We start from the raw sequence: 56,437 nt of genomic DNA, 5'->3' as shown, positions 1-56,437 counted from the left end.
CCGGTGGGCAGATTCTCGACGCGTTCGTCTACCACAACTACGCCATCGCCGATCAACCGGGCTCCGTGCGCCTGGGCAAGCAGGTGGTCAGCTGGGGCGAGAGCACGTTCATCCAGAACGGCATCAATGCGCTCAATCCGATCGACGTCTCGGCCTTTCGCCGACCCGGTGCCGAGGTCAAGGAGGGGTTGATCCCGGTCAATCTGTTCTACGTCTCCCAGAGCCTAACCGACAACCTTTCCGCCGAAGCCTTCTACCAGCTTGAGTGGGACCAGACGGTGACCGACAATTGCGGGACGTTCTTCGCCCAAGCAGACGTCGCCGCCGATGGCTGCAGCGATAATCTGCGTCTGCTGGCCAAGCGTTCGAGCCTGCCGGCTGCGGCCCTGCCAGCGCTGACCGCCGCCGGTGTGGATGTCAACGAGGAGGGCGTGCGGGTGCGCCGCAGCGGCGACCGCGATGCGCGCGACAGCGGCCAGTTCGGCGTGGCGCTGCGTTACAACTACGATCCGCTGGACACCGAATTCGGTGCCTACTTCATGAACTACCACAGCCGCCTGCCGCTGTTCAACGCCACCGGGGCATCGGCCGCGACCTACGCGGCAGCGTCACGGGCCGGTGCATTGGGCCCGTTGCTGGTGGCGGGCGACTCCAGCTACTTTTACGACTTTCCCGAGGACATCCGCCTCTACGGGCTGAGCTTCGCCACCACGCTACCCACCGGCACGGCCTGGAGTGGCGAGGTCAGCTACCGGCCCAATGCGCCGGTGCAACTCAACACCACCGACATTCTCTTTGCCGGTGTGCGTCCGCTGGGCGGCGCCTACAGCAACGCGTCAGTGCTCGACGGCACGCCCGGAGAAGACCTGAAAGGCTACCGCCGCAAAGAGATCACCCAGCTGCAAACCACCCTGACTCATTTTTTCGATCAGGTCATGGGCGCCGAGCGGCTGACGGTGGTGGGCGAGGTGGGGGTCACCCATGTCGGCGGTCTGGAGAGCTCTTCGCAGATGCGCTATGGGCGTGACGCGATCTTTGGCCCCGGCGCCTTGCCTGCCACCGGTGGCCTGGACACCTGCGCCGCCATCCTCAACACCGGCACCATCGCCGGGGCTGGGCCGGGCACCTCGGCCAGTAACCGCTCGCGCAATTGCACCAATGGCGGCTTCACCACCAGCACCTCGTGGGGGTATCGCGCCCGCGCCATCTGGGACTACAACAGCGTATTCGCCGGGGTCAACCTGCGGCCCAGTATCGCCTGGTCGCACGATGTGTCCGGCTACTCGCCCAGCCCCGGCGGCAACTTCGAGGAAGGCCGCAAGGCGGTCAGCCTCGGGCTCGATGCCGAGTACCAGAACACCTACACGGTGAGTCTGTCGTACACCAATTTTTTTGACGGCAAGTACACCACGGTGGATGACCGCGACTTCGTTGCGCTCAGCTTCGGCGTGAATTTCTGAGCCACCCTGTTCGAGACGATCGGCCATGAATACAAGAACGATGCTGATGCAGGCCGGGATCTTCGGTCTGTCCCTGTGGGCCGGCGCTGCCATGGCAGCGGTCAGCGCACAGGAGGCCGACCAACTGGGCACCCGCCTGACCCCTCTGGGCGCCGAGAAGTCCGGCAATGCCGACGCCTCCATTCCGGCCTGGTCGCCGATGCCGCGCACCGCCGGTACGGTCGACAGCAAGGGGTTTCTCTCCGACCCCTACGCCAGCGAGAAGCCCCTGTTCACCATCACCGCGCAGAACGTCGAGCAGTACAAGGCCAAGTTAGCGCCTGGCCAGTATGCGATGTTCAAGCGCTATCCGGACACCTTCACGATGCCGGTCTACCCCTCCCATCGCGGAGCGAGTGTGCCGGACGAGGTCGCGAGTGCGATCAAGGTCAACGCGACCCATGCTCGGCTGATCGGTGACGGCAACGGTGTGGAAGGCTTTCAGATGGCCACCCCGTTCCCCATTCCCAAGACCGGCATCGAGGTCATCTGGAATCACATTATCCGTTACCGTGGCGGCAGCGTCTCACGGCGCGTGACCCAGGCCACGCCGCAACCCAATGGTTCCTACAGCCTGGTGTATTTCCAGGACCAGTTCGTGTTCCGCGACAGGATGAAGGATTTCGATCCGCAGCATCCCGGCAACGTGCTGTTCTATTTCAAGCAGGACGTCATCGCGCCGGCGCGTCTGGCGGGCACCGTGCTGTTGGTCCACGAGACTCTGGATCAGGTGGCCGAACCGCGTCAGGCGTGGATCTACAACGCCGGGCAACGCCGTGTGCGACGCGCGCCGCAGGTGGCCTACGACGGCCCGGGCACCGCAGCCGATGGCCTGCGTACCTCGGATAACCTGGACATGTTCAACGGCGCTCCGGATCGCTACGACTGGCAACTGGTAGGCAAGCAGGAGATGTTCATCGCCCAGAACAGCCACCGGCTCGATTCGCCCAATCTCAAATACGCTGACATCCTCAAGGCCGGCCACATCAACCAGGACTTGGCCCGCTACGAACTGCGCCGTGTATGGCACGTGGTCGCCACGCTCAAGCCCGGTCAGCGGCACATCTACGCCAAGCGCGACTTCTACTTCGACGAAGACACCTGGCAAGCGGCCGTGATCGATCATTACGATGGCCGTGGACAGCTGTGGCGCGTGGCCGAAGCGCACGCGCAGAACTACTACGACAAGCAGGTGCCCTGGACCACTCTGGAGGTGCTCTATGACCTGCAGTCGGGACGTTACCTGGCGCTGGGCATGAAGAACGAGGAAAAGCAGTCCTACGACTTCGGCTTCACCGCCACCACTTCCGATTTCACCCCGGCGGCGCTGCGTCAGGATGGGGTACGCTAGCAGGCTGCAGGCCATGGCTGACGAGGGCTGAGAGCGCGACACGGGAATCTTTCCCGGTTTTTGCCCTCCAAGTCAGTCACAAGTTCACGACCCGTCGCCGCATTTTTTCAGCAGATTTCCGCCTTCATGTAGTAGGAGTTGACCATGTTTACCTCGCGTCGCTTGATCACTGCCGCCGCTGCCATCGCCCTGTTGTCCGGGTGCGCGTCGCAGAATCCGTATGAAAACCAGGGTCAGGCCCAGGGTTCGTCGGGCATCAGCAAAACCGCCAAGTATGGCGGGCTGGGTGCACTGGCCGGCGCCGTGGCCGGTGCCGCCATCGACCACAACAACCGTGGCAAGGGCGCGCTGATCGGCGCTGCCGTGGCCGGCGCCGCTTCGGCAGGCTACGGCTACTATGCCGACCGTCAGGAAGCCGCACTGCGTGAAAGCATGGCCAACACCGGCGTGGAAGTGCAGCGCCAGGGCGATCAGATCAAGCTGATCATGCCGGGCAACATCACCTTCGCCACCGACTCGTCGAACATCTCCAGCAGCTTTTACACGCCGCTGAACAACCTGGGCAATTCGTTCAAGCAGTTCAACGAGAACAACATCGAGATCGTCGGCTACACCGACAGCACCGGCAGCCGTCAGCACAACATGGACCTGTCGCTGCAGCGTGCCCAGGCGGTCAGCAACTATCTGACTGCGCAGGGCGTGGATGGCTCGCGCCTGTCGGTACGCGGCGCAGGTCCCGATCAGCCGATCGCCAGTAACGCCGACGCCAACGGCCGTGCCCAGAACCGCCGTGTCGAAGTCAACCTCAAGCCGATTCCCGGCCAGCAGTACTCGCAGCCGGCCCAGCAGCAGTAATCACTGCAAGGCTTGCAAAAATCCCGCTCTGGCAGCGGGATTTTTCATGGGCGATCAGTCTTTCTCAGGCCGCTCCAGCTTGAGTCGTTCCAGCGTTGCGTCCTTCTGTGTCCACAGCGTATTCACCCAGGTCTGAAACAGCGCGCGGTACGTCTCGTCCTGGTCATAGCTGTGGCCGATGAATTGCTCGGGGATCGGCAGTTCCTCGAACAGCACGTGGATTTCGCCCACTCGGCCGCACAGCAGATCCCAGAATCCGGGTGCGCCCTGTGGGTAGTAGATCGTCACGTTGACCATCGACTGCAACTGCTCGCCCATGGCATCGAGCACGAAGGCGATGCCTCCAGCCTTGGGTTTGAGCAGGTGGCGAAACGGTGAGGCTTGCTGGGCGTGTTTGGCCGGGGTGAAGCGGGTGCCTTCGGCGAAGTTGAAGATGGCGGTCGGCTTGCCGCGAAAGCGGGCGCAGGCGCGGCGGGTGGTGAGCAGGTCTTCGCCTTTCTTCTCCGGATGCTTGGCCAGATAGGCCTTGGAATAGCGCTTCATGAACGGGAAACCGAGCGCCCACCAGGCCAGGCCGATGACAGGTACCCAGATCAGCTCGCGCTTGAGAAAGAACTTCAGCGGTCGGATGCGTCGGTTGAGCACGTATTGCAGGACCAGGATATCCACCCAGCTCTGGTGGTTGCTGGTCACCAGGTAGGAATGCTGGTAGTCCAGCCCCTGCAAGCCCTCGACCTTCCAGCCAATGCCGCCGAGCAGGTTCATCCAGGCCTTGTTGTTGCTGATCCAGGCTTCGTGGATGTGGCGCATCAGTTCATCGGTCAGGCGCTGCGCCGCCGCGAAGGGCAGGCACAGCTTGATCAGGCTGACGATGAACAGCGGCGTGCAGCAAACGATGGTGTTAAGGGCCAGCAGCAGGGCGGCGCACAGCCCGATAAGAATCTGCAAGATGATGTTCCTAGAGGTCGAGGGTGCGGTTGGCCTGGATGGCGGTCAGGGCAATGGTGTAGACGATGTCGTCGACCTGGGCGCCACGCGGCAGGTCGTTGACCGGTTTGCGTAGCCCTTGCAGCATCGGCCCCAGGCTGACGCAATCGGCACTGCGCTGGACCGCCTTGTGGGTGGTGTTGCCGGTGTTCAGGTCAGGAAACACGAACACCGTCGCGCGACCGGCGACCTGGCTGTCCGGAGCCAGCTGGCGTGCGACGTTTTCGTTGGCGGCGGCGTCGTATTGCAGCGGGCCGTCGATCAACAGATCACGCTGGGCCTCCTGCGCCAGCTGGGTCGCCTCGCGGACTTTCTCCACTTCTTCGCCGCTGGCCGAGTTGCCGCTGGAATAACTGATCATCGCTACCCGCGCGGCGATCCCGAACGCTTCGGCCGAGTCGGCGCTTTGCAGGGCGATTTCCGCCAGTTCGGCAGCGCTGGGGTGGGGGTTCATCACACAGTCGCCATACACCAGCACCTGATCGGGAAACAGCATGAAGAACACCGACGACACCAGGCTGCAGCCCGGTGCGGTCTTGATCAACTGCAGGGCCGGGCGGATGGTGTTGGCGGTGGAATGGAGAATGCCCGAGACCAGACCGTCGACTTCATCCAGAGCCAGCATCATGGTGCCGATCACCACGTTGTCTTCCAGCTGCTGCTCGGCCATGGGCGCATTGAGGCTCTTGCTCTTGCGCAGCGCCACCATCGGCTCCACGTAGCGACCGCGAATCAGGTCGGGGTCGAGGATCTCCAGCCCTTCGGGCAGCTCGATGCCCTGGGCACTGGCCACCGCGTGCACGTCGGCGGGCTTGGCCAGCAGCACGCAGCGGGCAATGCCGCGGGTCTGGCAGATGGCCGCTGCCTGAATGGTCAACGGATCGTGGCCTTCGGGCAGGACGATGCGCTTGTAGGCCTGCTGCGCGCGCTGGATCAGCTGATAGCGGAACACGGCCGGTGACAGCCGCAGCTCCCGTGGCGTGCCGCAGCGCTGATGCAGCCACTGGGCATCCAGGTGGCCGGCGACGAAATCGGTGATGATCTCCGCACGCTCGCGGTCATCGATGGGGATTTCCTTGTTCAGTTGGTTCAGGCGTGTGGCGGTGTCGTAGGAGCCGGTGCTCACCGACAGCACCGGCAAACCGGCCTGCAGGGCGCCCCGGCACAGTTCGAGGATGCGTGGGTCGGGCAGGGTGTCGCTGGTCAGCAGCAGCCCGGCCAGAGGCATGCCGTTCATGGCCGCCAGGCTCACGGCCAGGATGATGTCGTCACGATCGCCCGGGGTCACCACGAGAACGCCCGGCTTGAGCAGCTGCACGGTATTGAGCACGGTCCTGGCGCAGATGATGATCTTGTTCATCCGCCGCTGCTCGTAATCGCCGGCGTTGATCACCTGGGCGCCGAGCAGTTCGGCCACGTCACGGGTGCGTGGCGCGTTCAGGTCGGCCTGATAGGGAATGCAGCCGAGCAGGCGAAAGTCGCCTCCGCGCAGCAGGGGCGAATGCTCCTTGAGGCGCGCGGCGAACACCTCCATGCTTTCATCGGTACGCACCTTGTTGAGGATGACGCCCAGTACCTTCGGGTCGCGCGGGCCGCCGAACAACTGCGCCTGCAACTCGACCCGGCCGGAGAGCTCGGCGAGCACCTCGTTTTCGGCACTCGACACCAGCACCACATCGGCATCCAGGCTTTTCGCCAGGTGCTGGTTGACCCTGGCGGCATAACTGGCGTTGCGGGTCGGCACCATGCCTTCGACGATGACCACGTCGTTGCCCACGCAGGCCTGCTGGTACAGGGTGAGGATTTCTTCGAGCAGTTCGTCGAGCTGACCATCGCCCAGCATGCGCTCGACGTGGGCCAGGCCCAAGGGCTTGGGCGGTTGCAGGCCATGGGTGCGGGCAACCAGCTCGGTCGAGCGTTCCGGGCCCAGGTCGCCGGGGTGTGGCTGGGCGATGGGCTTGAGAAAACCGACCTTCAGGCCGGCGCGTTCCAGGGTCCTTACCAGCCCCAGGCTGATGGAGGTCAGGCCTACGCCAAAGTCAGTCGGCGCGATGAAGAAAGTTTGCATGCGAGCTTCTCGGGTGAGCTTTGGGCTGCACGCTACAAGCTTCAAGCCACGGCCCGCAAGTAGAAACGAATCGCGCCGTGCACAGTCATAATTTCATGGCAGGTGCCAAGGCCTTCACGGGCTGGGCACATCGCCTCGGGTCATCCGTCGGCCGAGTGGGTTCGCTTTCGAGCCAACCCTTGGTTACACTTGGTCGTTCTACATTCTTATGCAAAAGGTCTTACCTCATGCTGATCGCCGCCAACAAGGCTGTCTCCATCGAATACACCCTGACCAACGACGCTGGTGAGGTTATCGACAGCTCCGCCGGCGGCGCGCCGCTGGTTTATCTGCAGGGCGCTGGCAACATCATTCCTGGCCTGGAAAAGGCTCTGGAAGGCAAGCAGGTCGGTGACGACCTGGACGTGGCGATCGAGCCCGAAGATGCCTACGGCGAGTACGCGGCCGAACTGGTCAGCACCTTGTCACGCAGCATGTTCGAAGGCGTCGACGAGCTGGAAGTGGGCATGCAGTTCCACGCTTCCGCACCTGATGGCCAGATGCAGATCGTGACCATTCGTGACCTGGACGGCGACGACGTCACCGTCGACGGCAACCACCCGCTGGCCGGTCAGCGCCTGCACTTCAAGGTCAAGGTCGTCGACATCCGCGACGCCAGCCAAGAAGAAGTCGCCCACGGCCACGTGCACGGCGAAGGTGGTCACCACCATTGATCTGAGCACGGTGCTCCTCTTCGGAGCTACCTGGCGCAGATGCAAACAGGGGGCACGTCAGCGACGTGCCCCCTGTTTTTTTTGGCCCCCTGCAGGAGCGGTCATCGGCCGCGAAGGGTCAACGCGGTCTGGCTGACACGCAGCATGCGGTTCAGCCTTGGGGGCTCGTTGCAGTCCTCGCAAAGCTTGCCGAAGGTATCGGCGAGCAAGCGTTCGTCAGTTGCTGCTCGAACTGCTCGACGATCGCGCCCCAACCCTGAAGCCGGGCATGTCGCCGCGCGTTGAGGCGGACCCTGCGCAGGTTCTCTTCGTCCTCCAGCAACCAGCCAGCGGCTTCCAGAAAGGCCGCCTCGTCGCCAGGCATGGCCAGCGCGCCGCTGTGGCCGTGGCGAATGTGCTGCGCTGCCGCCGCCTCATCATAGGCCACCACAGCCAGGCCCGATGCCTGCGCTTCCAGCACCACATTGCCGAAAGTCTCGGTGAGGCTGGGAAACACGAAGATGTCACCACTGGCGTAATGCTCCGCCAGCGCTTCGCCACGCAATGCCCCACAGAAAATCGCGTCGGGCACCTGCCGCTGCAGATCGCTGCGCCGACTGCCATCGCCGATCACGATCAGCCTGATAAGTCGCTGCGGATGCTGCGCCTGCAGGTAGGCAAACGTGCGCGCGAGCAGGTCCAGGTTCTTCTCCTGCGCAAGACGTCCGACATAGAGCACAGCAAGGTCGCCCTCGCTCAGGCCCCAGCGATGGCGCACGACCATGCTGCGCCGTCGGGGATGAAACAGCTGGCTGTCGACGCCGCGCGCCAGCAGATGCAAACGCTCGAAGCCTCGCCGTTGCAACTCCAGACGTTGGCTGATGCAGGGCACCAGGGTCATGCAGGTGCGACGGTGAAACCAGCGCAGATAATGGGTCACCAGACGTGCCAGCAGTCCCAGCCCGCAGTGCGCGGCGTATTGCTGAAAGTTGGTGTGGAAGCCGCTGACCACCGGGACACCCAAGCGCCGGGCGGCACGCAGCGCGCTCAAGCCCAAGGGGCCGGGCGTTGCGACATACACCACATCGGGCCGCCTCGACCGCCAGCGCCGCACCAGCCGCCCCATGGACGACTCGCCCCACTGCAGCCCAGGGTAGCCAGGAATCGGCCAGCCGCGACACAGCATCACATCATCGCTCGGCGCGCTGTCCTGCACTTGCCGGGGCCGCACCACATCCACATGGTGTCCACGGCCGCGCAATCCTTGGCACAGATGGTCGAGTGTGCTGGCAAGCCCGTTGATCTCGGGGATGAAGGTTTCGGAGACGAGGGTGATATAGAGTGGGAGCGCTGTCATTCAGACAGTTTCGGGGACTTGTATTGCGTTGGTGTGGCGCATTCGTGAGGAATTCGTGACGCCATCGCCGGCGGTGCGAGCCAAGATCGGTCGCACCGCGAAGATTCACCCCCGCTCACGCACCCAGAACAACGTCGCCCCTGCCACCGCGGCCGGCATCATCAGGACGTTGACCCCCGGAATCAACAGCGCCAGGTAAACGATCCCGCCGAAACTAAGGCTGCGCCAGCGCTTCTGGCGTAGCCAGGCGAGCATGTCCTGCCAGCTCATCTTGTGGTTGTCGGCGGGGTAGTCGATGTATTGGATCGCCATCATCCACACACCGAACAGTAGCCACAGGGGAGCGGCGATGATGTTCAGCATGGGGATGAACGACAGGACGAACAGCGCCAGCGCACGGGGCAGGAAATACCCCAGTTTGCGGGCTTCGCGGGCCAGTGTGCGCGGAATCATTTCGAGCAGTTCGGCCCAGCGAAAGGGCGGAAACTCGTCCTTGCCCCGCGCCACCACCTCGACCTTTTCCGACAGGAACCCGTTGAACGGGGCGGCGATGATATTGGCCAGCATGGTGAAGCTGAAGAACACCATGAACGCCACCAGTACGGCGAACAGCGGCCAGAGGATGAAGCTGAGGAAGCTCAGCCAGTGCGGCAGGCTCTGGATCAAGTGATCGACCCACCCGCTGAACAGGTGCCCAGCGAAGTAGATCAGGCCCACGAACAACACCAGGTTGATGCCCAGTGGCAGCAGCACGAACAAACGCAGCCCGGGAGACAAGACCATTTTCAGGCCTTCGCGCAGGTATTGCGGGCCGGACAGTGCAGGGACAGGCATGGACAACTCCAAGACAGTGAAAACGTGCTGACAGTACCGGCTTTGCACGGGCGCGGGAACCACGGCAATGGCTGGTAACAACCTGGTGCGATCCTGATCGGTTGAAGATGTCCGCATAGAAGAGTGCTATGGATCGGATTGCCAAAGGGTATTTCCCTAATCGGGCTTACGTCGTTAAGCTTGGCGCATTCGATTTTCAACCCTTCCTTTTGAAGTTTACGGGCTGGCGGCATTGAACCTTCCCCAAGGTGTCTTGCCAGTCCTTTTTATTCCAGCCGTACCGGATCGGCGTCAACGTCCGGCAGTCAGGAGCTCGTCATGTCTCAAGTTCGTCATTCCCGCGTGATCATCCTGGGCTCCGGCCCTGCCGGTTACAGCGCCGCCGTCTACGCTGCCCGCGCCAACCTCAAGCCGTTGCTGATCACCGGCATGCAGGCAGGCGGCCAGCTGACCACCACGACTGAAGTCGACAACTGGCCGGGCGACCCCCATGGTCTGACCGGGCCAGCACTGATGGAGCGCATGCGCGAGCATGCCGAGCGTTTTGAAACCGAGATCGTCTTCGATCACATCAACGCTGTGGACTTCGCTGCCAAGCCGTTCACTCTGACCGGCGACAGCGCGACCTACACTTGCGATGCGCTGATCATCGCCACTGGCGCCAGCGCACGCTACCTGGGTCTGCCGTCGGAAGAAGCGTTCATGGGCAAGGGCGTTTCGGCCTGCGCCACCTGTGATGGTTTCTTCTACCGCAACCGTGAAGTCGCGGTGGTCGGCGGCGGCAACACCGCGGTCGAGGAAGCCCTCTACCTGGCCAACATCGCTAGCAAGGTCACCTTGGTGCACCGTCGCGATACCTTCCGCGCCGAGAAGATCCTGATCGACAAGCTGCATGCCCGCGTGGCGGAAGGCAAGATCGAGCTCAAGCTCAACGCCACGCTGGAAGAAGTGCTGGGCGACAACATGGGTGTGACCGGTGCGCGTCTGCGCAACAACGACGGCATTGCCGAAGAGCTGAAAGTCGATGGCGTGTTCATCGCCATCGGCCATACGCCGAACACCTCGCTGTTCGAAGGCCAGTTGGCCCTCAAGGACGGCTACATGGTGGTGCAGGGTGGCCGTGAAGGCAACGCGACTGCCACCAGCGTCGAGGGTGTATTCGCGGCCGGTGACGTGGCAGACCATGTATACCGTCAGGCAATTACTTCAGCCGGTGCTGGCTGCATGGCGGCGCTGGATGTGGAGCGCTATCTGGATGGGCTGGCCAACGCTTCGTTTTAAGCTGAAACCGCGGCGCGGCCTTCGCGGGTAGAACCCGCTCCCACAGGGTTCGGTCCATCACCCTTTGTAGCTGGAAACAACTGAAACAGGCGATGCGGTCCATTGTGGGAGCGGGTTCTACCCGCGAAGAGGCCCTTGAGCCAGACACAAAAAAACCGACCTCACAGGGTCGGTTTTTTCATGCCCGTCGATCAGCCCAGGCGTGCCAACGGCAGTTCGGAGAACGTCACCCCTGCCAGGCCATGCTCCATCAGATTGCGGATGTTGCCGTGATCGCTGCCTTCGGGCGTCGCCACCACCGAGCGGTAGTGTTCGCCGAACGCCAGCAATGCCTCTTCATCGCTCAGCCCTTCCAACAGGGCCAGGCCCAACGTCTTGCACGAGCCTTCATTCTGGCCGGCCGCATTGTCCAGAGCGCCGTTGCGGAAGGCCTGCGGTGTATAGGCATAGTGCTCGGCAACGAACGCCAGCGTCGTTGCGAACTGATGTTCGCCGCTGGCCAGGCTGGTGCGCAGCGCCTTCACATCATGCATTGGGCGTCCCCTTGGCGAAGGCCGCCTGCTGTTCGGCGCTGGCTTCCTGCTGGTACTGAGCCTTCCACTGCGCGTACGGCATGCCATAGACCACTTCGCGGGCCTCGTCCAGGCTGACTTCGACCTGCTGCTCGTCGGCTGCCGCCTTGTACCATTTGGACAGGCAGTTGCGGCAGAATCCGGCCAGGTTCATCAAGTCGATGTTCTGCACATCCTTGCGCTCGTCCAGGTGCTTGACCAGACGGCGGAAGGCTGCGGCCTCCAGTTCCAGACGTTGCTGTTCGTTCATGTCGCTCTCCAGCTGGGCGGCAACCGGTCAACGGCTGCCAGCGAGGGTAATCGAAACCGATTCGGCGAAGCGCAGCGCATGGGGCTTGTCGACTTCCACTTCGGCGTAGCGCACGGCGGTGTTCTGCATGACCAGGTCGAGAATTTCCTGGGTCAGGCGTTCGAGCAGGGCGAAACGATTGCCCTCCACGTGCTGAATCACTGCCTTGGTGATGGTGCGGTAGTTCAGGGCGTGCTCGATATCGTTGTCGCGCACCGCTTCGAGTGCCGGGTACAGGACGGTGAGGTTGATCAGCACGTCCTGTTTGTTGACGATTTCGTCTTCGTTGATACCGATGAAGGTGCGCAAGCGCAGGTCCTTGACCCGGATACGTGCCATTCCTGGCTGCAATGGTGCCATCGTTGTGTGCTCCGCAGAATGTTCGGGGTCAGCGCCGTGTCCGGGCTGGCAGGCAGGCGCTATTTTACGTGCCTGCCGCCGTTGACGGTCAAGGTGGTGCCCGTGACGTAGGGGTTTTCCAGCAGGTAGCGCAGGCTCTGGTAGATGACCTCGGCACCGGGCTCGATGCCCAGCGCCGATTTGGCCAGCGACTTGTAGCGATAGTCGGCGTCGTCGTCCGGGTTGAACAGGATCAGCGCCGGGGCAATGCCATTGACCTTGATCGCCGGGGCGAAGCGCGCGGCGAACGACAGGGTCAGGTTGTCCAGGCCCGCCTTGCTGGCGCAATAGGCCATGTGCTTGGCGCTGCCCTTGCGCGTCACGTCGTCGCTGATGTGGACGATGTCGGCCGGGCTGGAGGCGCGCAGCAGGTCGGCGCAGTGCAGGTTGATCAGGTAGGGCGCCAGCATGTGCACGTTGACCATCTGTTGGAACGCAGCCGCCTCGTCTCCCGCACTGTCCGCGATCCAGGCCGACGCGTTGTGGACGATGGCGCGCAGCTGCGAAGTCTGCGCCTTGAGCGCATCGATGAACGCCAGAATACCAGCCTCGCTACCGAAGTCGGCATGGATGGTGACCGCCCCCATCTCGCGCAGATGAGCGACGGTTTCGCGCTCCTGACGGTAGCTGATGATGACTGGCTGACCTTCGCCCAACAGGCGTTCGGCGCAGTGCAGGCCGATGCGCTGGCTCGCACCGGTGATGAGGATCGGGTGGGGCATGTGGCGGGCTCTTCGTCGGCAGGTTGCTGCGCTGATTTATACCACAAAGCGCAGCAGGGCCGGCCGATCAGGCCACTTTGGCCTTGGGCAGCGGGGCGCGGGCCGGGGTGGCGTGCAACCAGTTGCGCAGCAGGCGCGTGGACAAGGGAATGAAGAAGAACACCATGATCGGGGTCAGAGCCAGGGTGCTGAGCATGATTCTGGGCACCAGGCTGATCTCGTTCAGCACGTGGCCGAACAGGAAGTTGAAGATCAGCGACACCGGAAAGAACGCCAGCCAGATGGCCACGGCCTGTTTCCAGCGCGGTGGACGCTGCAGGCCGCTGTCGCCGAACCAGCCTTCGGTTCCGCTGACGCGGTGCACATGGGGTTGGGCGAACAGGTCGCTGCCACGGCCCAGCCACGAACGACGGGAAGCCGAATGCTCCCAGGCATGCAAGGTGGTTTCATCGGCGAAGCGGAAGATGATCTGGAATTCGTCGTCGCCTGGCGCGGGGGCCAGAACGCCAGAACCCAGGTAGCCCGGAAAGTCGGTGGCAAGCTGTTCGCCTTCATGCAACCAGGCGATCAGGTCCTGATATTTGCCATCGGCCACGCGGCGCGCGACCATCAAGGTAACGGGGGAGGTAGACATTGTGTATCTCCAGACAGTCTGGTGCTCCGGGTAGGAGCCTCCATCGAATGCAGCGCCGGGGTGGTGGGCCGCATTTGGAATCAAGCAAGTATTATTCCCGAAAACGGTCGGTTGCACATCTACCGTCCGTTGGATCATCCGCAAACCTCTATGTACCCACAGCGGTTACACTGTCGGTTCATGTTCCTGGCAGCGGTTGACTAGCAATGAGCGAATCCGGCACCCGATTGCCTGGCGTGCAAGATGCAGCGCTGGACGAGCTGTACCCCATTCGCGAGGTGGCGCGACTGACCGGAATCAATCCCGTCACGTTGCGTGCCTGGGAGCGTCGCTATGGCTTGGTGCAGCCAACACGCACCGAAAGCGGGCACCGTTTGTACTCGTTGGCCGATATCGAGGAGGTGCGCAGCATCCTGGGCTGGATCGAGCGCGGGGTGGCGGTGAGCAAGGTCGGCAAGATTCTCGCCCGTACCCAGCAGACCGAAGCACCACCGCCCAGCGCCCGCGACGAGCCGGGTGAATGGCAGCAGTGGCAGGAACGGGTCCGCCAATGCGTGCGCGAATTCGCCGAACCCAGGCTCGATCAGGTCTATGGTCAGGTGTTTTCCAGTTACCCGCTGGCCGTGGCCTTCGAGCAGGTGCTGATGCCGGTATGGCAGGAACTGCTCGTGCACCAGGGCCACTTCGGCCAGGCCAGCGAATGGATCTTCCTCGATACATTCCTGCGTGCGCGCACGCTGCAACGCCTGCGCCTGACTGCCGATCAAGGACAGGAAAGCCGCGTGGTGCTGGTGGCCATACCCGATCAGTGCCGCGAACTCGAGCTTCAGGTGACCGGCCTGCTATTAAGCGGACCGCAAGTGGACGTGCAGTTGCTGGGCTTGGGCCAGCCGCTCGAAGAGCTGAGCCTGGTCTGCGAAAAACTCGCCCCACAGGCGCTCGTGCTGTTCTCCAACCGCCCGCCGGCGCCGGCGCTGATCCGGCAGTTGAAGCGATTGAACAACGCCTTGAGTTGCCCGCTGCTATTGGCCGGTGAGCTGTCCGAGACGGTTCAGGAAAGCCTTCAGTCTCCGGAAATCGTGTGTCTGGGCAGCGATGGGCGCCTGATGCAGCGGCGTCTGCAGCAGTACCTGGCGGGCCATCTGGACAGCTGATTGGATCGGCGTCAGCTATGAAGTTGCGGATGCACCAGACGGTGCTGCTGCAGGATGAAATGACGCAGTGATTCGATCGCCCGGGCGTCGCTCTGGCTGAGGCGGTAGGCGAACAGGCCGTGCTCGGCCTCGCGAATCATCGAGCCGCGCAACGGAATCGGCGCGTAGCCTTCAGGCGTGAACCACAGCTGGAACCTGGCCGGCGCCTTGGCCCCCTGGCGGGCCTCGAGCAGGGCGCCCTTGAAGGAAATGTCGCGAACCCAGAAGTCGCTGTCACGTCCTTCGCCATCGCGCAGCACGATGGGTTCGGTCAGACTCAACCGCCATGGACGCAGCATCGGCCCGTCTTCATAAATACTCGGCGCCCCCAGTTCCAGATGGGCCGCCTGGAAATCGTCCTCCACGATCTGCAGCGGAAAACTGATCTGCTGATTCTCCAGGTGCGCCTCGATGGTGACCTGCTCATGGGAGGCCAGGCGCATCAGCAGCTCGCGCACCTGTGGCCCACCCTTCACCGAAACATTGAGAAGGGTATCGCGCACGTTGAGCTGCGGATTGGCCTGCATGGCCCGCAGGAAATCCAGCTCGTCCTGGGTCAGCAATACATCAGGCGGCATGGCGCACGCTCGCGGTGAATGAAAATTCGATGAAGCCTCGAAAAATGTTCATCGTCGTCACACTGGACTCGAAGGGGCAGAAGTTTCGAGTTCGGCGACGCGTCGTTGCAGCGCTGCAACCTGCTGTTCCAGTTCGACGATACGCTGCTGCGCCGCGACCTCGCGGCTGACATCCTTCTGGATCCCGATGTAGTACATCAGTTGGTCACTTTCGTTATGGACCGGCGTGATCGACAGCTCATTCCAGAAACAGCTGCCGTCCTTGCGATGGTTGCGCAGCACCTCGCGGCACGCCACGCCCTGATCGATCGCCTCGCGCACGCGCCGACGGGCCGGCTGGTCACGATCGTCACCCTGCAACAACCGGCAGTCCTGGTAGAGCATTTCCAGCGAGCTATAGCCGGTCATGCGTTCGAAGGCCGGATTGACGTAGATGAGGATATTGTCCTCGCCTTCCTGTTCGGCGACGACGATGCCGTCGTTCGACGCATCGATCACCCGTTGCAGCAGCTTTGCATTGATCATGTGAGAGGTTCCCTACCGTACAGCCTAGTCTAATTCATACGGGCCGCAGGAGGAGGACCAGAGCGCCAGATCTTGCCTTTCAATGCGCGAACGGGCTGTTAAGATCATGCCTTTTAATGGTTCGAGACAGTCATCATGAAAGTTGCCATCCTCAGCGGTTCGGTCTATGGCGCGGCCGAGGACGTCGCCCGGCATGCCGAACAGCTGCTCAAGCGACAGGATATCCAAGCCTGGCACAATCCCAGAGCCACTGTGCAGGAGATTCTGACGTTCGCACCCCAGGCGCTGCTGGCGGTGACGTCGACCACTGGAATGGGGGAACTGCCGGACAACATCATGCCGCTGCACGCTCAGTTGCGCGACGAGCTGCCGGCGGCATTGCGCGGATTGCCCGGTGGCGTCATTGCACTGGGCGACTCCAGCTACGACCTTTATTGCGGCGGTGGCGAGCAGATGCGCGAGTTGTTCGCCGAACTGGGCATCCATGAAGTGCAGGGGATGCTGCGCCTGGATGCCAGCGAAACCGTCAACCCGGAAGCCGACGCAGAACCCTGGCTGGCGCAGTTCGTGGAAGCGCTGCGCAGCTGACCATCAGTCCTGCTCTGCGCTGTCGGCCGTGGCCGTGAGCAGCTCGTTCAATGCATCGGGCTGGCTCTTGAACGCCTTGGCGAAGATGTCGCGGTTTGTCGCCATGTAGATCCCGGCGTCTTCGACCTGCTTGTCGTCGAGCGACGGCACGGCTTTCTTCAGGACGTCTGCGAGCAGCTCGGCCAGCTCGAGCATTTTGTCGTGACGATCGGCTTCAGCTTTGTCCATAAACAGGCGCTCCAGATCTCGGCTGCTGCGGTATACCACTTCGACGGCCATTGACCACCTCATATGCCTAGGGGAATTTGGTTCAGTACAACCACTGTTCGTTTATACAGTGCCAAGCATAAGGCAAATCTCTACGCTTGAACAGCCGTGCCGACGAGGTGCCCTGCGACAGTCTGGCCGCTTCTCATCAGCCGGGGCTGGCCCTTATGCTGCATGCGCTAAACGAGCATAGGCGCTCGGCCGCCGCTCTCAATCGGTTCGCATAAGGAACACAGGCAATGAAATGGGCTGAAAAGCTTCGCGGGAGCCTGCACGCTCAGGCCGATTCGCTGGGCAATCTGTGCGTGGAGTCTTTCCACTACCTGGCACTGTTCGGGATCGGTGCCATCACCGCCTGGGCGGCCGTCAGTGCTTTTCTGGGAATGGTGGAGAAGGGCAGCGTAAGCGTGGATGACATTCTGTTGCTGTTCATCTACCTGGAGCTGGGTGCGATGGTGGGGATCTATTTCAAGACCAACCACATGCCCATCCGCTTTCTGCTGTACGTGGCAATCACCGCGCTGACACGCCTGCTGATCGGCGATGTCTCGCACCATAATGCACCGGATGTAGGCATCATTTATCTGTGCGGCGGAATCCTGCTCCTGGCGTTCGCCATCCTGGTGGTGCGCTACGCCTCGTCGCGCTATCCGTCGGTGAAAGAGAAATCGGACAGCTAGGCCGAACAACGGTCTATCAGAGGCTGGCGGACACCGGTGCGGTCTGCGTGGTGGCAGCGTGAAGGGCCGGCTTGCCGCCCAGCTTTTCGACGTTGCCGGCATCGGTCATTGCCGCCAGCATCTGCATGGCGCTGCCGCCTTGCTCGATGGCCATGCCGAACTTGATGCTTTCGATCAAGCGGCGCATGCGCTTGGGGTCGTTGCGCTGCTCGGCGGTGATCATCCGCTTGGCGGCGACACCTCGCTCGTTGGACAGGGTCAGCATGATGCTGCCATCCAGGCGCTGGATGCTCAAATTGACGCGGTATTCGGGCTGGAACGCGTCGCTCAGGGCTTGGAATGGATTATCCATGAGGTACTACCTGTCATAGTCGAACTTTGTTAATGGACTGGACGATTAGTTGCTGGTTCCAGACCGCTGGTCGGCTTCATACTTCATCCTTTGCTATATGTAACCGCTGTTTACTTCGCTGCCATTCGATGTAGCAATCGCCGTGCCCGGATCGTGAAACTTATTTACAGGCAATAAAAAAGGCGAGCTCTTGGCTCGCCTTTTTTCGTAGGGCAGGACTCAGGACTTGCTGTTGAGCACCTGCTCGTTTTCCAGAAACTCCTCTTCGAGCAGCGCCTCGTTCGGGCCGTCGGGGATGGTCTGCGTGTTGGCTGCACGCTTATTGCGCAGCCTGCCGAACAAATGCTCCAAGGCATGGCTGAGCTTCTCGGCAGCGCCGTCGATCGCCAGCTCCAGCGTTTCTGCCTTGTGGGTCACGGAGATGGGCTGATGCCCCTTTGGCCGTGCTTCCATCTGGCAGCGCATGTCGTCAGGACCGGATTTCTGGCCATTTTCGTCGGCCAGATGGACCTCCACGCGGGTGAGGTCTTCCTGGTAATGCTCGACTGCGCCTTCCACTACGGTGCGTACCCACTCCTGCAGGCGGGCGTCGCCTTGAATATGGTTATCGCTATTGACCTGGATCTGCATAGTTCATCCCTTATTCGGCTTTCTCGCTTGAGATTCGATGACTGATTATCATCGCCTCTTGAAGTACAAGGTCAGGGAGTTGAAGAAACAATTCAACCCCTTGATGAAGATAAATATTCAGTAACTTTTCCGAACTTTTCATGAAATAAGTGCGAAGCCTGATATTTCTGGTCCTGCGGACACCGCCCGCGTCCCGCTGCAGCAGGGGATGCACCTGCTGCAGGAGCTGGCCGACGGCGTCAGAAGGCGACCGAGGTCTGCACGTACACCGTGCGGGGTTCGCCCACGTATTTGCCCTTGTTGTTGTCGTCGAAGGAGCGGGTGTAGTACTGGTGGTTGAAGATGTTCTTCACACCCACCGCCACGTTGAGGTCGGACAGCTGCGGCCCGAAATCGTAGCCGGCGCGGGTGCTGAAGAGCATGTAGCCGGGAATGCGTCCGGTGCTGCCATCGGCGCTTTCGGCCTGGGTGTTGGCGTTGTCGGCGAACTGGCTGCTCTGGTAGGTGCTGTCCAGGTCGAGCTTCCAGGGGCCTTGGGTGTAACCAACGCCCAGGGTGCCCTTGTGGCGTGAGGAAAACGGTACGCGGTTACCCTTGTTCGGCCCATCTTCGCGGATGGTCGCATCCACGAACGCATAGCTGGCGTGGACGTCGAAGCCGGCCAGGGCCGGGCTCAAGTCGTCCAGGGCGTAATTGATGCTGGTCTCGATGCCCTGATGCCGGGTTTCGCCACGCGCGATCACGGTGTCGTTGGTCTGGTTGCTGTCGTACTGGTTATCGAAGTTGATCAGGAATGCGCCGATTTCCGCACGCAGGTTGCCGTTGTCATAGCGTGTCCCCAGCTCCCAGGTGCGGGCCTTTTCCGGTTTCACTTCGCCGCCGGTCACGCGGTTGGGCATCTGGCTGTATTGCACGCTGCCGAACGAGCCTTCGGTGTTGGCGTACAGGTTCCAGTTTTCGTTGACGTGGTAGAGCACGTTCAGAGCCGGCAGGGCGGTGGTGTAGTCGCCCTGGTATTTGACGTTGCTCAGGTTGTTGGTCTGCTGCGAGTCGATCATCTCGTAGCGGATGCCCGGTGTGAACGTCCAGCGGCCGATGTCGATACGATCATCGATGTAGAGGGCGTGAGCCTGGGTGCCGCCGCGGGTGTCGCGGTCGTTGCGGCTGTCGGTGCTCGGCAGTTGCTGGTTGGCGCTGATCGGTGTGCGGTAGCGCAACTCGTGGCCCGCCTCGCTGATGTAGCGGTAGCCCACGCTCATCTCGTGCTGGGTCTGGCCCAGATCGAAGCCTTGGGAGAAGCGTGTTTCCACACCCCGTACCCAATACTCGCGAGGCGACAGCGAGAGGAAATTGCCCTGGTCCAGGTAGCCACTGCGCAGGGTCTTGGTGAAGAAGGTGTTGGCGGTGAACTCGCGGCGATCTTCCTGATAGCGATAGCCGAAATTGACCATGGTGCGACGGCCCCAGAACTTGTCGTAACGGCGGGTCGACTGGTAAGGGTCGGCCTTGTAGTCGGCCGCGCTGAGGCCGCCGGGCATGTCGGCTTCACCTTCGTAGTACTGCGCCTCGGCATTGAGGCTGTTGGCTTCGTCGATCTGGTACTTGCCCTTGAGGATCAGGTCGTCGATCTGGGTATCGCTGTGTTCGCGCCAGTCACTGCCGCGCACGCCGGAGTAGAGGAGGGCGCCGCCCAGGCCGTTGTCGGCGGTGCCACCTGCCAGCAGGTTGCCCGTGGTCTTCAAGCCGTCCTGGCTCGACGAGGGGCTGACCTGGGTCTGGAAACCCCCTTTCACGGTCGGAGCATCGGGAATGGCACGGGTCACGAAGTTGACGATGCCACCGACGTTCTGTGGGCCATAGCGCACGGCGCCGCCGCCGCGGACCACGTCGACGGCGTCCATGTTGCCCATGCTGACCGGTGCGAACGACAGCTGCGGCTGGCCATAGGGCGCAAACGGCACCGGGATGCCGTCCATCAACACCGTGGAGCGGGTCGCCAGCCGTGGGTTGAGTCCACGGATGCCGAAGTTCATCGCCATGTCATGGCTGCCCGTACCGTTGTTCTGCGGCGCGTTGACCCCCGGTATGCGGTTGAGAACCTCACGCGCGCTGGTGGCGCCGCTGCGTTCGAAGTCTTCGCGACGCACGACGTCGCGCGCGCCGGGGTGTTCGAAGACGTTGGTCTGCTCGGCGGCGCCGAGCCAGTCGCCCACCACGCTCGAGGCGCCCAGCTCGACGGCGGCTCCGGGACTGCCGGGTTGTGCCAGTGAGGCGGGCTCCAGGCTGTAGGCACCGTCACCCAGAGCGCGCGCCTGCAGGCCCGTGCCTTCGAGCAGCACCGCCAGTCCCTGTTCCACGGTGTACGCGCCTTGCAGGCCAGGGCTGGGCTGGTCTGCCAGGGTGGTCGAGCCGAACGAAATCAGCACGCCAGCCTGACGGCCAAACTGGGTGACCGCGCTTTCGACCGAGGTGGGTGCTATCTGGTACTCGCGAGTGGTGCCATCGGCGGCTACGGCGTGCGGCAGTTGAGCAACGCTCACGGCAGTGCCGAGCAACAGGCAGCGCAGGGCGCGGGCGAGCGGGGTGGGCAGGTTGGACATGCGGCGTTTCCAGGCAGAATGTTGGGAGAGTTACCCTGTCTGTCACGCGACCAAGGCAAAACGGCTCACGAAAGATGTAAAAAACTTTCGGCAGCGTACGGGTGACTAGACGCGGGCTTGCACCGTGACCCAATAGCGGGTGAAGCGGCGGACTTTCACCGGCAATGCGGCCTCCAGCGAATCGAGAATCTTCTCGGTGTCGCCCAGGGGGAAACTGCCCGACAGCAACAGGTTGGCCACCGACGTGTCGCAGTCCAGTTGGCCACGGCGATAGCGGCCCACTTCGGTCAGGAAGTCGCCCAGGCGCATGTGTGCGGCGATCAGCATGCCGTCGACCCACGCACCGCTGTTGGCGTCCAGTGGCCGCGCGGCAGTGAAACGCTGGCGATCGAACTCGACTTGCTGGCCGCCGGCCAGGCGCAGCGGACCGCCCTGCAACCCTGTGGGCTCAATGGCGAGCGCACCACGCAAGGCCTGCACCTGGGTGCTGCCCGGCAGCTGGCGAACGTTGACCTGCGCGCGGTCAGCGGTCACCAGCCCCTGATCGGTGCTGATGCGCAGGGGCCGTGCATCGGCCCCTGCGGTGAGCATGATTTCGCCTTCGAGCAGGCGGATCAAGCGCTGACCTGCGTCGAAGCGTACGTCCACCGCGCTGGTGGTGTTGAGGTTGATTCGGCTGCCGTCGTCCAACTGCAACTGGCGACGCTGGCCCAGCGGGCTGCGATAGTCGGCCACCAGCGGCGGCAGCCAATGCTGTTGACGCAGGGCCAAGGTGGTTGCCCCAGCCATCCCGAGCAGGAGGAGCGTCTTGAGTGCGCGCCGACGGCCTGGCGAGTAGGGCGAGCCCACGGTGGCCTGCGCCAAGGGACCGGGCAGGCCGGCAAATTGTTGATTGACCTTTTGGATGTGCTCCCAGGCGCGGCGGTGTTCGCCGTCGGCGTGCAGCCATCGCTGCCACGCCTGCTGCTGCCGCGGGTCGAGCGCCCCCTCCTGCAGTTCAAGCCACCATTGCACGGCCTGCTCGGCCACGTGTGGGGAAAACGTGCGCGCCTCGTTCACAGTGCGAAGTAGCAGCGCATGGCTGCCTTGTGCAGGTAGCGCTTGACCGTGGCCAGGGAAATGCCGAGTTCGTCGGCGATGTCCTGGTAGCCCAGGCCTTCGACCTGCGCCAGCAGAAAGGCGCGCTTGACCAGCACCGGCAGGCCATCGAGGAGAGCATCAAGCTCCAGCAGGGTCTGCAGGATGATCGCTCGGTGCTCTTCGCTGGGCGCGAGCGGCTCAGGCATCTGGCTCAGCGCTTCCAGATAGGCACGCTCCAGATCCTGACGGCGGTAGTGATTGAACAGCACACGCTTGGCGACTGTAGTGAGAAAGGCGCGGGGCTCGCGGATGGGAGCGATTTCACGCGCACTCAACAGGCGCATGAAGGTGTCCTGGGCAAGGTCGGCGGCATTGTCCGGACAGCCCAGGCGGCTGCGCAGCCATTCGGTCAGCCAGCGGCGATGAACGAGGTAGAGGCCCTCGACCGATTGCGAGGCAGGGGAAGTCACAGCGGTCACCGCGAACACTCCGGCGCCATGGGGTGCGCAGCAGAATAAGAATTGTTCGTATCTTACGGGTGTGCCCGTAGTTGGGCAAGCCAGCACGCACCGCACGGGTCTGAAAAAGCGTTGCAATGCACGATAAATGCCAGTGATCTTTGCACATGAGAATATTTATCATTATTATCAGCGCGATTGCACGATGCATCCGTACGTTCGAAGGTCATTCATGAGAAGCAGAATCGGCGGGGTGTCGACCTCGTATCGTTGGGCCGTGGCCTCCCGTGTCTTGGCTGCCGTCTTTGGCGGTTACGTGCTGGCGGCCCTGGCGAGCGTGTGTATCGCCTGGCTGTTGCCCATGGCGCGCGGCGAAGCCGTGGTCAGTGCCATGATGCTGTCGTTCCTGGTGTACCTGGTGGCCGTGCTCTGGTGCTTCGCCTCGCACAGCGCCAGCCGGGCCTGGATCGGCCTGGCCAAGCCAGGTCTCGTCCTGGCCGCGCTGGCGGCGCTTCTGCACTGGCAGCATCTGCCGTGAGAGAGGGCTTTCGCCAGGCGATGGCGTGGCTGCATACCTGGGCGGGGCTGGTGTTCGGCTGGCTGCTGTTCGCCATTTTCCTCACCGGAACCCTGTCCTATTTCAAGGACGAGATCAGCCACTGGGCCCAGCCCGAAGTGCCGGTGCGCGCAGTCGATGCCCGTGCCAGCCTGGCGCAGGCGCAGGCCTACCTGCAGGCCAACGCCGGGCAGTCGCCACGCTGGTTCATCAGCCTGCCGGATGCCCGCGAGCCCGCGCTCTCGGTCATGTGGCAGGATCCGAACAAGAGCGGGCGCGGTGCCTTCACCCGTCATACGCTGGACCCGCAGACCGGCCAGCGCGTCGAGGCACGCGACAGCCGCGGCGGCGACTTCTTCTACCGCTTCCACTACCAACTGCAGATGGGCTACCCCTGGGGGCGCTGGCTGAGCAGCCTGGCGGCGATGGTCATGCTGGTGACGCTGGTCACCGGGATCATCACCCACAAGAAGATCTTCAAGGAGTTCTTCACCTTTCGTCCCGGCAAGGGCGCGCGTTCCTGGCTCGACGGGCACAACGCAATTGGCGTGCTGGTGCTGCCCTTTCACCTGATGATCACCTACAGCAGCCTGGTGATCTTCATGACCATGCTGATGCCAGCGAGCATCGTCAGCCGCTACGATGGCGATACCCAGGCGTTCTTCAACGAAATCTATCCCGGCAATCAGCGGTTGGCCGCCGCGGGGCAGCCCGCGCCGCTGGTGGATCTGAGCGTGCTGTACGAGCGTGCGCTGCAGCAATGGCCTGGAGGCCGGATCGGCCGCGTCGCGGTGCAACTGCCGGGCGATGCCAATGCCCAGGTCCAATTCAGCCGTCATGAGGGTGATACCGTGAGCCGTGACGCGGGGGCGGCGATCACCTTCGCCGGCTCCACGGGTGCGGTACTTGAACTGCCGCGCGACGGCGCCACGCCGATGGTCGTGGCAGGCACCTTCTATGGCCTGCACATGGGCCTGTTCGCCGGGCCCGTGTTGCGCTGGCTGTATTTCTTCTGCGGCCTGGGCAGTACGTTGCTGATCGGCACGGGGCTGGTCATGTGGTTGGGCAAGCGTCAGCTCAAGCACGCCCGTAGCGGCGTGCGGCCCTTCGAACTACGCCTTGTGGAAGTGTTGAACGTCGCCAGCATGGCGGGACTGGTGTTGGCGGTCGCAGGTTTCCTGTGGGCCAACCGGCTGCTACCGGCGACCTATCCGGAGCGTGCCGGTATCGAGGTCGACAGCTTCTTCATCGTTTGGCTGCTGAGCATCGTGCATGCCGCTGTGCGCAGTGGCAGCAAGGCCTGGATCGAGCAATTGGGCCTGGCGGCCGTTGCCTTGGCAGGGTTGCCGTTGTTGAGCCTGGTGACCACCGACCATGGCCTGCCGACGTCCATCGCTGCGGGCGACTGGGTGCTGGCCGGCGTCGATCTCAGTGCCCTGGGGTGCGGTCTGGTGCTGGCCTGGGTGGTCATGAAGATTCGGCGTCGCACAGCTCTGGCAGCATTGCCGATCGCACGCGCGGCACGTACGCGTGCGTCTACGCCCAGAGAGGTGCACTGATGTTGGCAGCAGGCCTGCTCAGCTATGCCGGTTTCAGTGCCTTGTGCCTGGCCATGGAGCGCCATCACCAGGAAATGCTCGGACGTCGGCCCAGCCCGTCGCGCAAGGTGCAGCTGCGGGTCGCGGGTTGGGCGCTGCTGGCTCTGTCGCTGTGGGTCTCGGTGCTCAGCGCTGGCTGGGCGATGGGGCTGGTGCGCTGGACGGCGGTGTTGATGGGCAGCGCGGTGTTTCTGGTGTGGTTGCTGCCGTACCGGCCCCGCTGGGCGCTGGTACTGGCAGCCGCGGGCCTTTTGCTCGGACTGCTGGCGGCTGCGGCACGCTGGTAGCGTCCGCTGTTCGACACCGCGTTTTGGCGCTGCCGTCAGGTGAAGGCCAAGCGATACTCGCCCGGCGACACCCCGCCTGCCTGGCGAAATCGGTTGCTGAAGTGGCTGGCACTGGCGAAGCCACACGCCAGCCCCACCTCACCCAACGGCAGCGGCGTGTGCCGCAGCAGCGAGCGGGCACGAGCGATCCGCCGAGCCAGTACGTACTGGTGCGGTGGCAAGCCGAAGCTGGTACGAAACATCCGCGCGAAGTGGTATTCGGACAGGCTGCACAAGGCCGCCAGCTGGCCCAGGCTCAGTGGCTCGGCCAGCTGCGCTTCGATGAAGTCACGCAGCAGGCGCCGCTGATGAGGTGCCAGTCCACCCTTGAGCCGTAGCTGCGGGCGCGCGGACACTTGGCTGAGCAGGGCATGGGCGAGCATTTCATGGGCCAAGATGCTGGTCAGCACACGTTCACCCGGCTCGGTCCAGTTGAGCGCGATCAAGCGCGCAAAACGCTGCGCCTGCGCCGGATCTTCCAGGAACGTGTTTTCCCGCAGTTGCATTTCCCGCGGTTCGCGGTCCAGCAGGGTCACGCAGCCCAGCGCGAACTGTTCTGCGCTGAAATACAGGTGGGCGAGACGAATGTCGCCGTTGATGACCCACGCCGACTCATGTCCGGCGGGCAGTATGCACTGCTTGCCGGGCGCGCCTTTTTCCCACGGTCGATCGCGGCGAAAGGTACCCGTGCCGCCGCCGATGTAGCAGGACAAGGTGTGATGGGTCGGCGCCTGATATTCCTGGGCGTCGTGATGGTTGCGCCACAACGCGGCCACCATCGAATCGCCCAGCTCGGCGCTGTGCTCGAGGCGCGCGTGGCGCGAGTTGTGTAGCGCCTGAAACACTTGCAGGTTCAGCAAAGCCGTCATGATCGATACCCCCGTGTCCATGGTACTGCGTCGCGCACGGGCCGCCAGTACCGTGACGGAAAAAGCGCAAGTTTGTGCAAGCCGTCAGCGACCACCGCTCGGACAATGCGCCTCTGACCCAGGAGGGCATCGTCATGAATCTATCGCTGTATCTGCTTACCGTCTTGATCTGGGGAACGACCTGGATTGCGCTCAAGCTGCAACTGGGCGTGGTCGAGATCCCCGTGTCCATCGTCTATCGCTTCGGCCTGGCCGCGCTGGTGCTGTTCGCGATCCTGCTGACCACGCGACGGCTGCAAGTGATGAACCGCCGTGGCCATCTCATCTGCGTGGCGCAGGGGCTGTGCCTGTTCTGCGTGAACTTCATGTGTTTTCTCACCGCCAGCCAATGGATCCCGACCGGGCTGCTGGCGGTGGTGTTTTCCACGGCCAGCTTGTGGAATGCGCTCAACGCACGGATCTTTTTCGGCCAGCGGATCACCCCTAACGTCATCGGTGCAGGGGCTTTGGGCTTTCTCGGTCTGGGTCTATTGTTCTGGCCCGAGCTCTCGGCTCACGACGCCAGCCCGCAGACCTTGCTTGGCCTCGGGCTGGGGCTGTTGGGTACGCTGTGTTTCTCGGCGGGCAACATGCTCTCCAGCGTGCAGCAGAAAGCCGGGCTGCGGCCCTTGACCACCAACGCCTGGGGCATGCTGTATGGCGCTCTGCTGCTCACCGGCTATTGTCTGCTGCGAGGTACGCCCTTCGGCATGGAGTGGAGCCTGCGCTACGTTGGCTCGCTGCTGTACCTGGTGATACCCGGTTCGGTGATCGGCTTCACGGCCTACCTGACTCTGGTAGGGCGCATGGGCGCGGACCGCGCCGCCTACTGCACGGTGCTGTTTCCCGTGGTGGCGTTGAATGTCTCGGCGTATGCGGAAGGGTATCAATGGACCGCGCAGGCGCTCGGCGGGCTGGTGCTGGTGATGCTGGGCAACGTGCTGGTGTTCCGCAAGGGCAGCAGACCTGCGACGCCTGCGCCGATGGCGACGCAGGACGCTCAGGTTCACGGTACCCAGGTTCGGGTGCGGACTAGCCCTTGAAGGTCTGCGGATTGACCAGGTCTTGAGGCCGCTTTCCGAGCAAGGCGGCGGTCAGGTTGTCGATGGCTCGGTTGGCCATGGCGTCACGAGTCTGCGCCGTGGCCGAGCCGATGTGCGGCAGCGTCACGACGTTGCCGAGCTCGAACAAGGGCGATTCGGCCAGGGGTTCCTTCTCGTAGACATCCAGGCCGGCGCCGCGCAGGGTGCCTTCGCGCAGGGCCTGCACCAGCGCCGCTTCATCGACCACCGGTCCGCGAGAGATGTTCACCAGAATGGCACTCTTCTTCATCTGCGCCAGCTCGGCCGTGCCGATCATGTGCCGGGTCTTGTCGCTGAGCGGCACCACTAGGCAGACGAAATCGGCTTCGGCCAGCAGTTGCTCGAGGCTGCGAAACTGCGCGCCCAGCTCCTGTTCGAGTTCAGGCTTGCGACTGTTGCCGCTGTACAGGATGGGCATGTCGAAGCCAAGGTGGCCGCGGCGCGCCACGGCGGCGCCGATATTGCCCAGGCCGACGATGCCCAGGGTCTTGCCGTACACATCGGTGCCGAACTGGTCGGCACCGACACTGGCTTTCCAGTTGCCGGCCTTGGTCCACGCATCCAGTTCGGCCACGCGCCGCGCGCTGCTCATGATCAGCGCGAAGGCCAGGTCGGCCGTGCTCTGGGTCAGCACGTCGGGCGTATTGGTGAGCATGATGCCGCGTTCGTTGAAGTAGCCGACGTCGTAGTTGTCGTAACCCACCGAAACGCTGGAGACCACTTCGAGCAGGGCGGCATCGGCCAGTTGCTTGCGGCCCAGCGGTCGACCGGCGCCGATCAGGCCATGGGCCTTGGGCAGGGCTTCGTTGAATTGCGCGGCGATGTCACCGGCCTTGGGGTTGGGCACGATGACGTCGAAATGGGCTTCGAGCCGCTCGACCATGGCGGGGGAAATGCGGCTGAACGCGAGGACGGTTTTTTTCATTGGGGTTGTGCTCGTCGGGAGGTGAATGTGAGCACGCTAACATTCCCGATCGAGCAGAAACAATCCCGCGTCAGTTGGCGATCTGCAGGTCGAAGGTCTGCAGGTCGGCATCGTGCGCCGCGAGGATGTCGGGCAGCGAACCGCGCAGGTATTCCACCCAGGTCTTGATCTTCGCGTCCAAGTACTGCCGGGACGGGTAGATGGCGTACAGGTTCAGCTCCTGCAGGCGGTACTCGGGCAGCATGCGCACCAGGGTGCCGTTGCGCAGGCCGTCGATGGCCGCATAGATGGGCAGTACGCCCACGCCCATGCCACTGCTGATAGCGGTCTTCATGGCGTCGGCCGAATTGACCTGGAACGGCGCGTTGCTGATGTTGACCATCTCCTGGCCATCCGGACCCTGAAACAGCCACTTTTCCAGCTGCACCACCGGGCTCACCAGGCGCAGGCAGGCATGTTCGCGCAGGTCGCCGGGCGTGCGCGCCGAGCCGTTCGCCTTCACGTATTCGGGAGAGGCGCAGACGATGCTGTAGGTGATGCCCAGGCGTTGCGACACGAACCCGGAGTCCGGCAGCTCGCTGGCCAGGACGATGGACACGTCATAGCCTTCGTCGAGCAGGTCGGGCACGCGGTTGGCCAGGGTCAGGTCGAAGGTCACGTCCGGATGGGTGCGCCGGTAGCGCGCGATGGCGTCGATCACGAAGTGCTGGCCGATGCCGGTCATGGTGTGCACTTTCAACTGCCCCGAAGGCCGTGCATGGGCGTCGCTGGCTTCGGCTTCGGCTTCAGCGACATAGGTCAGGATCTGCTCGCAGCGCACCAGGTAGCGTTTGCCGGCTTCGGTCAGCGCGATGCGTCGGGTCGTGCGGTTGAGCAGGCGGGTTTGCAGGTGTGCTTCGAGGTTGGACACCGCGCGCGATACGTTGGCGGTGGTGGTGTCCAGTTGTGCGGCGGCGGCGGTGAAACTGCCCGCTTCGGCCACGCAGGTGAACGCACGCATGTTTTGCAAGGTGTCCATGATTCGGTCTCTGGTTCGACGGACAAATTGTCGCATGAAGCCACAATTATACAGAAGGATTATCACCGGTTCGGTAATAAAGAATCGCAGGAAATCCAGCTTATCGGCGCCCCGAAGCGGCCCTAGAATGCCGGTCCAGACCCCTCCGCAGTTCGACCTCTCCCGGAAATCGCCGCAGTGCCCCGCCGCCTCATCGATGAGCTGAAAATCCTCAGTGTCTGGACCTTTACCCTGGCCTTGACCGGCTGCATCGGCACCGCCGGCATCGCCCCTCGCAGCGAAGCGCTATCGGCCGATGCGCTGGCCACCGATGCCGCCATTCAAACCGCCGCCCAGGACGCGCAATGGCCGCAGAGCCAATGGTGGCGCGCCTATGGCGACCGGCAACTCGATGATTGGGTGAACCTGGCCTTGCTGGGCAGTCCGAGCATGGCCATCGCCGCGGCACGGGTGCGCCAGGCCAAGGCGCTGGCGGGTGTGGCGGAGTCCGCCGAGTCGCTGCACATCGACGCCAGCGCCGCGCTGAAACGCCACAACTGGCCGGCTGATCCTTTCTACGGGCCGGGCGATCTGTCCGGGCAGACCACTTGGGACAACACTGCCGGCCTGGGCTTCACCTATGCCCTGGACCTGTGGGGGCGCGAACGCAGCGCCAGCGAGCAGGCCCTCGACCTGGCTCACATGAGCGCCGCCCAGGCGCGCCAGGCCCAGTTGGAGTTGGTCAACAACGTGGTGCAGGTGTACATCCAGCTGTCGTTGCACTACGCCCAGCGCGACATCGTGCAGCGCACGCTGGCGCAGCAGGAGCAGATCCTGGAACTGGCGCAGCGGCGCCTGCACGGTGGCCTCGGGACGCACCTGGAAGTCAGCCAGGCCGAGGCCCTGTTGCCCGAGACGCACCGTCAGGTCGATGCCCTGGACGAACAGATTGCCCTGGCGCAAAACCAACTGGCGGCCCTGGCAGGCAAAGGGCCGGGGCAGGGCAGCCAACTCCAGCGCCCGAGCCTGTCCCTGCAGGCCCCGCTCGGCCTGCCGTCCACGCTGCCGGCGCAATTGCTGGGCCAGCGGCCGGACGTGGTCGCCAGTCGCTGGGCGGTGGCCGCGAACGCTCGGGGCATCGAAGTCGCTCATGCCGGCTTCTATCCCAACGTGGATCTGGTCGGCAGCCTGAGCTACCTGGCCACCGGCGGCGGCATGCTCGAATTTCTGGCCGGACGCAAGCTGGCCTACAACGTCGGGCCCGCCCTGAGCCTGCCGATCTTCGATGGCGGCCGGTTGCGTGCGCAGCTGAGCGACGCCTCGGCCGGCTACGATCTGGCCGTGGCGCGCTACAACCAGACTCTGGTGGAAGCGCTCAGGCAAATCTCCGATCAACTGATCCGTCGTGCCTCGATGGACAAGCAGCAGGCCTTCGCCGACGAATCGGTGGCCGCAGCGCAGCACAGCTACGACATTGCCCTGATCGCTTATCAGCGGGGCCTGACCGGCTATCTTGAGGTGCTCAACGCCCAGACCCTGCTGTTGCGCCAGCAACAGGTCGAGCAACAGGTGCAGGCCGCGCGACTGGCGGTCCATGCACAATTGGTCACGGCATTGGGCGGCGGTCTGGGCGCAGGTGCCGACGCCCCTGATGCCGAACGTCTGCACGCACCCAAACCACTGGCGGTGATCGATCGATGATCACCTGGCTGGGCCGCCTGCAATGGCGCCGAGGTTTCTTCGAGTGGGCACGCAGTGATGGCGTCACCTGGATCTACATCTTCAAGGTGTTGCTGGCCGCGTTCACCACACTGTGGCTGGGCATGCGCCTGGAGCTGCCGCAACCGCGCACGGCGATGATCACCGTGTTCATCGTCATGCAGCTGCAAAGCGGGCATGTCTTCGCGAAAAGTTTCTACCGTCTGCTGGGCACCGTCGCGGGCTCGGCGGTCACGGTGGTATTGATCGCCCTGTTCGCCCAGAACACCGAGCTGTTCCTGCCCAGCCTGGCGCTGTGGGTCGGCCTGTGCTCGACCGGCGCCATGCGCTGCCGCAACTTCCGCGCCTACGGCTTCGTCCTGGCTGGATACACGGCGGCGATGGTCGGTCTGCCGGCGCTGGCCCACCCGGACGATGCCTTCATGGCAGCAGTCTGGCGGGTGCTGGAGATTGCCCTGGGCATTCTGGTTTCCACAGCAGTCAGCGCGGCGATTTTTCCGCAGTCGGCCAGCGCCTCGATGCGCAATGCCTTGTATCAACGCTTTGCGGTCTTTGCCCGATTCGTCACCGACGGCCTGCGCGGGCACAGCGCCCGTGAGCAGTTCGAAGCCGGCAACGTGCGCTTCATCGCCGAGGCCGTGGGCCTGGAGAGCTTGCGCAGCGTGACCGCCTTCGAAGACCCGCACATGCGTCGGCGCAACGGTCGGGTCAGCCGTCTGAACAGTGAGTTCATGGCCGTGACCACCCGTTTCAATGCGCTGCACCAGTTGCTCGAACGTATCCGCGCGCGTGGCCATGGTGATGTCGTGACCGCCATCGAGCCGGCATTGCAGGCACTGGCGCAGGTACTGGACGATTTTTCCGGGCGGGCCCTGACCGACGCCGATGCGGCGCGCCTGGCTCAGCGCATGGCCTTGTACAAGGACGCGCTGCCGGCCCAGGTGCGCAGCCTGCGCGAGGTGTTCGAACACAGCGGCCCGGACGATGAAGACCTGCTGGATTTCCATACCGCGCTCGAGTTGCTCTATCGTTTTGTCGAAGAGCTGCACAGCTATGCCCAGACTCACGCCTCCCTGGTCGAGCATCGGCATGCCCGCGAGCGCTGGGACGAGCCGTATCGTTCACAGACCAACTGGCTGGCCAGTGCCGCCGCCGGCATTCGCGGTGCGGTGGTGTTGCTGCTGCTGGGCAGCTATTGGATCGCCACGGCCTGGCCCAGCGGGGCGACCATGACCCTGGTCGCCGCCGCCACCGTCGGCTTGTCGGCCGCCTCGCCAAACCCGCGGCGGATGTCGTTTCAGATGGCTTGCGGCACCTTGCTCGGGGCGCTGGTCGGCTTTTACACGACCTTCTTCGTATTGCCCTGGATCGACGGTTTCGCGCTGCTGTGCCTGACGCTTGCGCCGGTGCTGACGGTGGGCGCCTTTCTTGCCTCGCGGCCGCGCTTCGTCGGTTACGGGCTGGGCCTGCTGATCTTCTTCTCCATGGGCTCGGTGCCCGGCAACCTGACCCAATACGATCCGTATGCGTTCATCAACGACTACATCGGCATGGTTGTGGGCATGCTGTTCTGCGCCGCCGCCGGGGCGATCATCCTGCCTCCCAACAGTCGCTGGATGTGGCGGCGCCTGGAGCAGGACCTGCGCTCCCTGGTGGTGTTCGCCATCAGCGGCAAGCTGCGTGGTCTGGGTTCAGCCTTCGAGAGCCGCAGCCGCGACCTGCTGCACCAGGCGTATGGCCTGGCAGCCGGACAGCCGCAGGTGCAGCGCAACCTGCTGCGCTGGATGTTCGTGGTCATGGAGGTGGGGCACGCGATCATCGAGCTGCGCCGCGAGCAGGAGCGCTTGCCGGTGCATCCGGCCTACGCCCCCTGGCAGCCCTGGCGCCAGTCGATCCGGGTCATGGGGCGCGCGCTGATGCGCCTGTTCATCCAGCCCCAGGAAGGCAACCTGCAACGGGCCATGGCGGCGGTCGAACAGGCCATTCACTTGGTCCGGAACACCGATGAACCCTTCGCCCGACATTTCGACACCTCGGCACTGCGCCGGGTCCAGAGCTATCTGCACTTCATCCGCAGTTCGTTGCTGGACCCGCAATCGCCACTCGCCGAACTGGCCGCTGCAGGAGCCGACCATGCCCCGTGAAATAGCTTTCCATGGCCTGTACATGCCGACCATGACCCTGTTGTTCGTGGTCGCCGCCGGTATCGCCTGGGCCTTCGATCGGCTGTTCGCCAGCCTGGATCTGTACCGTTTCTTCTGGCACCCGGCGCTGCTGCGCCTGAGCCTGTTCGTCTGTCTGTTCGGCGCCATGGCGCTGACTGTCTACCGTTGAGAACCGCGCAATGAAAAAGTTTTTCAGTCTGTTGGCCACCCTGTTGGTGCTGGGGCTGGCGATCTTCATCGGTCGGCAGCTATGGGTGCACTACATGCAGACGCCCTGGACTCGTGACGGGCGTGTGCGTGCGGACATCATCAACGTCGCCGCCGATGTATCGGGCTACGTCACGGCTGTGCCGGTGCGCGACAACCAGCGCGTGCACAAGGGCGACGTGCTGCTGCAGATCGACCCGGCCCACTACCGTTTGGCGGTCAAGCAGGCCCAGGCGCTGGTGGCGTCGCGCAAGGCTGCCTGGGAAATGCGCAAGGTCAATGCCAGCCGCCGTGCCGACCTGGATGAACTGGTGATCTCCAAGGAAAGCCGTGAGGACGCCAGCAACGTCGCGGCCTCGGCCCTGGCCGACTATCAACAGGCCGAGGCGCGCCTGGAGGCGGCGCAGCTAAACCTGGATCGCACCCGCGTGCTTGCGACCGTTGATGGCTACGTCACCAACCTCAACGTCCATGTCGGCGACTATGCGCGAGTGGGCGAGGCGAAGCTCGCCGTGGTCGACGAGCATTCGTTCTGGGTCTACGGCTTCTTCGAGGAAACCAAGCTGCCCCATGTGCACGTGGGAGACCCGGCGCAGTTGCAGATGATGAGCGGTGAAACCCTCACCGGCCATGTGGAAAGTATCTCGCGCGGCATCTATGACCGCGACAACCCGCAGAGCCGCGAGCTGATCGCCGACGTCAACCCGACCTTCAACTGGGTGCGTCTGGCCCAGCGAGTGCCGGTGCGCATCCAACTGGACCCGGTGCCCGACGGCATGCTGCTGGCGGCCGGCACGACGTGCACGGTGATCGTCACGCCCGCTGCGCCCTGATTATTGAGAGAAGCTGCCTTGCAGCCGTTCGGCACGAAACTCCAGAGTCTGCGGGCGGTAGCCGGGACGCAGCGGTGGCAGCGGCAGGCAGTCCTGCCAATCGGCACCGGCCTGCAGCTCACCAGGGCCACGGTAGCGGGGAGCGGTGTAGAGGTTTTCTGCCAGGTTGACGGTCTGGCCCGGCGCGTAGGCCGCGATCTGCCATTGCAGCTCGACCATGGGGACGCTGTTGCCATTGTTCAGGTTCAGGCGCAACGGACGGTCGGCGGGGCAGCCTTGCGGATCGAAGGTGATGCGCATTTCCAGCCGGGCCAGGCGATGGGCTTCGCGCGTGTCGCTCATGATGACCCACAGCGCGAGCAATGCCAGGGCGAACACGGCGGCGCCGGAGATCGGCAGCGCCTTGGAGGGATAACGGATCAGCAGGATGACCCAGGAAATGATCAGAAAGATGCCGATTAACATGACTGCCAGCCTTGGTGAAGAAGTGGGGCGTATCGTACAGAACGTTCGCGTGTCTGTGAAAACCACGCCCGCACAGGCTCAGTCGTCGGGCTGATCGCGCAGGAACACCAGGTGGTCGGGACGCGACTCGTCGGCACTGTAGCGATAGCCTTGACGGTCGAACCCCTTGAGCTGCGCCGGGTCATGGATCTTTTCGTCGATCACGAACCGGGCCATCATGCCGCGGGCTTTCTTGGCGTAGAAACTGATGATCTTGTATTGGCCATTCTTCAGGTCCTTGAAGTCGGCGGTGATCAGGCGCGCCTGCAGGGCCTTGCGTTTGACGGCAGAGAAGTACTCGTTCGACGCCAGGTTGAACAGCACGTCGTCGCCCTGGTCGGCCAGCGCCTGATTGAGCCATTCGCTGATGCGCTCGCCCCAGAACGCGTACAGGTCCTTGCCGCGGGCATTGGCCAGCTTGGTGCCCATTTCCAGCCGATATGGCTGCATCAGGTCCAAGGGGCGCAGCAGGCCGTAGAGTCCCGACAGCATGCGCAGGTGTTTCTGCGCGTAGTCGAAACCGGCTTTATCCAGCGTCGTTGCATCCAGGCCGGTGTAGACGTCGCCCTTGAAGGCGAGCAGCGCCTGCTTGGCGTTGTCGGGTGTGAAGTCGGGGGTCCAACTGCCGAAGCGTGCAGCGTTGAGTCCGGCCAGCTTGTCGGAAAGGTGCATGAGCTCGGCAATCTGCGCCGGGCTGAGTTCGCGCAGCTGTTCGATGAGCACCTGGGAGTGGTCGAGAAACTCAGGCTGGGTGTAGCGCTGGATGACCGGGGGGGTATCGAAATCCAGGGTCTTGGCGGGGGATATCACCATCAGCATGCAAAGGTTCTCCTGTGGGCGTCGGTAAATTCTGGAGCAGTGCCGGCACCTCGTCCACCCTTAAGCGTGGGGGCATCCAGATGGACCGCAGCGACCCCGGACGCGGCTCGCGCCGCTGCTACAGGGGATCGCGTGTGCCGTTGGTATGGCGCTCCTCTGTAGCAGCGGCGCAAGCCGCGTCCGGCCACACCGCGAACCCTCTGGCACACCCCCCAACCCCCCACCGTATTGACGCCACCGATCCCGCTCCGCCACAGTGCCCGGAAAAAAAGGAAACCCGCGCATGGACTACGCACTCGTCGATTGGAGCATCATGCTCCTGGCCATCGCTGCCGCCTACATCGTCTTCGGTATCGCCGGCTTCGGCACGGCCATGGCGGCAGGCCTGTGGATCGGGCGTCGTCTGACCCTGCGCATGTCCCGCGAGGCCTTCGTGCGGCTGGTGACCTGGCTGGTGCTGGCCAGCGGCCTGGCGCTGCTGTACCGCTATTTCAATCCTTGACCTGCGCCCGCAGGGGGCTATCCTGCCGGTTTTGCGTACCGTCGGGCCTTTGCATGAACACTCAGAACATTCTCGTTCCGCGCCTCTCCACCTTGCCGGTGCACGAGCCCCGTGCGCGGGCGATCCTGCGCTGGCTGGTACGCAAGGAGATCGTCGAGGAACAACTGAGCACCTGCGGTCGCAACGGCAATCGCATGGCCTACGCCATCGGACCGGGTGCCCGAAACGTCGTCGAGCAGCCGGACCTGCTGCCCTATGGGCAGCCCGTCAATGGCCTGGAAGTGGTCACCGACCGCTGCATCTTCACCCCCATCGATGGCTTCCTGCACGAGGCCGGCTGCCCGGAATGCCGCCAGGAAGTCGGCGAAGCCCTGTTCGACAGCCTCGAAGAGTGGATGCCCGGCCTCACCGACAACTTCACCTGCCCCCTGTGTGGCCATGAGGACGACATCAACGGCTTCCTGTTCCTGCAACCCTGCGCGTTCTCCAACCTGGGGTTCATCTTCAATAACTGGGGCCAGACCTCGTTCAAGCCGACGTTCATCGCCGAATTCGCCGACTGGCTCGACCAGCCGATCGCGCAGGTGCTGGTGAAGTTCCAGGACAATTGATCGCCAGGCCATCTTTGCCTTTCTTGTGGGGGCATGTGTGGGTATAATGGCGCGCTTCCATTTTCCCGCTCGGGAGCCCCCGCATGCTGCGTATCAGCCAAGAAGCCCTGACCTTCGACGACATTCTCCTAGTGCCCGGTTATTCCGAAGTACTGCCCAATGAAGTCAGCCTCAAGACCCGTTTGACCCGCGGCATCGAGTTGAACATCCCGTTGATTTCCGCGGCGATGGACACCGTGACCGAAGCCCGCCTCGCCATTGCCATGGCTCAGGAAGGCGGCATCGGGATCATCCACAAGAACATGACCATCGAGCAGCAGGCTGCCGAAGTGCGCAAGGTCAAGAAGTTCGAGGCTGGCGTGGTCAAGGACCCGATCACCATCGAGGCTGATGCCACCGTTCGCGATCTGTTCGAACTGACCTCCCTGCACAACATCTCCGGCGTCCCGGTGCTGCACGACGGCAACCTGGTCGGCATCGTCACCTCGCGTGACGTGCGCTTCGAAAACCGCCTGGAAATCCCCGTCCGCGAAGTGATGACGCCCAAAGAGCGCCTGGTCACCGTCCGCGAAGGGGCCGACAAGGAGCTGGTCCGCGACCTGCTGCACAAGCACCGCATCGAGAAAGTGCTGATCGTCGACGGCGAGTTCCACCTCAAGGGCATGATGACCGTCAAGGACATCGAGAAAGCCAAGGCCTACCCGCTGGCGAGCAAGGATGACCAAGGTCGTCTGCGCGTCGGCGCGGCCGTCGGTACCGGCAAGGACACCGGCGAGCGCGTCAGCGCCCTGGTTGCAGCCGGCGTCGACGTGGTCGTGGTCGACACCGCCCACGGTCACTCCAAAGGCGTGATCGACCGCGTGCGCTGGGTCAAGCAGAACTTCCCCGACGTCCAGGTCATCGGCGGCAACATCGCCACCGGCGAGGCTGCCAAGGCCCTGGCCGAAGCGGGCGCCGATGCGGTCAAGGTCGGCATCGGCCCAGGCTCCATCTGCACCACCCGTATCGTCGCCGGTGTCGGCGTGCCGCAGATCAGCGCCATCGCCAATGTCGCCGCTGCCCTTGAAGGCACCGGTGTGCCGTTGATCGCCGACGGTGGCATCCGCTTCTCCGGTGACCTGTCCAAGGCCATCGTCGCCGGTGCCTACTGCGTGATGATGGGCTCGATGTTCGCCGGTACCGAAGAAGCGCCGGGCGAGATCGAACTGTTCCAGGGGCGTTCCTACAAGGCCTACCGCGGCATGGGCTCGCTGGGCGCCATGTCCCAGGCCCAGGGCTCCTCGGACCGTTACTTCCAGGACTCCTCGGCCGGTGCCGAGAAGCTCGTGCCCGAGGGCATCGAAGGCCGTGTCGCCTACAAGGGCGGCCTGTCGGCGATCATCCATCAGTTGATGGGTGGCCTGCGTTCTTCCATGGGTTACACCGGCAGCGCCGACATCCAGGAAATGCGCACCAAGCCCGAGTTCGTCCGCATCACCGGCGCCGGCATGGCTGAATCCCACGTCCACGACGTGCAGATCACCAAGGAAGCGCCCAACTACCGCGTGGGCTGACCCCGGTAGCCCGCCTGTCGCCTGGTACTGGGCGGCGGGCGGACATTCAATTTAGCGGGGCTGTTCACTACAGCCCCGTGTTGTTTCCGAATACATCTGACGAGAATGAGTCATGGCCCTCGACATTCACGCCCACCGTATCCTGATCCTCGATTTCGGTTCCCAGTACACCCAGCTGATCGCCCGCCGCGTGCGCGAAATCGGCGTGTACTGCGAGCTGCACCCGTTCGACATGGACGATGAAGCGATTCGCCAATTCGCCCCGCGCGGCGTCATCCTCGCCGGTGGCCCCGAGTCGGTCCACGAAGCCAACAGCCCGCGCTGCCCACAGGCGGTGTTCGACCTGGGCGTGCCGGTCTTCGGCATCTGCTACGGCATGCAGACCATGGCCGAGCAGCTGGGCGGCAAGGTGGCCGGCTCCGATATGCGTGAATTCGGCTACGCCCGCGTCGACGTGGTCGGCAAGAGCCGCATCCTCGAAGGCATCGAAGACCACATCGACGCCGATGGCGTGTTCGGCCTGGACGTGTGGATGAGCCACGGCGACAAGGTCACCGAGATCCCCCAGGGTTTCCACGTGCTGGCCAGCACCCCGAGCTGCCCGATCGCCGGCATGTTCGACGACGACCGCAACTACTACGGCGTGCAGTTCCACCCCGAGGTGACCCACACCAAGCAGGGCGAACGCATCCTGTCGCGCTTCATCATCGACATCTGCGGTTGCGAAGCGCTGTGGACCCCGTCGAAGATCGCCGAAGACGCCATCGCTCAGGTCCGTGCCCAGGTCGGTACCGACAACGTCCTGCTGGGCTTGTCCGGCGGTGTCGATTCCTCGGTGGTCGCGGCCCTGCTGCACAAGGCCATCGGTGATCAGCTGACCTGCGTCTTCGTCGACAACGGCCTGCTGCGCCTGCACGAAGGCGAGCAGGTCATGGCCATGTTCGCCGAGAACATGGGCGTCAAGGTCATCCGCGCCAACGCCGAAGCGCAGTTCCTCGACAACCTGGCCGGCGAAGCCGACCCGGAGAAGAAGCGCAAGATCATCGGCCGCACCTTCATCGACGTGTTCGACGCCGAGTCCTGCAAGCTGGACAACATCAAGTACCTGGCCCAGGGCACCATCTACCCCGACGTGATCGAGTCGGCCGGCGCCAAGAGCGGCAAGGCCCACGTGATCAAGTCGCACCACAACGTCGGCGGCCTGCCCGAGGAAATGAACCTCAAGCTGGTCGAGCCACTGCGTGAGCTGTTCAAGGACGAAGTCCGCCGTCTTGGCCTGGAACTGGGCCTGCCGTACGACATGGTCTACCGCCACCCATTCCCCGGCCCGGGCCTGGGCGTGCGCATCCTGGGTGAAGTGAAGAAGGAATACGCCGACCTGCTGCGTCGCGCCGACCACATCTTCATCGAAGAACTGCGCAAGGCCGATTGGTACCACAAGGTCAGCCAGGCATTCGTCGTCTTCCAGCCGGTCAAATCGGTTGGCGTCGTCGGCGACGGCCGCCGCTACGCCTGGGTCGTCGCCCTGCGCGCCGTGGAAACCATCGACTTCATGACCGCGCGTTGGGCCCACCTGCCTTACGAACTGCTGGAAACGGTGAGCGGCCGCATCATCAACGAGATCGAAGGCATCTCGCGGGTGACCTACGACGTGTCGAGCAAGCCGCCGGCTACGATTGAGTGGGAGTGATCCCGCGTCCGGCATTGCCCGGCACCTACTAGCAGGAAATGCCCTGAAGCCCGCGTAATTGCGGGCTTTTTGTTTCACTTCAACACATACCCCCCAATCAACCGCGAAATCTCCACCATCGACGTCTTCCCTGAGAACTCGAACCGCACCTTCCCCAGCGCCGAGAAATACACCTCCAGCTCCGAATCCAGATCGAACGTGCCCGAGGTCTCGATCGAGTACGCCACGATGTTCTTGTAGGGCAGGGAGGTGAAATCCTTCTTGCTGCCGGTCAGGCCCTGCACGTTCACGGCAATGATGCGCTTGTTGGTGAACACCACGCCGTCACGCATCGACTTGTAGGCGTCGACCACGTGCTCGTCTTCCAGCAGCAGCGCGGTGACGCGTTCGCCGTATTCTGCATTCTGCTTGAGTTTGAAGAAGCCTTTGTTGTTGAAGTCGATCATGGCCTTGAATCCTGCGAGCAGAAGGTTTGCCGAAGTCTACCTTGATGCTGGCGTCAGCGAGAGTGTTGGCGGCGTCGTCGGGCGCCTGGACGATGGGGCCAAATATGTAGGCCGGTCGAGTCCGGGGCAGTGGCCATACTCGCAGCCCGTTCAGAAATCGATCTCTTTGATATGACTGATGCACCTTCCAATACGCAATTAGGCGAGGTTCTCGCAGACCTCGCGGGGCAAATCACCCACCGGTTGCCCAATCTGCACCAAATGGCCGTAGACGCGGCTACCCAACTGCTCACTTCCATGGGCATCGACGCTCACCCCGACGCCTTCTACTGGCATCGTTTCGACAACGCCCAATCCAGCCATCGTTCGTTCAGCGGGTACGCACACATGGGGCCACCGAGCGAATCGATGACGTTTACGGAGCTGGTGATGCGACGGTTTCGCGCGAGCGATCAGGATAACGCTGACTTGCTGCATGTCATGGGCGGGTTCTACACAGGTGATGCGAAGACGCTTTGGTTCGACGAGCGCAACGAGGTACGGCTGCAGCCGGACAAGGTATTGACCGCGTTATGGCACATCGACTTTGCGGCGGTCTATCACCAGGCCTTGGCGACGTTCTGGGCCGACAATGAGCAAGGGGTGCAGACGCTGATTCGGATCAACTGCCTGCGCGCTGCGGTGGATGCTTGCCAGGCCGGTCACATGACGCGCCAACAGGTGCAGTCGGTGTTCGATGGTTTGGGGTGCGAGTACGCCATGGCTCCGACCCTGGCCGGGTTGACCGGCACTCATCCGGCCGCCCAGGGTGTCACGGTCTGTGCGCTGCAGATCGCCGGTCATGTCTTCCCCAGTGTCCTGTGCTTCACCACTGTGGCGGGCGAGCGTTTGCTCTACCTGGCGGGCCGCGACATGGCCTTCCAGGTCTTCGCCGATACGAAAGCGATTCAGGCGTGGTTGTACCAACAGGTCCAGGCGCAGACGAGCCGGGAGCGTTTGCTCGATCACGGCAGGCTGATCGAGGCTGCAGCGGCAGTGGCACGGGCTCGAAGCTTCGCGCTGCTGGCGCAGAAGCCACTGTCGTTGTTCGCGGCAAAGGTGACGTGGCCGGCCGTGTCTACGGATGCAGCGCACTGGCTGCAAGTGCAGGCCCGCGAGCAGATGCTGGCCGAGGCCAACCTGCAACTGCATAGCAACAGCGAGCTGCGCAAGCAGTTGTGGATCGGTTATCTGGGCGCCGGGGTGCACCTGTTCGGCGCAGCGGCCATGGTCAGTTGGCCCATCGCGTTGATCGTGGTGGTGGCCAGCGCCGGGAAATTCGCACTCAATGTCGAGCGCGCGATGAATGCGTCGGAGGCCACGGACCGTCGCGCAGCGCTGTATGCGTCGATAGTCAGTGGCATCGAACTGCTGTTGAACATGACGCTGCTGATTCCTCAGCGGGCACCACAGACCGCCGAGTTGCAGTCTCTGCAAGCGCATCCGCAGGTGTCCGCGCTGACGCCTCTGCTGCCGAGCACGGAAGGGTTGCTGACGGTCGAGGGCGAGCAGATGATCCGCTTGCGTGGCGATCTGTATCGAGTGCGCTATGACTCCCACCTGGGTTACTGGATGATCGTCGATCCGCAGCGGCCCTTTGCGTTCACCGGCAATTATCCGGTGCGCTTCAACAGCCAACTGCAATGGGAACTGGTACCCGGCGGTTGCCTGCGTGGGGGTGGTGGCTGCATGAGTGTTTCGGGTGAGATAGAGCTTGAGCCTCCACCGGTGAGTTACGTGCAGTTCGAACGCTTGGCCAGTCGCTATGAGGTGCCACTCGTGGCACGTGCCGCGACGCGCGAGCTATTGAGCGACCAGTTTCGGAAAATGCTGTCAGGTGATTATTTCGACCCCTATACACCGCTCAATCCGGTGCTCGACAGCCTCAACAAATTGCGTGTGCAACTGATCGAAGATGCCAATGCATTCATTGCCCAATGGCGCTCGCCAGGCAGATCGCCGTTACGTGCGCCTGATCCTTCGCTGCCTCCCTATGTAGCGGTGCGCCGCTTGCTGGATGAGTCCCGGGGGCTGGTCATTGGCGAGTCCCATCAGTCCATTGCCAGCAAGCAATTTCTGATCGAGCATATGCCGGCCCTGGCTCGCGATGGCGTCGACACCCTGTACATGGAGCACCTGATGACCGATCTGCATCAGGCCGAGCTCGATCAAGTCGCCAGCGACGGGCGTCTGCCCAGCCAATTGCAGGACTACCTGCGCGACCAGGACCTGGGCCATCGCACCGACCCTACGCGTCGATACAACTACACCACACTGGTACAGGCCGCACGCCGCGAAGGCATTCAGGTGCGGGCGCTGGACTGCGCGGCCAGCTATCGACTCGACGGCATGGAGGATCTCTACAACGTGGGAGGGACTCTGCGGCATAGGGTATTCAGCTACCACGCCAGCCGCGTCATCGCGGCGCGTGGTGTGCTGCCAGGCAGTGGCAAGTGGATCGCGTTGGTTGGCGATACCCATGCATCCACCTACAAAGGCATCCCAGGTCTTGCGCAGTTACACGATGTGACGGCGCTGCGCATTGTCGATGCTGGCGCAGGTCAACAGACCAACATCACTTTGGATCCTGGCGAATATTATCTGCCATCCATGGGCCACCCCGATGGTGTGGTCAAAGCCGATTGGCGCTTGGCATTGACCGTACGCGAAGCCCCCTTCACCTACCTGGATCCGTCGCTGGCATCACTAGGCGTGATCAGACCCTGATGCGCCAGCACGCATGCGGTTCGTCCGGCTCTGTAGCAGCGGTGCAAGCCGCGTTCTGGGTCGCAGGAGCCCCACCGCGCGGCAGTTCAAGTCTTAATCTTTCTCAATTGCAGGTGTATCGTGTCGGCCTTTCGCGTTCATTGAGCAGGTGCCGTCCCCATGTCTTTCACACGTCGACGATTTCTCGGTGGCCTGGCAGGTGTGGTGGCGGTCGGTGTGGGTGCCGGTGGTGCTGCCCGCTACTGGCTGGGAACGCCGGTCGACCAGGCCGGTGTCGATTATCAGTTGATCGCCGCGCCGCTCGACGTCGAGCTGGTGGCAGGCCATCAGACCCCCGCCTGGGCCTTCGGCGGTTCGGCACCCGGCCAAGAGCTGCGCGTGCGCCAGGGCGAATGGTTGCGGGTGCGCTTCATCAACCAACTGCCGGTAGAGACCACCATTCACTGGCACGGTATCCGCCTGCCGCTGGACATGGACGGCGTGCCCTACGTGTCGCAGCTGCCGGTAAAGCCCGGTGAATACTTCGATTACCGCTTCCGCGTACCCGACGCCGGCAGCTACTGGTATCACCCCCATGTCGCCAGCAGCGAGGAACTGGGCCGGGGCTTGGTCGGCCCGTTGATCGTCGAGGAGCGCGAACCGACCGGCTTCGCTCACGAAGCGGTGCTCAATCTGAAGAACTGGCACGTGGACGAGGAGGGCGCGTTCCTGCCGTTCAGCATTCCTCGCGAAGCGGCGCGAAACGGCACTCTGGGGCGACTCTCGACGATCAACGGTGTGCATCGGGCAACCATCGATCTGCCGGCCGGGCAGATCGTCCGGTTGCGAATTCTGAACCTGGACAACACCGCCACCTACCGCCTGAATTTCCGTGGCGACGCCGAGATGCGTCTGTATGCGCTGGACGGCAACCCGATCGAGCCCCGTGCGTTCGGCAAGGATTACTGGATGGGCCCCGGCATGCGCGTCTGCCTTGCGGTCAAGATGCCGCCTGCCGGTGAAGAGATCGCCATCCGCGATGGCTCGGTGCGTCTGGGCACGCTGCGCTCGGTGCCGGCCGAGGCAGCGGCCAGCGACTGGCCACCTGCCTTGCCCGCCAACCCCATCGCCGAGCCGGACTTGGCCAACGCCGAGAAGCTCAATTTCAACTTCGAATGGGTAGGCGAGGTGTCCGACACCACCGAAGGCAAGCCGCCCAGCCTGTGGCAGATCAACGGCATCGCCTGGGACATCACCGACAAGACCTGCGCTGATCGCCCCATTGCCAAGATGCAGTTGGGCAAGAGCTACGTGCTGGAGCTGAAGAACATGACGCAGTATCAGCACCCCATTCACTTGCATGGCATGAGCTTCAAGGTGATCGCGTCCAATCGGCGCAAGATCATTCCGTACTTCACTGACACGTTCCTCCTGGGCAAGAACGAACGTGCCCAAGTGGCCGTGGTAGCGGATAATCCGGGTATCTGGATGTTCCACTGCCATGTGATCGATCACATGGAAACCGGACTCATGGCCGCAATAGAGGTTGCCTGAACGTTGAAGTACGCACAGATCATCGATCGCAGCCGCGATCAGTTCTTCATGGCCGAGGCCCTGGCCTTGGCAGCCCAGGGCGCGGCGCTGGGCGAGGTGCCGGTGGGCGCGGTGCTGGTGCAGCAGGGCGAAATCGTCGGGCGCGGATTCAATTGCCCGATCAGTGGCCATGACCCCAGCGCCCACGCCGAGATGGTCGCGATCCGCAACGCGGCGCAAGCGGTGCAGAACTACCGGCTGCCGGGCAGCACCCTGTACGTCACACTGGAGCCTTGCAGCATGTGTGCGGGGCTTATCGTGCATTCGCGCATTGCGCGGGTGGTGTTCGGTGCGCTCGAACCCAAGGCCGGCGTGGTACAGAGCCAGGGGCAGTTCTTCAGTCAGGGCTTTCTGAACCACCGGCTGGTGGTGGAGGGGGGGGTGTTGGCTGAAGAATGCGGGGCTATCTTGAGCGAGTTTTTCAGGGCGCGGCGGGCGAAGGGTTGAGATTGAAGGAAGGTGTCGAGGGCCTTTTCGCGGGCAGAGCCCGCTCCCACAAGATCACCGCGTGCTTTTAGAGGGGTGGGGTCTGCTGTGCGGGCTTTGACTGGTCGACACCCGGCACATGCAGGTTGCCATCGGCAACCTGGCTGCCTTCGAGCTGCGGCTGGGTCACCCAGGTGAGAATGTCGTAATAGCGGCGGATGTTGGCGACGAAGTGCACCGGCTCACCACCGCGGGCGTAGCCGTAGCGAGTCTTGCTGTACCACTTCTTCTGCGCCAAGCGCGGCAGCATCTTCTTTACGTCCAGCCATTTGTTCGGGTTCAACCCTTCGCCTTCGGCCAGTTTGCGCGCGTCGTCCAGATGACCGCCGCCAATGTTGTAGGCCGCCAGCGCGAACCAGGTCCGATCGGGCTCCTCGATGCTGGCGTCGAGCTGGTCCTTGACGTAGGCAAAGTACTTGGCACCGCCGTTGATGCTTTGCTTGGGGTCCAGGCGGTTGCTCACGCCCATGGCCTGGGCAGTGTTCTGGGTCAGCATCATCAAGCCGCGCACGCCGGTCTTGGAGGTCACGCTGGCCTGCCACATGGACTCCTGATAGCCGATGGCTGCCAGCAGTCGCCAGTCGACCTTTTCCTGCTTGGCGGAGGACTGGAAGGTTTTCTCGAACTTGGGCAGACGTTGTTGCAGGTGCTGGGCGAAGGTGTAGGCACCGACGTAGCCAAGGACGTCGACATGGCCGTAGTAGCGATCCTTGAGTCGCTGCAGGGTGCCGTTGCCCTTGACCTTGTCGATGAAGCGGTTGACCTCGTCTAGCAGGCTGTTGTCCTCACCGCTGGCCACGGCCCATCGCTGATCGCGGCCATCGCCCAGGTCGAAGGCGACCCGCACATTGGGGAAATACACCTGGTTCATGGCCACTTCGTTGGAGTCGACCAGGGTCAGGTCGATCTGCCCTTCGTCGACCATGCGCAGCAGATCCACGACCTCGACCGCGTCGGACTCTTCGTATTCAATGGCTGGATATTGCAGCTTCAGCTTGGCCAATTGCTCGGCGTGGCTGCTGCCCTTGAGCACCATGATCTTCTTGCCGACCAGCTCGGCGGCATCGGTGGGTCGGTTCTGGCCGTTGCGATAGATGACCTGCGGCGTCACTTCCAGGTAAGGGTGCGAGAAGCGCGCCTGTTTCTCCCGCACCTCGCTGGTGACCAGGCCAGCGGCTGCCAGCACCGGGCCCTGTGGCTGGCTCAGGCCGGCGAAGATATCGTCGAGATTGTCGGCGGTTTCGATCTTGAGCTCGACCCCCAGGTCATCGGCGAAACGCTTGACCAGCTCGTATTCGAAGCCGGTTTCACCGTTGCGATCCTGGAAATAGGTCGCCGGGCTGTTGCGGGTTATGACGCGCAGCACGCCGTCCTCCTTGACCCGCTCAAGCGTGCTGGGTTTATCAACACAGCCACTGAGCAGCAGGAGAAGTCCGGTTGCGAAGAGCCATTTGGCGCAGCGCGAGCGTAAGACGGTCTGGGTGAGCATGGGTGCAGTATACGCAAACGGCCGCGTCAGCCATATCTCGACAGTATGTAGGGGAGTCTGCTAGAGCTGCCAGACCTGCGTGGCCACCCCTCGACCGCCCGTCCTGCGGGATCTGACGAACGAACGCGGTGTTTTCCATCCGTCGGGTGCCTAGCGCAACGGTTTAGGCTAGAATGCACGGCCTCCAAGCACACCCCCTTTCGAGGCTGTCCCGACGATGTTGATCCTGCGCGGCGCTCCTGCCCTTTCTGCCTTTCGCCACGGTAAATTACTCGAGCAACTGAGCCAGAAGGTCCCCGCTGTTACTGGCCTGTATGCTGAATTCGCCCACTTCGCCGAAGTCGAAGGCGAGCTGGCCAGCGACGACCAGCAAGTCCTTGCCCGTCTGCTCAAATACGGCCCCAGCGTTCCGGTTCAGGAGCCCACCGGGCGGCTGTTCCTGGTGCTGCCGCGTTTCGGCACCATCTCGCCATGGTCGAGCAAGGCCAGCGATATCGCCCACAACTGCGGCCTGACCCAGGTTCAACGTCTGGAGCGCGGCATTGCCTTTTATGTGTCTGGTGATTTCAGCGAGGCTGACGCCGAGCTGATCGGCGCCGTACTGCATGACCGCATGACTCAGGTGGTGCTGTCCCGTCTGGAAGAGGCCGCCGGCCTGTTCCGTCATGCCGAACCCAAGCCGCTCACCGCCGTAGACATCCTGGGTGGCGGTCGTGCCGCGCTGGAAAAGGCCAACGTCGAACTGGGTCTGGCCCTGGCCGAAGACGAAATCGATTACCTGGTCAGCAGCTTCCAGGGACTGGCGCGCAATCCGCACGACATCGAACTGATGATGTTCGCCCAGGCCAACTCGGAGCACTGCCGCCACAAGATTTTCAACGCCAGTTGGGACATCGACGGCCAGAGCCAGGAAAAAAGCCTGTTCGGCATGATCAAGAACACCTACCAGATGCACAGCGAAGGCGTGCTCTCGGCGTACAAGGACAACGCTTCGGTCATCGTCGGCAGCGTGGCCGGGCGCTTCTTCCCGAACCCTGAAACCCGCCAGTACGGCGCGGTGCAGGAGCCGGTGCACATCCTGATGAAGGTGGAAACCCACAACCACCCTACGGCGATCGCGCCGTTTCCAGGCGCCTCTACCGGCTCCGGTGGCGAGATTCGCGACGAAGGTGCAACGGGCCGCGGCGCCAAGCCCAAGGCGGGCCTGACCGGTTTCACCGTGTCCAACCTGAACATTCCGGGCTTCGAGCAGCCGTGGGAAAAACCCTACGGCAAGCCCGAGCGCATCGTCACTGCGCTCGACATCATGATCGACGGTCCTCTGGGCGGCGCGGCGTTCAACAACGAATTCGGTCGCCCGGCCCTGACTGGCTACTTCCGTACCTTCGAGCAAAGCATCGACACCCCCCACGGCGAAGAAGTGCGCGGCTATCACAAGCCGATCATGCTCGCCGGCGGCATGGGCAACATCCGCGAAGAGCACGTACAGAAAGGCGAGATCACCGTCGGCTCCAAGTTGATCGTCCTCGGTGGCCCGGCCATGCTCATCGGCCTGGGCGGTGGCGCCGCTTCCTCCATGGCCACCGGCACCAGCTCGGCCGACCTGGACTTCGCGTCGGTACAGCGCGAAAACCCGGAAATGGAGCGTCGCTGCCAGGAAGTCATCGACCGTTGCTGGCAGCTCGGCGACAAGAACCCCATCAGCTTCATCCACGACGTGGGCGCGGGCGGTCTGTCCAACGCGTTCCCCGAGCTGGTGAACGACGGTGGCCGCGGCGGTCGCTTCGAACTGCGCAACGTGCCCAACGACGAGCCGGGCATGGCCCCGCTGGAAATCTGGAGCAACGAATCCCAGGAACGTTACGTGCTGGCCGTCGATGCGGCCGACTTCGAGCGTTTCCAGGCCATCTGCGAGCGTGAACGCTGCCCGTTCGCCGTCGTCGGCGAGGCCACCGCAGAGCCGCAATTGACCGTCACCGACAGCCACTTCGGCAACAGCCCGGTCGACATGCCACTCGAAGTGCTGCTGGGCAAGGCGCCACGCATGCACCGCAGTGCCGTGCGCGAGCAGGCGCTGGGTGACGACTTCGACCCGGCCCAGCTGGACCTGGCCGAATCCATCGAACGCGTGCTGCATCACCCGGCCGTGGCCAGCAAGAGTTTCCTGATCACCATCGGCGACCGCACCATCACCGGCCTGGTGGCACGCGACCAGATGGTCGGCCCGTGGCAGGTACCGGTGGCCGACGTCGCCGTCACCGCCACCAGTTTCGACGTCTACAGCGGCGAAGCCATGGCCATGGGCGAACGCACGCCACTGGCGTTGCTCGACGCCCCGGCCTCGGCACGCATGGCGGTCGGCGAAACCCTGACCAACATCGCCGCATCGAGCATCGCGAAAATCTCCGACATCAAGCTGTCGGCCAACTGGATGTCCGCGGCTGGCCATCCAGGTGAAGACGCGCGTCTGTACGACGCCGTGCAAGCGGTCGGCATGCAGCTGTGCCCGGCGCTGGGCATCACCATTCCGGTCGGCAAGGACTCCATGTCCATGAAGACCCAATGGAGCGAGGAGGGCACCGACAAGAGCGTGACCTCACCGATGTCGCTGATCATCACCGGCTTCGCTCCGGTGGTCGACATCCGCAAGACCCTGACCCCGCAACTGCGCATGGACAAGGGCGAAACCGACCTCATCCTCATCGACCTGGGTCGTGGTCAGAACCGCATGGGCGCCTCGATCCTGGCTCAGGCGCATGGCAAGTTGGCCAACCGGGCACCGGACGTCGACGATGCCGAAGACCTCAAGGCATTCTTCGCCGTGATCCAGGGCCTGAACGCCGACGGCCATCTGCTGGCCTACCATGACCGTTCCGACGGCGGCCTGTTGGCCAGCGTGGTGGAAATGGCCTTTGCCGGTCATTGCGGGCTCAACCTGCAACTGGCCACCGTGGCGCACAGCCGCGAGGAAGTGGGCGCAGTGCTGTTCAACGAAGAACTGGGTGCAGTGATCCAGGTCCGTCAGGACGCCACGCCGATGATCCTGGCGCAGTTCAGCGCTGCGGGCCTGGGTAATGACTGCGTCGCGGTGATCGGCCAGCCGATCAACAACGGTGCGGTGAACATCCGCTACCACGACGACGTATTGTTCAGCGGTGAGCGCCGTCTGCTGCAACGCCAATGGGCCGAGACCAGCTACCAGATCCAGCGACTGCGTGACAACGCCGTCGGCGCCGATCAGGAATTCGATGCGCTGCTCGAAGAAGACAATCCAGGCCTGAGCTTCAACCTCAGCTACGACGTCAACGAAGACATCGCTGCGCCGTACATCAAGAAGGGTGTCCGTCCACAGGTGGCCGTGCTGCGCGAGCAGGGCGTCAATGGCCAGGTCGAGATGGCCGCAGCCTTCGACCGTGCCGGCTTCAATGCCATCGACGTGCACATGAGCGATATTCTTGCTGGGCGTGTCGATCTCAACGAGTTCAAAGGTCTGGTCGCCTGCGGCGGCTTCTCCTACGGTGACGTTCTGGGTGCCGGTGAGGGCTGGGCCAAGTCGGCACTGTTCAATGCCCGTGCCCGTGATGCGTTCCAGCAGTACTTCGAGCGCAGCGACAGCTTCACCCTCGGCGTGTGCAACGGTTGCCAGATGATGTCCAACCTGCACGAACTGATTCCGGGCAGCGAGTTCTGGCCGCACTTCGTGCGCAACCGTTCCGAGCAGTTCGAAGCGCGCGTTGCGATGGTCCAGGTGCAGGAATCCAATTCGATCTTCCTGCAGGGCATGGCCGGTTCGCGCATGCCGATCGCCATCGCCCACGGTGAAGGCCACGCCGAATTCGCTTCGGCCGACGCCTTGCTGCAAGCCGATGTATCGGGCTGTGTGGCCCTGCGCTTCGTCGACACCCACGGCAAGGTCACCGAGCAATACCCGGCCAACCCGAACGGCTCGCCGCGCGGGATCACCGGGTTGACCAGCCGCGATGGCCGCGTGACCATCATGATGCCGCACCCGGAGCGGGTCTTCCGTGCGGTGCAGAACTCCTGGAAGCCTGAGGAGTGGAACGAGGACGGTGCCTGGATGCGCATGTTCCGCAACGCCCGTGTCTGGGTCGACTGACGCGTGTTCAAACTGGCCTTCTTCGTTCCCGACAGCCATGTCGAGCTTGTCAAAAGCGCTGTATTCGCCGCCGGTGGCGGTCGCATCGGCGCCTACGACAGCTGCGCTTGGCAGGTGATGGGGCAGGGCCAGTTTCGGCCGCTTGCAGGTAGCCAACCCTTTTGCGGGCAAGCGGACGTCGTGGAAAAGGTCGAAGAGTGGAAGGTCGAGCTGGTCGTGGCCGATCCGCTCATCGCACAGGTGGTGCAAGCACTCAAGCTTGCCCACCCCTACGAAACGCCGGCCTATGAAGTGTGGCGGCTTCACGAGCTGTAAGCCGCCACTGTTCTTTAGCGCAGACGCATCTGGCCGTACACTCGTTTGGCCATGTCGAGATTGCCCCCGCGCACGTTCACCAGGTTGTGACTCTGCAGCTCGTTCACGCCTTGAGTTTCCTGCGCCTGATCGACTACCCCAGCCACCTTCAGACTCACGCCGTCGCTGGCCGACAAAGCGGACGCCTGGGCAATGCCCTGCCGGTCAGTACGCTTGAAATCGAAACGGCCTTGCTCTATCAGGCTGCCTGTACCTGCCAGACCATAGGCGTGCAAGGCTGCGGTTGCCGGTTCATTCCATTTGCCGGCCAGCAGTGCAGCCTCGCTGGCCAATGTGTCGGGCGCTAGCTTGCCACCCAGTTGAGCTTGTCCTTCCACGTTCAGCACCTTCACATCGTCACTGCGGCTGGTGACCACCAGATTGCCGCCCACGCTGCCCGTGATCGTCTGCGCCTGCACTTCGGCGCCATTGAGTCGCAGCTGGCCATGGGTATCGACAGTGACGGCATCGGCTACCAGCTTGGCGTTGCGATAGGTCTTGCTGTCTTCCTTGTACTGGGTGACGGCCAGTTGCGAGCCGCCGGTGGACGAGCCGATGCCGAACGTCTTAACGTCCGCCTGGGTGCGCTGAGTCGAAGCCTCAAGTTGCACGCCGCCATTGGTAGCCTGGAGTCGAATGCGGGCGGCATCGAGCTCGATGCCTTGCAGGGTGACTGCCTGGTTGTGACGCGCCGATGCGCTCAGGTTGGCATCGTTGGCAACCCGCCACTGCGAATGCACTTGGCGATAGCTGTCCTGCTCGGTCTGGGTCATCTGCAGACCCTGCTCGCTGTTGGATACGTGATGGCCGGTGGCGGTCACTTTGTCGATGGCTGCCAGGTTGAGCAATGTTCCGCCTGCGGAAATGTTCAGCGTGTCGACCTTCTGCTCCTGCGAACCGATTTGCACGCCTGTCAGTAAGGCGTCACGTCCAGCGGACAGGCTGACCGCGCCAGGTGTGTCGAAGCGTGCCACGACGGCTTGGCGCTCGTTGCGGGTACGCTGATCGTCAACGGACTGTCTGTGGTTGCTGGCCTGGTTCAGCGACAGTGCGCCACCGGCGTTCACGGCGATCGGCCCTTGGGTACTGCTGAACGCTGTGCCTTCGTAGTGGCCATCGCCCTTGAGCCGGATGTCCACGCCAGCGCTACCGGCAATGACCCCTACCTTGGCCTGGCTCGTACCTTCGGCGGATTTGTCCGCAGCGGCCTTGAGGTCGTGGTTCTGGGCGGTGATGCGGGTCATGCCGGTGGTGGTGAGATAGGACGTTCCGACGTCGTTGATGTTGCCGTCGACCGAGACATCCACCTCGCTGCCTTGATAGCGGCTGACCTGCGCCTGGTCCGCGTTGTTTCTCGCCGTGCTGGCTCGGATGCGCAAGGCGCCTTCGGCGACGGCATCCACGCCCTGGCTGCGCAGGGCATGCGCGGTCAGGGACAGCTCGCCTTGGCTGCGCAGCTGCGCGTCGGCCAGGTTGAGCTGTTGCGTGCTGTTCACCCTCAGCTCTGCGCTGCCCGCGTCGAGGCGTGCCTGTGGCGCCGGTTCATCGCCGCTGGCGCGGCCCTGCAGGGTGATGTCGCCTGCGGCTGCGATGCTGATGCCTTTGTCCGCCTTCATCTGGACACCCGGCATCTTGATACCGGCACCTTCGTGGGTGCTGACGACGCGGATGCGACCCTCGCTGTCCATGGCGCCAAGCAGGTTGGCATCGATGCGCTTGGGCGTGCGCGTACTGCTGACGACTTCATTGCTGGCGTAATCGATGACATTGCTGCCGAGCAACAGGTCAACGTCGCCGGCTGCACGGATCGATCCGTTGCTGGCGATGCTAGGCGCTATCAGCGCAAGGCTGCCGTCCAGGTTGTTCACCCCGTTCTTGTCCACGCGCAGAACGCCCTTGGCGGCCTGCGTGTCGAGCTGGTGCAGTTGTCCATCCTGCAGCGTGGGCGAACCGACCACAAAGGTTGCACGCGGCACATTGGCCAGGCTGGCGCCGTTGAGGGTGATGCCGTTCGGGTTGGCCAGCACATAGTCTGCCGCCGCGCCGAAGACCACTTGTGGGCCGTTGATGTTGGAGCGGTTGTGCCCGACCACCTCGTTGAGGATGGTGCTGGCGGCCGTGCCACCCAGTTGCGGGTTGGCGTGCATCGCGCCGGCCAGTTCACTGTGCCCGGCCACCACGCTGTTGTTGAGCACCACACCCTCGGTGCCCACGTTGTATTCGCTGTAGACGTTATGCGAGAGGCCCGCCTGGTTGGGCGCGACGATGTCGATCACCGGCACGGTACGGTCGCTGTGGATGATTGGCTTCGCAGCGGCCCCATCGAATGCTGTCAGGCCATCGGCGCCGGCGTATGAGCAAGGCACCAGCAGCGCAGCGGCGATGGCCAGCGGCAGTGAGCGTAGGGTCAGGTGGCGTAAGTGTTTTGAGGCGTGGGTCATCGAGGTCTTTCCTTAGGTCCAGGATTGGTCTGTGCATCGACCGATGGCCGATGCACAGTGGATTACCTTAGGAAGGGTGGGCGCGATGCGACAGGCGGACTGCGCGCAGCGCCCCGTAGGATGCGGCCTAAACGATTGTCAGGCCGCAGAGAGGTGTGCAACCCCGGTTCCATGGGGTCGCAATGGGAGGTCAGAGCGAAAGTTTTTCCACACCTCCTGTCAGGTACTGGGTGCGGTCATGGCCGCCCTCACGGAACAGCCCGGTGTCGATCGTGAGTTCTTCCGGCTTGTCCTTCTGCAGATGGTCGTATACGTCCTTGATCGCGCCCAACGAAGGGGTCAGGGCCAGCAGCGACACAGTCACCAACCGGTCGCGCGAGTCCAGGTCACTGGTCTGCAGACGGTCGTTGTTCAGCGCCACCCGGTCGCTGGCAGTCTGCAACTGTGCACCTTCCAACCGCGTCTGGTGAGTGACCTCCAGACCGATGCTGTCCCGGCCATTGAGGACCGTGCTATGTGCCACGGTGTCACGAAGTTCGCGCCGCATGTCGAAGCCGAGCTTGGCCGAGACGGGCAGCGAGTAGGCAGCGTTCAGCTGGTCCAAGCGCTCTTTGGCCTTGGTACCCCATTCGCCTGCCAGGCTCGCCAGGCCGCCGATTGCCCCCCACGGATCTCCGCCCATGCCGATTTCGGCCTCGGCCTTGACGGTGATGGCATCGACATGGTCCTTCATGCTGCGGGCGTGCAGACTGCCCACCGAGCCGTTGACCTGATCGGCGTGCACCTGCGCACCGGCCAGCCGCAGTTCACCTGGGCTGTTGAAGTCGACCGTGCCTGCGGTCAACCGAGCGTTGGCATAGGTGCTGCTCTGCAGTTTGTCGTAGTCGAGCTTGAACTGTGCAGCGAACTCATCGAGCGAATAGGTTCTGTTTGCACCGCCTGCCTGCCCTCCCAGGTTGAACGAGGCGGAAATCAGCTTGTTATCCCGCTCGCTGGTAGAGCGTGCCGCGTTGATGTGGATACCGCCTCTGCTGGCGTCCAGTGCGATACGGCCGGCGTTGGCCTGCAGCCCCTCCAGCAATATGGCTGCGGCATGGTCGCTGCCGGCTGTCACCGCCATGTCGCCGAGCACATGCCATTGCGCGCCGCGTCGCAGCGTCGAATCTTCGTCGGTCTGGCCGAACTCGAAACCTGCACCGCCCGCCAGTGGTCTGCCACCCGTTGCCGGCTGCGCGCTGACCCTCAGCGAGCCGCTCCCGCCATAGACGTTACCCTCCGCTCTGGCGGTATCGATGCTGGCAAGTACCACGACGCTCTCGCCGGCATTGATGGACAGGCTCCCGACAGGGGCTTGCTGCGAGCCGATATCGGTACCCTGCATGATCACATTGCCCCCGGCGGTCAACGTGACTGCACCCGGCGTATCGAATCGACCGCCCACGCCGATGGTCTGCGTGCTGTCGAGTTCGGTGTACTGCCCACTACCGCCGATGGCTGCGCCGGTGATCACGGGCGCCGGCACCACAGTGCCACTGACTTGCACCGCACCGCGTCCACGGGTCCCGTCGTCATGCTTGACGATGCTGTTGCTGGCCTGGCGCAGTTGCAGGTTGCCCCCGCTGTCGATACTGATCGGCCCTTCTTCGCTGCTCATCAGGGTGCCTTCATACACACCATCGGTGCCCAACTGGATGGCGATACCTTTCTTGCCAAGCAGGCTGCCGACCACGGCGGTTTCCACGGTCTTGTGCTGAGCACTGCTGTGGCCCCGGGCAGCGGCGCCGAACGTCCAGTCGGCACCGATCGACGTTTCCAGCCGAGCGATGGCGTCCACCCCCAGCGCGTCGATGGTGGTGCGCACGCTGTTTCGAGCAGCGTCCAAGGTATGGCTGCCAGCGCTCAAGGCGATCGCTCCGACCGTGCTCTCATACTGGGTTCCGATGTCGTGCAGCTTGCCGGTGACCGCGATATCGATGTCACCGCCCTTGAATTCCGTGACGCGGGCAATGTGGGTCAGCGACTGGCTGTTGCGATCCTGGTAGTCACCCTTGAGATTGATACCCACGCTCCACGGCAGCAGGCTGTCCTCCAGGCCGGTGGAATACAGGCTGGTCTGATCGACGCCCGTCCACAGCTTCTGTACCTGACGGGTTATGGCACCGTAGTCCAACGAAATGCCTGCGCTGAGCTTGATCTTGTTGTAGTCCAGGGCGGTCTTGGTGGCGTCGGTGACAGCCTGGTTGCGAACCTCATCGGCGCGCACTCGCAATAGCCCCCCGGCTTCCACATGCGCCGCCTGGGTGGTCAGCGTTTTCGCTGTCAGGCGAGCGTCCTTACCCGCCTTGACGGTGCTGCGGGTGTGCACGCTTTCACTGCGCCCATCGGTGTCGGTCTGCAGGCTGAATGTGGACGCCACACCCACGCGATCGAGGCCTGAGGTGATCTCGTAGCCTACGGTCCTCCCGGTTTCCCGATTGCGGAAGCTGCGCAGTGCCTGTGTCGCCAGGATGCGGATGTCCTGAGCCGTGAGCACCGCGTCCTGCTCGGCCTCGACCGACGAGCCGAGCATGGCCAAGGTTTCTCCAGCCTCCAGCGTGACGTTTTTGCCCTTTAGCGTGCTGGCCTGGTGGGTGGTCAGTTGTGCGGTGTCCAATGTCCACTGCTGGCGCAACCCTGCGCCTACGTTCACTTGTCCAGATGCGCCTTGCGCATCGTCGACTGGCTGGCCCGAGCCGGGTCCGGCAGCCTCGACGAACACCGTCAGGTTCCAGTCCTTGCCCTTGAGTGTGGATTCGCTGCTCTGCTCACCGGCACGGACAGTCAAATGACCCTCAGTCTTGACCTTGAGATCGCCCTTGGCCGAAATGCTCGAGCCTATGATCTGAGTGTCGTACTGGCTCTCCAGGTTCACGGTGTCACTGGCCTGGAGCGAGCTACCTTGATAGGTGCTTTGGCTGCGGTCGTAGCTGCGATCGGACGATCTGAACAGAGCCGTATCCAGACGCGCATTTTCCAGGCGCTTGTGCGCTTGTACGCCTTCTATGGTGAGACCTTGGGAACCGCTTTGCAGGACGATATCCTTGGCCCGGACCTTCGCGGCGACAAGGTCCACGCGATCGGCCTTGGCCTCGACCTTGCCGGCGTCCGCCGTCAGCTGGCTGCCACGGTGGTCGATGGTCTTCTCGCGGTCGTGCATCTCAGTGCGCGAGCGCCGGACGATCACGTGCCCTTCGCGACTGTTTTGCTTCACCGAGCCATGCAGGGCGACGGTACCGATGTC

The 56,437-nt window shown here is 63.3% G+C and carries 50 protein-coding genes and 1 pseudogene (2 of these 51 only partly in view); 25 read left to right on the top strand and 26 right to left on the bottom strand.

Annotated elements, in window-relative coordinates:
• The 3 genes from QMX89_RS08355 to QMX89_RS08345 form a co-directional block, all read left to right on the top strand.
• On the top strand, positions 1-1,460 hold the 3' portion of the coding sequence (locus QMX89_RS08355) for a DUF1302 domain-containing protein (protein ID WP_282347768.1). 415 nt of this gene lie to the left of the window's left edge; 1,460 of the gene's 1,875 nt are visible here — the last part of the coding sequence; the start codon falls outside the window, past its left edge; it ends in the stop codon at positions 1,458-1,460.
• 25 nt (positions 1,461-1,485) lie between these two features.
• Positions 1,486-2,850 (top strand): DUF1329 domain-containing protein, encoded by a 1,365-nt coding sequence (locus QMX89_RS08350; protein ID WP_282347766.1) that lies wholly within the window; start codon positions 1,486-1,488, stop codon positions 2,848-2,850.
• Between the two features lie 144 nt (positions 2,851-2,994).
• Positions 2,995-3,705: an OmpA family protein gene (locus tag QMX89_RS08345; protein ID WP_056844150.1), complete on the top strand. Its 711-nt coding sequence runs from the start codon at positions 2,995-2,997 to the stop codon at positions 3,703-3,705.
• A 54-nt stretch (positions 3,706-3,759) separates the two neighbouring features.
• On the opposite strand, the gene QMX89_RS08340 is transcribed toward QMX89_RS08345, so the two are convergent.
• Entirely contained in the window at positions 3,760-4,653 is an 894-nt protein-coding gene (locus tag QMX89_RS08340; protein WP_282347765.1) for an acyltransferase, read from the bottom strand.
• A gap of 10 nt (positions 4,654-4,663) precedes the next feature.
• Entirely contained in the window at positions 4,664-6,760 is a 2,097-nt protein-coding gene (gene pta, locus QMX89_RS08335) for a phosphate acetyltransferase (protein ID WP_282347763.1), read from the bottom strand.
• A 227-nt stretch (positions 6,761-6,987) separates the two neighbouring features.
• Here pta and QMX89_RS08330 point away from each other — a divergent pair, with 227 nt between their 5' ends.
• Entirely contained in the window at positions 6,988-7,473 is a 486-nt protein-coding gene (locus QMX89_RS08330; RefSeq protein ID WP_049861221.1) for a peptidylprolyl isomerase, read from the top strand.
• A 151-nt stretch (positions 7,474-7,624) separates the two neighbouring features.
• Here the strand turns inward: QMX89_RS08330 and QMX89_RS08325 are convergent, their stop codons facing one another.
• Positions 7,625-8,809, bottom strand: coding sequence for a glycosyltransferase family 1 protein (locus QMX89_RS08325; protein ID WP_282347761.1), 1,185 nt, complete (start codon positions 8,807-8,809; stop codon positions 7,625-7,627).
• Between the two features lie 105 nt (positions 8,810-8,914).
• On the bottom strand, positions 8,915-9,643 hold the full coding sequence (gene cysZ, locus QMX89_RS08320; RefSeq protein ID WP_056844154.1) for a sulfate transporter CysZ: 729 nt from the start codon (positions 9,641-9,643) through the stop codon (positions 8,915-8,917).
• A 318-nt stretch (positions 9,644-9,961) separates the two neighbouring features.
• On the opposite strand from cysZ, the gene trxB reads away from it, so the two are divergent.
• Positions 9,962-10,924 carry a thioredoxin-disulfide reductase gene (gene trxB / locus QMX89_RS08315; RefSeq protein WP_056844155.1) on the top strand — a complete coding sequence of 321 codons (963 nt, stop codon included), beginning with the start codon at positions 9,962-9,964 and terminating at the stop codon, positions 10,922-10,924.
• A 191-nt stretch (positions 10,925-11,115) separates the two neighbouring features.
• On the opposite strand, the gene QMX89_RS08310 is transcribed toward trxB, so the two are convergent.
• From QMX89_RS08310 to QMX89_RS08290, 5 genes are all read right to left on the bottom strand, one after another.
• Entirely contained in the window at positions 11,116-11,457 is a 342-nt protein-coding gene (locus QMX89_RS08310; protein ID WP_282347760.1) for a HopJ type III effector protein, read from the bottom strand.
• Positions 11,450-11,746, bottom strand: a complete 297-nt coding sequence (locus QMX89_RS08305) for a DUF1244 domain-containing protein (RefSeq protein WP_049861226.1) — start codon at positions 11,744-11,746, stop codon at positions 11,450-11,452. Before QMX89_RS08305 ends, QMX89_RS08310 begins: the two co-directional genes overlap by 8 nt.
• Before the next feature lie 27 nt (positions 11,747-11,773).
• A complete protein-coding gene (gene folX, locus QMX89_RS08300) occupies positions 11,774-12,145 on the bottom strand; it encodes a dihydroneopterin triphosphate 2'-epimerase (protein WP_049861227.1) in 372 nt (123 codons plus the stop codon).
• Positions 12,146-12,204: 59 nt separating this feature from the next.
• Positions 12,205-12,906, bottom strand: a complete 702-nt coding sequence (gene folM / locus QMX89_RS08295) for a dihydromonapterin reductase (RefSeq protein WP_049861228.1) — start codon at positions 12,904-12,906, stop codon at positions 12,205-12,207.
• 67 nt (positions 12,907-12,973) lie between these two features.
• Positions 12,974-13,540, bottom strand: a complete 567-nt coding sequence (locus tag QMX89_RS08290; protein WP_049861229.1) for an antibiotic biosynthesis monooxygenase — start codon at positions 13,538-13,540, stop codon at positions 12,974-12,976.
• A gap of 206 nt (positions 13,541-13,746) precedes the next feature.
• Here QMX89_RS08290 and QMX89_RS08285 point away from each other — a divergent pair, with 206 nt between their 5' ends.
• Positions 13,747-14,694 carry a MerR family transcriptional regulator gene (locus QMX89_RS08285; RefSeq protein WP_282347759.1) on the top strand — a complete coding sequence of 316 codons (948 nt, stop codon included), beginning with the start codon at positions 13,747-13,749 and terminating at the stop codon, positions 14,692-14,694.
• Between the two features lie 11 nt (positions 14,695-14,705).
• Here the strand turns inward: QMX89_RS08285 and QMX89_RS08280 are convergent, their stop codons facing one another.
• Together QMX89_RS08280 and QMX89_RS08275 are read right to left on the bottom strand one after the other, a co-directional pair.
• Entirely contained in the window at positions 14,706-15,311 is a 606-nt protein-coding gene (locus QMX89_RS08280) for a hypothetical protein (RefSeq protein WP_282347758.1), read from the bottom strand.
• A gap of 57 nt (positions 15,312-15,368) precedes the next feature.
• The gene (locus QMX89_RS08275; RefSeq protein WP_049861232.1) at positions 15,369-15,836 is read right to left on the bottom strand and encodes a PAS domain-containing protein; all 468 of its coding nucleotides are present in this window, start codon (positions 15,834-15,836) and stop codon (positions 15,369-15,371) included.
• A gap of 135 nt (positions 15,837-15,971) precedes the next feature.
• Here QMX89_RS08275 and QMX89_RS08270 point away from each other — a divergent pair, with 135 nt between their 5' ends.
• Positions 15,972-16,424: a flavodoxin gene (locus QMX89_RS08270; RefSeq protein WP_282347757.1), complete on the top strand. Its 453-nt coding sequence runs from the start codon at positions 15,972-15,974 to the stop codon at positions 16,422-16,424.
• Positions 16,425-16,427: 3 nt separating this feature from the next.
• Here the strand turns inward: QMX89_RS08270 and QMX89_RS08265 are convergent, their stop codons facing one another.
• Positions 16,428-16,703, bottom strand: a complete 276-nt coding sequence (locus QMX89_RS08265) for a YebG family protein (RefSeq protein ID WP_282347756.1) — start codon at positions 16,701-16,703, stop codon at positions 16,428-16,430.
• A gap of 227 nt (positions 16,704-16,930) precedes the next feature.
• On the opposite strand from QMX89_RS08265, the gene QMX89_RS08260 reads away from it, so the two are divergent.
• Positions 16,931-17,371, top strand: coding sequence for a phosphate-starvation-inducible PsiE family protein (locus QMX89_RS08260; RefSeq protein WP_049861235.1), 441 nt, complete (start codon positions 16,931-16,933; stop codon positions 17,369-17,371).
• 16 nt (positions 17,372-17,387) lie between these two features.
• Here QMX89_RS08260 and QMX89_RS08255 read toward each other — a convergent pair whose 3' ends face one another.
• The 5 genes from QMX89_RS08255 to QMX89_RS08235 form a co-directional block, all read right to left on the bottom strand.
• Positions 17,388-17,723 (bottom strand): DUF3509 domain-containing protein, encoded by a 336-nt coding sequence (locus QMX89_RS08255; RefSeq protein ID WP_049861236.1) that lies wholly within the window; start codon positions 17,721-17,723, stop codon positions 17,388-17,390.
• Positions 17,724-17,942: 219 nt separating this feature from the next.
• The gene (locus QMX89_RS08250; protein WP_056844163.1) at positions 17,943-18,353 is read right to left on the bottom strand and encodes an HPF/RaiA family ribosome-associated protein; all 411 of its coding nucleotides are present in this window, start codon (positions 18,351-18,353) and stop codon (positions 17,943-17,945) included.
• 239 nt (positions 18,354-18,592) lie between these two features.
• A complete protein-coding gene (gene fecA / locus QMX89_RS08245; protein WP_282347754.1) occupies positions 18,593-20,953 on the bottom strand; it encodes a TonB-dependent Fe(3+) dicitrate receptor FecA in 2,361 nt (786 codons plus the stop codon).
• A 105-nt stretch (positions 20,954-21,058) separates the two neighbouring features.
• Positions 21,059-21,967 (bottom strand): FecR domain-containing protein, encoded by a 909-nt coding sequence (locus tag QMX89_RS08240; RefSeq protein WP_282347753.1) that lies wholly within the window; start codon positions 21,965-21,967, stop codon positions 21,059-21,061.
• Between the two features lie 41 nt (positions 21,968-22,008).
• Positions 22,009-22,503 carry a sigma-70 family RNA polymerase sigma factor gene (locus QMX89_RS08235; protein ID WP_282347783.1) on the bottom strand — a complete coding sequence of 165 codons (495 nt, stop codon included), beginning with the start codon at positions 22,501-22,503 and terminating at the stop codon, positions 22,009-22,011.
• A gap of 220 nt (positions 22,504-22,723) precedes the next feature.
• Here QMX89_RS08235 and QMX89_RS08230 point away from each other — a divergent pair, with 220 nt between their 5' ends.
• From QMX89_RS08230 to QMX89_RS08220, 3 genes are read left to right on the top strand one after another with little or no spacing between them, the layout of a single operon-like run.
• Positions 22,724-23,029, top strand: coding sequence for a DUF3649 domain-containing protein (locus tag QMX89_RS08230; protein WP_049861240.1), 306 nt, complete (start codon positions 22,724-22,726; stop codon positions 23,027-23,029).
• Complete coding sequence (locus QMX89_RS08225) at positions 23,026-24,606, top strand: PepSY-associated TM helix domain-containing protein (RefSeq protein WP_282347752.1); 1,581 nt, start codon at positions 23,026-23,028, stop codon at positions 24,604-24,606. Before QMX89_RS08230 ends, QMX89_RS08225 begins: the two co-directional genes overlap by 4 nt.
• The gene (locus QMX89_RS08220; RefSeq protein WP_049861242.1) at positions 24,606-24,932 is read left to right on the top strand and encodes a DUF3325 domain-containing protein; all 327 of its coding nucleotides are present in this window, start codon (positions 24,606-24,608) and stop codon (positions 24,930-24,932) included. The genes QMX89_RS08225 and QMX89_RS08220 overlap by 1 nt, the downstream gene beginning before the upstream one ends.
• 35 nt (positions 24,933-24,967) lie before the next feature.
• On the opposite strand, the gene QMX89_RS08215 is transcribed toward QMX89_RS08220, so the two are convergent.
• Entirely contained in the window at positions 24,968-25,840 is an 873-nt protein-coding gene (locus QMX89_RS08215; protein ID WP_282347751.1) for an AraC family transcriptional regulator, read from the bottom strand.
• A gap of 134 nt (positions 25,841-25,974) precedes the next feature.
• On the opposite strand from QMX89_RS08215, the gene QMX89_RS08210 reads away from it, so the two are divergent.
• On the top strand, positions 25,975-26,922 hold the full coding sequence (locus QMX89_RS08210; protein ID WP_282347750.1) for a DMT family transporter: 948 nt from the start codon (positions 25,975-25,977) through the stop codon (positions 26,920-26,922).
• Here QMX89_RS08210 and QMX89_RS08205 read toward each other — a convergent pair.
• The gene (locus QMX89_RS08205; protein ID WP_282347749.1) at positions 26,912-27,886 is read right to left on the bottom strand and encodes a D-glycerate dehydrogenase; all 975 of its coding nucleotides are present in this window, start codon (positions 27,884-27,886) and stop codon (positions 26,912-26,914) included. The genes QMX89_RS08210 and QMX89_RS08205 overlap by 11 nt on opposite strands.
• 70 nt (positions 27,887-27,956) lie before the next feature.
• Positions 27,957-28,904: a LysR family transcriptional regulator gene (locus tag QMX89_RS08200; protein ID WP_049861244.1), complete on the bottom strand. Its 948-nt coding sequence runs from the start codon at positions 28,902-28,904 to the stop codon at positions 27,957-27,959.
• Positions 28,905-29,081: 177 nt separating this feature from the next.
• Between QMX89_RS08200 and QMX89_RS08195 the strand changes: the two genes are divergently transcribed.
• The 4 genes from QMX89_RS08195 to QMX89_RS08180 are packed head-to-tail and all read left to right on the top strand — an operon-like array spanning position 29,082 to position 33,807.
• Positions 29,082-30,584 (top strand): efflux transporter outer membrane subunit, encoded by a 1,503-nt coding sequence (locus QMX89_RS08195; protein WP_282347748.1) that lies wholly within the window; start codon positions 29,082-29,084, stop codon positions 30,582-30,584.
• Complete coding sequence (locus QMX89_RS08190; protein ID WP_282347747.1) at positions 30,581-32,746, top strand: FUSC family protein; 2,166 nt, start codon at positions 30,581-30,583, stop codon at positions 32,744-32,746. Before QMX89_RS08195 ends, QMX89_RS08190 begins: the two co-directional genes overlap by 4 nt.
• A complete protein-coding gene (locus tag QMX89_RS08185) occupies positions 32,736-32,936 on the top strand; it encodes a DUF1656 domain-containing protein (RefSeq protein ID WP_049861247.1) in 201 nt (66 codons plus the stop codon). Before QMX89_RS08190 ends, QMX89_RS08185 begins: the two co-directional genes overlap by 11 nt.
• A gap of 10 nt (positions 32,937-32,946) precedes the next feature.
• Entirely contained in the window at positions 32,947-33,807 is an 861-nt protein-coding gene (locus tag QMX89_RS08180; protein ID WP_056844172.1) for an HlyD family secretion protein, read from the top strand.
• Here QMX89_RS08180 and QMX89_RS08175 read toward each other — a convergent pair whose 3' ends face one another.
• Together QMX89_RS08175 and yaaA are read right to left on the bottom strand one after the other, a co-directional pair.
• Positions 33,808-34,272, bottom strand: a complete 465-nt coding sequence (locus QMX89_RS08175; RefSeq protein ID WP_282347746.1) for a multidrug transporter — start codon at positions 34,270-34,272, stop codon at positions 33,808-33,810.
• Positions 34,273-34,350: 78 nt separating this feature from the next.
• On the bottom strand, positions 34,351-35,130 hold the full coding sequence (gene yaaA, locus QMX89_RS08170) for a peroxide stress protein YaaA (protein ID WP_049861251.1): 780 nt from the start codon (positions 35,128-35,130) through the stop codon (positions 34,351-34,353).
• A 373-nt stretch (positions 35,131-35,503) separates the two neighbouring features.
• Here yaaA and QMX89_RS08165 point away from each other — a divergent pair.
• The 4 genes and pseudogenes from QMX89_RS08165 to guaA form a co-directional block, all read left to right on the top strand.
• Positions 35,504-35,632 (top strand): annotated as a pseudogene (locus tag QMX89_RS08165) (sulfite exporter TauE/SafE family protein); the annotation flags it as partial.
• Positions 35,633-35,685: 53 nt separating this feature from the next.
• On the top strand, positions 35,686-36,243 hold the full coding sequence (locus QMX89_RS08160) for a sugar ABC transporter ATPase (protein ID WP_122742503.1): 558 nt from the start codon (positions 35,686-35,688) through the stop codon (positions 36,241-36,243).
• An 83-nt stretch (positions 36,244-36,326) separates the two neighbouring features.
• Positions 36,327-37,796 (top strand): IMP dehydrogenase, encoded by a 1,470-nt coding sequence (guaB, locus tag QMX89_RS08155; RefSeq protein ID WP_049861254.1) that lies wholly within the window; start codon positions 36,327-36,329, stop codon positions 37,794-37,796.
• Between the two features lie 112 nt (positions 37,797-37,908).
• Positions 37,909-39,486 (top strand): glutamine-hydrolyzing GMP synthase, encoded by a 1,578-nt coding sequence (gene guaA, locus QMX89_RS08150; protein ID WP_056844177.1) that lies wholly within the window; start codon positions 37,909-37,911, stop codon positions 39,484-39,486.
• 74 nt (positions 39,487-39,560) lie between these two features.
• Here guaA and QMX89_RS08145 read toward each other — a convergent pair whose 3' ends face one another.
• On the bottom strand, positions 39,561-39,932 hold the full coding sequence (locus QMX89_RS08145) for a PH domain-containing protein (RefSeq protein WP_049861256.1): 372 nt from the start codon (positions 39,930-39,932) through the stop codon (positions 39,561-39,563).
• Between the two features lie 171 nt (positions 39,933-40,103).
• On the opposite strand from QMX89_RS08145, the gene QMX89_RS08140 reads away from it, so the two are divergent.
• From QMX89_RS08140 to tadA, 3 genes are all read left to right on the top strand, one after another.
• Entirely contained in the window at positions 40,104-42,698 is a 2,595-nt protein-coding gene (locus QMX89_RS08140; protein ID WP_349012222.1) for a membrane-targeted effector domain-containing toxin, read from the top strand.
• A 159-nt stretch (positions 42,699-42,857) separates the two neighbouring features.
• The gene (locus QMX89_RS08135; RefSeq protein WP_282347743.1) at positions 42,858-44,231 is read left to right on the top strand and encodes a multicopper oxidase family protein; all 1,374 of its coding nucleotides are present in this window, start codon (positions 42,858-42,860) and stop codon (positions 44,229-44,231) included.
• A gap of 3 nt (positions 44,232-44,234) precedes the next feature.
• Entirely contained in the window at positions 44,235-44,717 is a 483-nt protein-coding gene (gene tadA, locus QMX89_RS08130; protein ID WP_282347742.1) for a tRNA adenosine(34) deaminase TadA, read from the top strand.
• A gap of 67 nt (positions 44,718-44,784) precedes the next feature.
• Here the strand turns inward: tadA and mltF are convergent, their stop codons facing one another.
• A complete protein-coding gene (mltF, locus tag QMX89_RS08125; RefSeq protein ID WP_049861259.1) occupies positions 44,785-46,245 on the bottom strand; it encodes a membrane-bound lytic murein transglycosylase MltF in 1,461 nt (486 codons plus the stop codon).
• A gap of 217 nt (positions 46,246-46,462) precedes the next feature.
• On the opposite strand from mltF, the gene purL reads away from it, so the two are divergent.
• Both purL and QMX89_RS08115 read left to right on the top strand, forming a co-directional pair.
• Entirely contained in the window at positions 46,463-50,362 is a 3,900-nt protein-coding gene (gene purL, locus QMX89_RS08120; protein ID WP_282347741.1) for a phosphoribosylformylglycinamidine synthase, read from the top strand.
• Between the two features lie 3 nt (positions 50,363-50,365).
• Positions 50,366-50,677: a YqfO family protein gene (locus QMX89_RS08115; protein WP_049861261.1), complete on the top strand. Its 312-nt coding sequence runs from the start codon at positions 50,366-50,368 to the stop codon at positions 50,675-50,677.
• Between the two features lie 14 nt (positions 50,678-50,691).
• Here the strand turns inward: QMX89_RS08115 and QMX89_RS08110 are convergent, their stop codons facing one another.
• Complete coding sequence (locus tag QMX89_RS08110; RefSeq protein ID WP_282347739.1) at positions 50,692-53,157, bottom strand: filamentous hemagglutinin N-terminal domain-containing protein; 2,466 nt, start codon at positions 53,155-53,157, stop codon at positions 50,692-50,694.
• Positions 53,158-53,347: 190 nt separating this feature from the next.
• Positions 53,348-56,437 carry the 3' portion of a hemagglutinin repeat-containing protein gene (locus QMX89_RS08105; protein WP_282347738.1) on the bottom strand. Its footprint extends 1,500 nt past the window's final position, so only the last 3,090 of its 4,590 coding nucleotides appear in the window; its start codon lies beyond the right edge, outside the window — the gene reads right to left on this strand; it ends in the stop codon at positions 53,348-53,350.

This window comes from Pseudomonas sp. PS01301, from assembly GCF_029960215.1.
Classification (GTDB): Bacteria; Pseudomonadota; Gammaproteobacteria; order Pseudomonadales; family Pseudomonadaceae; genus Aquipseudomonas; species Aquipseudomonas coleopterorum.
The sequence above is the reverse complement of the archived record's forward strand: the minus strand, read 5'-3'. Positions and strand labels throughout refer to the sequence as shown.

Excerpts from the sequence above, each read along its gene's own strand:
- QMX89_RS08350 (WP_282347766.1), top strand. The coding sequence starts at position 1,486 with ATGAATACAAGAACGATGCTGATGCAGGCCGGGATCTTCGGTCTGTCC.
- QMX89_RS08345 (WP_056844150.1), top strand. The coding sequence starts at position 2,995 with ATGTTTACCTCGCGTCGCTTGATCACTGCCGCCGCTGCCATCGCCCTG.
- pta (WP_282347763.1), bottom strand. The coding sequence starts at position 6,760 with ATGCAAACTTTCTTCATCGCGCCGACTGACTTTGGCGTAGGCCTGACC.
- QMX89_RS08330 (WP_049861221.1), top strand. The coding sequence starts at position 6,988 with ATGCTGATCGCCGCCAACAAGGCTGTCTCCATCGAATACACCCTGACC.
- QMX89_RS08325 (WP_282347761.1), bottom strand. The coding sequence starts at position 8,809 with ATGACAGCGCTCCCACTCTATATCACCCTCGTCTCCGAAACCTTCATC.
- cysZ (WP_056844154.1), bottom strand. The coding sequence starts at position 9,643 with ATGCCTGTCCCTGCACTGTCCGGCCCGCAATACCTGCGCGAAGGCCTG.
- trxB (WP_056844155.1), top strand. The coding sequence starts at position 9,962 with ATGTCTCAAGTTCGTCATTCCCGCGTGATCATCCTGGGCTCCGGCCCT.
- QMX89_RS08310 (WP_282347760.1), bottom strand. The coding sequence starts at position 11,457 with ATGCATGATGTGAAGGCGCTGCGCACCAGCCTGGCCAGCGGCGAACAT.
- QMX89_RS08305 (WP_049861226.1), bottom strand. The coding sequence starts at position 11,746 with ATGAACGAACAGCAACGTCTGGAACTGGAGGCCGCAGCCTTCCGCCGT.
- folX (WP_049861227.1), bottom strand. The coding sequence starts at position 12,145 with ATGGCACCATTGCAGCCAGGAATGGCACGTATCCGGGTCAAGGACCTG.
- folM (WP_049861228.1), bottom strand. The coding sequence starts at position 12,906 with ATGCCCCACCCGATCCTCATCACCGGTGCGAGCCAGCGCATCGGCCTG.
- QMX89_RS08290 (WP_049861229.1), bottom strand. The coding sequence starts at position 13,540 with ATGTCTACCTCCCCCGTTACCTTGATGGTCGCGCGCCGCGTGGCCGAT.
- QMX89_RS08285 (WP_282347759.1), top strand. The coding sequence starts at position 13,747 with ATGAGCGAATCCGGCACCCGATTGCCTGGCGTGCAAGATGCAGCGCTG.
- QMX89_RS08280 (WP_282347758.1), bottom strand. The coding sequence starts at position 15,311 with ATGCCGCCTGATGTATTGCTGACCCAGGACGAGCTGGATTTCCTGCGG.
- QMX89_RS08275 (WP_049861232.1), bottom strand. The coding sequence starts at position 15,836 with ATGATCAATGCAAAGCTGCTGCAACGGGTGATCGATGCGTCGAACGAC.
- QMX89_RS08270 (WP_282347757.1), top strand. The coding sequence starts at position 15,972 with ATGAAAGTTGCCATCCTCAGCGGTTCGGTCTATGGCGCGGCCGAGGAC.
- QMX89_RS08265 (WP_282347756.1), bottom strand. The coding sequence starts at position 16,703 with ATGGCCGTCGAAGTGGTATACCGCAGCAGCCGAGATCTGGAGCGCCTG.
- QMX89_RS08260 (WP_049861235.1), top strand. The coding sequence starts at position 16,931 with ATGAAATGGGCTGAAAAGCTTCGCGGGAGCCTGCACGCTCAGGCCGAT.
- QMX89_RS08255 (WP_049861236.1), bottom strand. The coding sequence starts at position 17,723 with ATGGATAATCCATTCCAAGCCCTGAGCGACGCGTTCCAGCCCGAATAC.
- QMX89_RS08250 (WP_056844163.1), bottom strand. The coding sequence starts at position 18,353 with ATGCAGATCCAGGTCAATAGCGATAACCATATTCAAGGCGACGCCCGC.
- fecA (WP_282347754.1), bottom strand. The coding sequence starts at position 20,953 with ATGTCCAACCTGCCCACCCCGCTCGCCCGCGCCCTGCGCTGCCTGTTG.
- QMX89_RS08230 (WP_049861240.1), top strand. The coding sequence starts at position 22,724 with ATGAGAAGCAGAATCGGCGGGGTGTCGACCTCGTATCGTTGGGCCGTG.
- QMX89_RS08220 (WP_049861242.1), top strand. The coding sequence starts at position 24,606 with ATGTTGGCAGCAGGCCTGCTCAGCTATGCCGGTTTCAGTGCCTTGTGC.
- QMX89_RS08215 (WP_282347751.1), bottom strand. The coding sequence starts at position 25,840 with ATGACGGCTTTGCTGAACCTGCAAGTGTTTCAGGCGCTACACAACTCG.
- QMX89_RS08210 (WP_282347750.1), top strand. The coding sequence starts at position 25,975 with ATGAATCTATCGCTGTATCTGCTTACCGTCTTGATCTGGGGAACGACC.
- QMX89_RS08205 (WP_282347749.1), bottom strand. The coding sequence starts at position 27,886 with ATGAAAAAAACCGTCCTCGCGTTCAGCCGCATTTCCCCCGCCATGGTC.
- QMX89_RS08200 (WP_049861244.1), bottom strand. The coding sequence starts at position 28,904 with ATGGACACCTTGCAAAACATGCGTGCGTTCACCTGCGTGGCCGAAGCG.
- QMX89_RS08190 (WP_282347747.1), top strand. The coding sequence starts at position 30,581 with ATGATCACCTGGCTGGGCCGCCTGCAATGGCGCCGAGGTTTCTTCGAG.
- QMX89_RS08185 (WP_049861247.1), top strand. The coding sequence starts at position 32,736 with ATGCCCCGTGAAATAGCTTTCCATGGCCTGTACATGCCGACCATGACC.
- QMX89_RS08180 (WP_056844172.1), top strand. The coding sequence starts at position 32,947 with ATGAAAAAGTTTTTCAGTCTGTTGGCCACCCTGTTGGTGCTGGGGCTG.
- QMX89_RS08175 (WP_282347746.1), bottom strand. The coding sequence starts at position 34,272 with ATGTTAATCGGCATCTTTCTGATCATTTCCTGGGTCATCCTGCTGATC.
- yaaA (WP_049861251.1), bottom strand. The coding sequence starts at position 35,130 with ATGCTGATGGTGATATCCCCCGCCAAGACCCTGGATTTCGATACCCCC.
- QMX89_RS08160 (WP_122742503.1), top strand. The coding sequence starts at position 35,686 with ATGAACACTCAGAACATTCTCGTTCCGCGCCTCTCCACCTTGCCGGTG.
- guaB (WP_049861254.1), top strand. The coding sequence starts at position 36,327 with ATGCTGCGTATCAGCCAAGAAGCCCTGACCTTCGACGACATTCTCCTA.
- guaA (WP_056844177.1), top strand. The coding sequence starts at position 37,909 with ATGGCCCTCGACATTCACGCCCACCGTATCCTGATCCTCGATTTCGGT.
- QMX89_RS08145 (WP_049861256.1), bottom strand. The coding sequence starts at position 39,932 with ATGATCGACTTCAACAACAAAGGCTTCTTCAAACTCAAGCAGAATGCA.
- QMX89_RS08140 (WP_349012222.1), top strand. The coding sequence starts at position 40,104 with ATGACTGATGCACCTTCCAATACGCAATTAGGCGAGGTTCTCGCAGAC.
- QMX89_RS08135 (WP_282347743.1), top strand. The coding sequence starts at position 42,858 with ATGTCTTTCACACGTCGACGATTTCTCGGTGGCCTGGCAGGTGTGGTG.
- mltF (WP_049861259.1), bottom strand. The coding sequence starts at position 46,245 with ATGCTCACCCAGACCGTCTTACGCTCGCGCTGCGCCAAATGGCTCTTC.
- purL (WP_282347741.1), top strand. The coding sequence starts at position 46,463 with ATGTTGATCCTGCGCGGCGCTCCTGCCCTTTCTGCCTTTCGCCACGGT.
- QMX89_RS08110 (WP_282347739.1), bottom strand. The coding sequence starts at position 53,157 with ATGACCCACGCCTCAAAACACTTACGCCACCTGACCCTACGCTCACTG.